The following is a 52,526-nucleotide window of genomic DNA, read 5'->3' on the forward strand; positions in this document are numbered from 1 at the left end:
CGCCACGCTGCCAGCGATAAAATCGGCAGCTTGATTGCCTCAGCGATTCCACTTTAAAAATCGCGGATCCCGTCCGAACGAACGAGGCCACCTCTGTTCGACGAGTGCCATGCCAAGCTTCTCGATTGCGTCAGCGATGCAGGCCATCTGGTTCGGCCTGAGCTTTTCTTCGAGATTGAAGCGCACGTCCGAAATGAAATCAAAGACCGCGTCCCTGTCGTAGTCCTTCGAAAGGATCTCTCTCGTGATATCCCCCAGCACATCTCCCGGATCGATCTCCACACGCGCATACTTAACGTTGTTCTCGAAGTCCCTGATAGCCTGGCCCAGGTCAATGACGACACTTTGTGGTCCGTGCAAGCTTTCCTTTTCCCGCTGCGCACTCTCCGGCGCGATGCCTGCTTCAGGCTGGCCAGAAGAAAGATGATTGTTCGATGAATTGTTCTGGTTCAAGATAAGTCCACGCTTGAACAGCAGGTTTGTAAATTTTCCCGCCTTACCCCTCGCACCACGTCAGGACAATCGCCCCGTTGCCAAGACGGCCCGAAAACGCATAGCGCAGTATGCCGTCCGCGGGGTAGAGCATCAGGTCGTCCAGCTTGCGGTAAAGCGCCCTTGCAACGTTTTCAAGTGTTTTCGATAAAATCTCTCCATACTGGTAATGGGTAGCGCACTCTGTATCAGCCCAGGCAATGATGTCCGCCACGGCCTCCCGACTGTTCCTCAGTGCATCGACCATCGTGCCGAGATACTCATCGAGCCATGGCTCACCCATGTCACAGTTGATGAGGCACGCATCGAGTTGCGTGATTCCGTCATGAAATTCAAGTACCACCGAATCTGGGTGCATGAGAGCGCCTCGCACATCACGATAAAGCCGCGCCACGAAGTCTCACATTGACCCCGTCAGGCAACTGAAGATTCTCCTGACCGAGAACGAGACGTCCAAACACCCGGACCGGAGCAGCAAAAGCTGGCGTCGCCGTTACATCGAGATACAGCGCCGTGATGTCGTGCAGACTCCATTCCTGCGCGCGAGCCCGTGCCCGGATGAACGTCAACCAGATGGCGCAGAACATTGAGACGAGGTTGTCCGCGCAGGCCGGCACCACCATTCGGGTCTGGTCCGTGTCCGGATCCATGCGGATTACATTCACCGCATGGGTAGCAAAAATCAGCTCAAGTTTCGCGGCAGGCGACAGTCGCCCAAAATGGACGCGTGCTGTTGAAAATCCCCCTTTCTCAAAGATGACCATGGCAGGTCTCATTTCGCTCTCGGGGATAAAATCCGGAATCTTTCTGCACGCCAGATCAGCGAGCACCGATCTGAATATTCCGGGTTCCAGATCGCCCCCCCATGTTCGACTCCGACCATCATTCACGAACACCATCTGCCTCCCGTCCCGATTAGCAATGAAATCATCAGATCCCCGTCCAGTCTTGTAATATATTACCGACCGTGCTTTAGTTCGTAATCCTTACTTGAACCATTTTTGCAAACAGTACCTGCCGACAGAATGATCTGACGAGTTCCGCATCGTCCGGAATACTGCCATGGGAGCACGCCGTGGAGATAGGGACCGAATTGCTCGGCGTGGCTGTAAAGCAGTTGACCGAAAGTCCCCGCGACGCGGAGAAAATTCTGGTGGTGACTTCGAGGACGCCTGTATACCCGTCGAGGTCTTCTAACGCTACTTCCTTCACATACAGGTAGTCGATAATGTCATCGACCACCTTGTCGAAAACCTCGTCATCCGGACTGTGCTTCACAACGGCTTCTTCCAGCATAGCCAGTTCACTGTCGAACTCAAGCACAACGGAGTCCGGCGAACCATTGCGTTCATGCGTGGTGAAAATTCAAGGAATGGGCTTTGTTACCGCATTTCGCTACATTATTGGGCCATCCGGTAAAAATTGGATGCCCTGCGAAGAAGCAGTCTAAGGTGTACCCCAGTAACTCCTCTGGTTGGCGTATAGCAGGTTCAGGTCGGCGCTGGCTAATATTCCAGTGAACTGCAGGATTTCGCTGTGAATCACCGCGACGCCGGCCGCCTGCGTGAGCGCACCGATTTCCACCAAGCCTGGAGTGTCCGTTCCCAGCGCGCCTGTGGTGGTAATGCCGTTCACGATGATGCTGCTGGCGACGGCGTTGTATATCTCGAACACGCTATTCGCCGTGTTCAGCGATACGCTATTGCTGCTCGTCAGGCCCGAGCTGTAGTCGTACATCTGGTAATGGAGGTTAGAGACATTCAGTGCCAAGACGGACGCGTTAGAGGTTGCGCCCAAAACAGGAAATGGTGCGGCCTTTATACCTGAGGGCATGCAGTTCACCGAGTTCCGGGTAAATGGCTGCGGGATGACGAGCATCGCTTGTGATGCGATCAGAAACTGGAGCGAGCTTACCGTCGCCGTGGACAGGATGCCCGCCAGCGATGAGCCGGTCCCGTCAGTATTGAGCACCCCTGCGTTCACGATAAACGGCTGCCTGGCTGTCAGCGATTGCGCCATGTTCAGGCCGTTGCCCGACTGATCGTAAAACACCGCCACGCGGCCATCGTTCGGGCCAGTAAAACTGAGCAGCCCGTTCACATCCAGATCACCCGCCGCCGTGAAGCCGATATTCCTCGCCGCGCTATCGGAGCTTCGTATCACCTGGATGGCTGGGCCGAAGTATTTCCCGGTCAGCCGGCGCAGGCTGTACGCGGCGAGCGGCGACGTGCCCAGCGTATCGAGAACGCCACTGAAGGGCGGTGGCGCGCTGCACATGAGCAGTCGGGTAGATAGCGTCATTGGTTCTGTCCCGCCACGAAGCCGCAATACGTCGCCCCACCGTCCTCCGTGTAGATCACGAACGTATCGAGCTTTCCAGCGACGCCGGTCAGTGACGGTGCTGTGCCTTGCGGCCACTTGATGCCCGACGGCCATACGACCACAGAACCCACGCCGCTGCTCACCACGAGCACAAACGCTGCGAGCACACCTGCCGCAGGCGGGTTGCTGATCGCAAGCGTGGTAGTCGTGCTCGCGGCAATGGGGAGATTAAAGAGAATTTCGGGCGCACCCTGCGCAAGCGGCGTGAGGTCAAGCGCTACGTTTGCGCCACCCGCGAGATTGACGATGACTGTCGTTAGTGCCTTTTTCAGGGCTGCCTTGATCGGGACGCCCAGATTCTCGATCAGGTTGACCAGTGCTTCGATCTGGGCGTCGAGACTGGCTTGCGGGGAGAGCGTGTTCATTGGATATCGTTCATGCTCAAGACTCGAAAAGAAACCAGGTTGGACCAGACATAGTTCCAGTGGTCGTATAGATCCCCATCGCCAGACCGGATGTCAAACCTGCAGTGGTTGAGATATTCAACTCGAACCCCCTGTTGGTCGAGAAATCGTCGGTTCTATATTGTGCAGTTACACCGGTAACGCTGCCTGCATTGAAGCGGTCCCCAGCGATGTTGGCGTAACCGCCACCCTGGAACGTTGGGGGGGCGGACATGGGTATTGGAAAAGAACCAACCAGGATCACATTTGAGCCGCTCCCATAGACGTAACCCATGCCCAGAACCGAAGCTGGATGAGACGCATAGATCACGAACGCCTTGCGGTAACAGCGCATCAACTCGACTTCGTATGATCGCCTCAGGAAAGGCAGCGGCGTCGCGCCCGATGTTAGCTGAACCTGTCCCAGTGTTCCTCCAGGCTGGAAATCAATCTGGAAACCGGCCGCCCACTGCACATTGTTGACGATAATGGGGCTTGGTTGCGCAACGCCAGTAGGCGCCTGGTTCGCGCCGACAGAAAGACGCCCGAGCGTCGAACCTGTCCACGACAGCGTATAGGTTCCCCCTGCGACCAGGGTTCCGTCGATGACCTGCCGCAGCGGCGTCGATCCCGTGATAGTGACTGTCGTATCTCGAGGATCTGTACCGGGGACCTGAGCAAATGTATAGGTGCCATCCCGCCAGCCGTCGTGGCGATAGACACTCGATCCGAGCGAGCCTGCTGCGCCCTGCTGATACTGTCGCTGGTTGACCGCGAAGTTTCCGTTGAGAACGAGGTTTTCCACCGTCGCCGATGCCGGCAGATTGAACAACTGGCTTCCATCGACCGCCGGCAGCCTGGCCTGCGCGTCGAGCATGACGATCTGGCCAGGGGATGTACCTGCTGGCAGTTCACCGACCGGTACCCGGGCATCGCCGTCGAGCGACGCAACGCCGTTGACAGCTCCCACGCTGGACTTCGGCACCAGCCCCGAAACATCGGGCATCGGCAAACTGGTCAAGGCACTTCCATCAAGTGCTGGTAGTCTGCCGTTTGTATCCAGTTGCACCAGATTGAACGGCTGCGTGCCCACGCCAAGGTCGGTCTGTACCGTGATATACGCATCGCCATACGAAACCGTCGCGACCGATCCCGGTGGGAACATGACAGAGCCACCGAACGATTGGAGCGTCACGTCATCGATGGAGTCGCGGCCTTGAGCGCGCAGCTCCAGTTGCGGCACCGATGTGTTGATGACCTTGAACTGTCTGCCTGCGCCGACGTTCGATAACAGCGGCAACGGCAGGAAATAGACATCTGAATCAACCTTGAAGATCATCCCGTTGCAGTCGTCGGGAATCGTCGCGTCGGCACCCGTGAGGAGGACGATTTCAGTCTCGACACGCAGACCGTTCGCATCTTCCATCAGGCTGTGATCGGCCGGCTGGACGTTGGGTTTGTTCAGTATCTCCGCCGGACCTGAGACGGCATTCCAGTCCGCATTGACCTGGGGCGCCGGGATCGCGTAGCTGCCGGCCTCTTCGGCGTATCGTCTGGCCAGTGCTGCCGCCTCTTCTGACGCGACCGCACATCTGGCCGCCCAGGTGGCGGATTGGGCCGCCGAGGCGTTGCTGACATCCGCGTCGCCCGATCCAGACGACGGCGTAGTTGCAGTATCGGACATGAACAGGTTTCCTTAATCTGCTGGATAAAAGCCATACGATTTAAGAAACCGCCCATGAAAAAGAGCGGGGCAGTTCAAACTGTCCCGCTCTTTCTGGTTTCGTCAGCCAGGTGCTGGCTGTACATCAGATTGCGAATTTCGCCCGATCCTTACCTGCGATCCAGAGCGGCGCCCTGCCACGCCCGCTCCAGGTTGCCCCCGTTTGCGGATCACGGTATTTCGGAGCAACAGGCACTCTTGTCCAATTATGCTGGCTGCCTTTGCGTTTGCTGCCGAAAATATCTTCTACCGTGAATCCATAGTCGGCAACCTGTGCCCGGATCTGTTCCAGGATCGATCCCGCCTCTTCATTACGTGCCCTGGCAATCTCGGCTTCCAGTTTTTCCCTTGCTGCCAGCAGTTCGCGGTAACTCGCCATTGTTAACTCCTGTTAAATTGTTATAACCTTGCGGACGGTATCATGATACTTGAGGCACAACTTACCAACAAACTGTCTGCTCTTATCGGGACAAAGAAAAATGGAATAAACGCCCGGACCCTTTCGGGACCGGGCAATGTTTGCGCTCGACCCGCAACTCCATACTTCGGACAACCTGTAATGGAGATACCTGCATGACGGGAATGGTGACAACAGATACGGGATCTTGATGATCGAAATAGCGTCGCCCGCAAATCACATGCGCAGTTTGTCCGGACACCTGCTTACGGAAGCACAGAGGGCTCCTGTCTGCAAACCTGCTTCCCGTCCGGGCCTTGCCGGGGCGTCAGCGCACCTTTTTCCAGTCCGACATACTCGCAGCCCGTCCCCATATCGACGAAAATCTCCAGCGGTTCGGGCCCGGCTTTCTCCTGCGGCCCGGATACGTATCGCATGGTGCCAGCGAGGGGCGAGGGAAGCATCCAGCCAATCGCAAAGCAGACGCCACCGCTCACCAGGACCCAGACAACATTTGATGCTTTCATCGGCACTCCTCCAGGAAGCAAAAAAAGATTGCAGTTCAAAGGATATGAAAGCCCGGATCCGGAAAAAAGAGCCCCGACGGCACCTTGAGTGCCGTCGGGGCTCTGACCGGTTCAGGCCTTGCGCTACGCGTGCGCGACGCTGTAGGTTTTCAGGCAGACGCGGATGTTCCGGACGTGATCGAACTCGCGCGCAAGTAGCCCGTTCGCGGTAACGAGCGCCATGATCGCGTCCTGATGGGTACAGCCCGGAATCATCTTCACATGCATCTGACGCCCAAACTGGCGCCCGTGCTCCACAACCTCGTCATCCTCGCAAACGAGTGTCGGGAAGAGCCCCAGCGTATCCATCGCCGTGACCTCGACCGCAACTGATTTTCCGAAATCCACGCTGGGTAGCGCCCGACCGTCCGTCATGAACTTGCCGGCTTCGAACGCACGGCGGACCTGATCCTTCAACCCGCGAATGACAATGGCATTCTTCTGGATGGCTTTCATTTCTGTACTCCTTAGCAGAATAGGGTGAATAACGTGCCTTTCACTACACGCGGAAATCAAGGCAAACAACCTTTACTCTGTTTGAGTAATATAGGCTTCAGGTTCTTTTGATTCTTCGCGGCAAAAAAGAAACCGCCTCCACGAATGTGTGCGGCGGTCAGAAGATTCCCGACTTGGCAAGCCGGGAACCGGGGGAGGGTCCGGCTTGCTCTCGCGCGCTGCTTGCTCCCGGTTTGCCAGCAGCGTACGAATGGAAACCTTTGCCATGTGCCCGAACCGTGAGCCCGTGGTCATACCGCATAGACTGCCTGTGTGCGGTATTTTTTCCAGCCGTCCACGACACCTAGCGGCCGCGCCTGTAGAGCTCGGCGACGGCATACACGCACAACAGTCCAACGAGAATGGCTGACTTCATTTTTCGTTCCTTGATGGTGTTACGCCATTTCCTGAGCGACAGACCCGGCCCCCGATCCAGGTTGCCGCTTCACGTCTTTACTGGACGTCCTCACGCTGCCTGCTTTTGTCCGGACGTCTGCTCCTGCTTCTGCTCTTCCCGCCTTGCGCGCTTTCTCGCGCTCAGATGGGACTCGATTTCGATTACGGCTTTCACACCCACGTACGTTCCGAGCACGACGCCTGCCGCCCAGCCAAACGATTTGCAGAATTCCATTTTTTTCGCCTTGTCAGTTATCGAAAAGCTGTTCGAAACATTTTTCTGCCGTGGTGCCCGCAATGACACACACTGCAAGGCACGCAATGATTTTGCCGACCGTACCAATCTTCCAGGTCATTTTTGTTCTTCCTGATTGTTGAATTTATTTCGGGTTGAAGAGATCTTTCATGCATTTGTTCAGCGTCAGCGATGCGACGCCCGCGACCACAAGACATGCCGCCATTTTCGTGGCCGTTCCAGCCTTCGACCAGATATCCATTTCCAGCTCCTGTTGGTTAGAGAATAGATCCAGTCCATCTCTGGTCTGAACTCACGGGCAGAATATAGGTCTGAAAACTTCTGGAATCGTGTTCTTGCACGACTTCGCGTCCTAAGTCCAGTTCAGGACGACGGTCACCGCGCCCGGCAGATAGAGCGGCGACTGGCATGCATCGACCTGAACCGACGCAGGTTGTCCCTCCGGTGGCGTCACGAACGCGATCGCATCGTCGACAACGCCGAGGGTATGTGCGATTGCCTGCAGCATTTCCGCCACCGGCATCTGTGAGTTCACCGCTACAGCCACGCCGGTGCCCACCACGTCTGATAGCGGCTGCCGCTCGTAGACCAGTACCTGGTTCACTCCGTCCTGCGCAACGTCCTCGAGCGGCGGTCGCAGATAAACAATGATCTGCGTGTTGCTGTTCTCACCGTCGAGATTCAGGCCCGTGCCCAGAAAGAATCCGAGCGTGGCAGGGTCGTACGGTTGGGGCTCGGTCACCGCAACCTGATCCGGACTCGTGGGCTGCCTTAGTGCGGGATTCGTCACGTACTGCAGGATGTTTTCCAGCGTGCTGAGCGTCGGATCGATGTTCATTTCGTGGATCTCCATTGGACTGGCGCATTGACGGCATAAGGGCATGGAGGACGAATCCCCCATGCCAGACGCCATAAAATGATCGGTCACTATCTCGGGTAACTACGCGTCTTCATCCACGTCCGGCGGATGGAATTCGCCAATGCTGGTGTTGTCGAGCAGCGAATCGATGCGGGCGGGTTCCCAGTCCAGCGCAACCGTAAATGGACCGCTGCTGTAGAGGAGGGAACTCACGCTGGCGTCGATGGTTACTTCGCCTGCACCTTCGAGCACTTCAGATCCGTCGACAAGAACCAGTTCGCTGGCAATGAGTCCCAGGGCGGCGGCTATCGCCGTGAGAATATCGGCCTCTTCGTCAACGACAGTCACCGTGACAGGCGGCACATCGGCGGGAACAATCTCCGTGAGCGGGAGGCGCCTGTATGAGAATGCTGCGGTATGGCCGTACCCCTGCGCAGACACAACGGTGACCGTATCGTTCCCGTCGGCGTCGGGTGTCGCGAGTGCGGTGACGGACTCCACCTGTAACGCCTCTTCGGCCATCACTGAGAAGCGCGGATTGGACGCGACGATCAGGGCCAGCAGATTGCTTACCGCGCTTTCCGTGGGATTGATGTGCATATGAACTCCGTTCCTGAAATGAAATGCACCGGCATCGTGGGAATCACGTTCATTCGAGCGCCGGCACCCTTGGCGCCGGCTCATAACATGTGCGGAGGATTACCGCGTCAAGGTCAGCACGAGCGATCCGGTCCAGAGCAGGGCGCGCGCGCTCATGAGCAGGCTGACATTGCGTGTCTGGCCGGACGCTACAGCAGGCAGCCGCGCGTCGATGATGTCCGCACGCGTGAGGTTCAGTGAAAAGCGGGCGTTGATCTCTGGCAGCAGATCCGACAGTTTCCGCCGGGCGACAACTGTGAAAAGCGTCGAGCGCGCACCGGGCACCGTGCCGATGTCGATGCGGTCATAGTTGAAATACCCGGCGCCTTCGAGGTTCGCGCCCTGCGCGGCCGTAACATGAGCCGTGGTATTCCTCCCACTGGGATCAGTCGGGCCAAGCGCGCCGACGTAACCCACGCGGATCTGGTCCGGCGTGATCATCGTCGCGTTGTCGTGGTTGATCTGGGCCAGCAGGACATCTCTTGCCGGCTGGGTGAAATCCAGCACGAGGGGTGGCGGTGTGCTCATGAAAGTCCCCTACGGTGTATCGCGCGCCGCATGTTCAGCCACCTGAGTGGCTGGCCTGATCCTGGGGCTGCAGGAATATGTTCAGATGCGTCGTGGTGACGTAGCGCGAAGCGCTGAATCCCTGGCCTCGCATCTGCGTATAGTGCTGGGCCCCGACCACCACACCCACAAGCGTCTGGATCTGCTCGTTCTGCAGGAACAGGACCTGTGCCGGCATGCCCGGCACGATCAGGTCAGGATTCGAATTCTCCCACTCCATGGTGATCGATGCGCCCATCGCGCGCGCAAGCTTCGAATACTCCTCGAGCGAATTCGCGTTGACCGGGCTGGCCGATACATGGACGTTGTTGTTCCCGTTAGGGCGTGAACTACCGATGAATTCGTTGTTGACGCTGCCCCGTGAGGCGAGCGCACGGTTGCCCGTCACCGAGACAAATCCATCCATGAATTTCGAGGCATCCGAGAACCTCACGCCGTTGCCCAGGTTGAGCTGCGCATGGTTGCTCGGGTCGCGGAACTTCACGCTGCCCGTGGCCATCACCATCAGGTTCGTGCCAGACTGGCGATACGTGCGCTCGACCTGCGGGAACCTGTTCGATGGCACGTTGATCACTGTAAGCGTCGCCGCGGCGCTGTTAAAGCGCGTCGTGTCCAGTGCCGGCCAGACATACCACTGGTTGCCCTGCAGGAAATAGCCCATGCCAGCGTTGTAGACGCCGCCGCAGTGCTTCTGGATATGCTGGGGTACGTCCACCAGTCGCACACCATGCGGTATGACGATATGCTCGCGCGGCGTCGGGTTGGCCGACGGTATCATGCTGACACCCTGCACGGTGCGCTGGCCATCGACAGTCGTCGTCTGGGACGCATTGGTCAGCACGGTCCTGATCGCATCATCAACCGTGCAGCCGCGGAAGACCTGGCCGACATCCATCATGCGCATCTGCTCAAGCGCCTTGTTCACCAACTGGAACTGCACCGTCATCGGTCCGGTGAGATCCAGGTTCGGCTGCGTGGGGGCGAACGGCGTATTCTGCTCGACAAGGGGAGAACCCTCATCGATGAGCGTTGCTGTGAATCGTTCTGACTGGACCGTGCTGCCGGCGTCGGGCGTGTCGCCCACTTCCATGAGCGGCGTACGCGTGAGCGTGATGTCGAGTGCGTTCTTGTACGGATAAACGAGGTTGCTGTACTGGCCGGCGAGGATCTCGGTGGTGATGATCAGCTCGTCGGAATACCGGTTCAGATAATCTCGCCTCAAGTCCACGCCCGTTACCTTGAGCGGATTGACGACGGTATTCGTCGTGTTCACAAGAATGCTTGCGCCCACCGTGAAATGCACCGGGTTGGATCCGCCGTTGATGATCTGGTCCACGTCGACCATCAGTGCGGATTGTTCGAATTCCACGTCAGTTACCTCCATGCGCTCCCTATTTCCAGCGCAGCGCCCAATCCGCGGACGGGCGACCGCGCACGAATGCATCAGCCAGACTCAGCCGTTGGGCGCGTGGATCTGTCTCCTCATCAGCGGGGTTGATGGTCGTGATGCCGGATCCGGCTGCCCTGGGGGACTTCAGCAGGCTCTCGCCCGTGAGCGCAAAGAGGTTGCGTGCCTGGCGCTCGAACCGGGAATCCAGGTAATCGCGGGGAAGCTGGTATCTGGCCAGTGCATAGACGACATTCGCAAACGCGTCGAGCTTCGCCAGATCCTCGAGCGGTGCATTGCGCGGGGCGACCCCGGTCTCGAGCCTGTCCTTCCACGCGTAGAGATGGTTGCTCAGGCGCTCGTAGATCTCCTTGGCGTCCTTCGGGTCGACCAGGCCGATCGAAATGCCGTCCCCCCAGTACTGCGCCATCTGGGCGATGGAGAGCATGCGCTCGACGCGCTCGTTCTGCATCTGCCGGTCGACATCGGGATCAAAGGAGGTCGGTGTGCCCACCTCCTGCATCTCCTCGAGCGGGATGGTCAGGATCCGCCTCAGCCGGCAGCGAAAGAGCCGGTAGAAGATCCACCACGCCGTGTCGCGTTGCGCGGGCGGCACCCACGTAGTCACGGCAGGTCTCTGCAGGGATGAAACGCGCGGAACATGCTGCTTCATTCGGTGACTCCCTGGAGTGTGGTTGTCATGTCAGGCACTTTGTGCGAAATGAGCTATGCGGACGGGCTTGACGGAACCGAAGCCATACCGGGCCATGACGGCGGATATTTCCGGGAAGAGACAGTGATTCCGCGGGGATGTCATCCGCTTGTTCTCGAGGAGCAGGTGTGCTGAAAGCAGGATTCGCGCGTGCTTGTGTGACCGGCCCTGCTGTCCTACGCTTTAATGTCTGACATTCAGGGCGTCATGTCATGAATAGTCGCCTCCGTCGCGCCAGAACCATCACCCCACCGCCGGGATTCGGCGTCTGCTGCATGTGCGGGGCGCCGTGTCCCGACAAGTTTGCCGGCGCGGCGCGCGGCTGGGACTGGTTCACCGGTTACTTCGACGAGACCGTGCACTTCTGCCCGTCCTGCAGGGGCCGACACGCCGGGGCGCATGCGCGCCTGTTGCAGATTTCGGTGACGCCGCCGGTGCCGGTGAGCAGGCGGCACCGGCTGCGTGATGCGCTAAAGAATGCGCAGTGACCGCACGTACCCGGCAGCGGCTTCGCGTGTCCCCCCGAATGTCAGCCGCGCTGTCCGATGCGGCAAGCACAAGTCAGGGGAAATCCCTGGATCGGAACATGCCCCAACCGCGACACAATTCCTCAGACCTGACAGGGGGCTATCTCGCCGCCGGCCGGTTCGTGATGTCGCGGGTAATCTCGGGAGAGGGACATGGTGCAGGAAGAACACAATTATCGTTCGCAGGTCAGCAAGACGCTGGACCACTTCATGGAAGACCTTCTCGACGGTGCCTTCGGTGCCGTATTGCCGCCGCAGGACGTGCTGGCCAAACAGTACGACGTGAGCCGCACCGTGCTGCGCGAAGTGTTCTCGATGCTGCTCGTGCGCAACCTGCTCGACGTCCGGTCAAAAATCGGCACGCGCGTCCGCCCGGTGGATGAGTGGCGCATCGTCAACGAGGACGTGATCAACTGGCGCCTGCGCCTGGATCCCGATCCGCGGTTCGGTGCGGCACTCGCCGGCTTTTGCCGCCTGATCGGTCCGGCCGCCGCCGCACAGGCGGCAGCGCGAGGCGACACCGACGACATTGACGCCGCCAGGCTCGCATTCGACACGCTGCGCGAGAGTCCGCCCGGCCAGCCCGGTTTTCTGGCTGCCCGCGAGCTCTTCGCGATGCGCATCCTCGCGGCCAGCGGCAATCCGCTGTTCTCCCAGCTGGCGCCACTGCTGCGCGGCGCGCTCGCGGTGTCCGCGCGGCAGGCAGTGCGACGCAAACAGGACTGGCCGGACACGGTAAGGCTGTGCGAGCGCGTCATCGACGCGATCAGGCATGCTGATGCCGGTGAGGCCCAGGCCGCTGCGCTCGCGCTGATCGACCACGCCTCGCCCGGGTGAGGACGGTTCGTTGAGTGGAAAGGGGATCCTCACCAGACACAACTTTCTTGCCTTGACGACGTTATCGCGACACAACCTTTGAAAATGCGCCCTGAATTGCGGGGCGAAACTCGCTCGATGCAGGTTATAGGCTGCCCCCAGGCTTCCGAACGATCAGGATCTTTCATGAAACGTATCGTCTTTGCCGCAGCGCTCTGCGGCGTTATATTCTCATCCAGCGCGCCCGCCCAGACAATTGATAAGGCCGATGGTTTTTATGCCGCGTGCCAGGCGGCCGACAATCTTAATCTTTGCGCCATGTATATGGCCGGCTTCACGAGCGGCGTTCAGGCCCAAAGCGTGGTAAGCAAGGCTACGGCGCGCTACTGTCTGCCACCCGGCACCACACACAAGCAGAATCTGGATACGGTTCTCAACTTCTTGAGCGCGAATCCGGCTGAGCGCGGCCAGCCCACCCTTGTTGTAGTGTATCTGGCGCTGACTAAAGCCCATCCGTGCAAATGATGCGGTGGCCGTGTTCGCGTGGGTACCCGGGTGATCGCATGATTTCCCGGGATTCGCTATGAGTTCCTAGATTCGCCGGATGGCAGCCCGTACCAGCAGGAGAACGATGGGCGTGTAGTAGAAACGCTCCAGTGCCTTCCAGCCATGCCATGTATCGCAGAACACACCCACCAGATCCAGATTCAGCGCACGGTCATGGAGATAGTCCCGCACCAGCAGCTCGAGCCTTGACTGTCCTCCCGCGTTCTCATAGAAACGTCGGGACAGCACGTAGCAGTCGTCGCACAGGACGGGATGGATGAGGGGAGCGCCCTCGTACGGCAGCCCGGCGAGAGCCGTCGTCGCAACCAGGTCTTCCAGCCTTCCCCGGCGCGATGCCGTATCTTCCAGCTCACTGTCTGTCAGCGGTTCGATGCCCACAAGCTCCTGATCAACCGTCATCTCGACGTCGACCGGATAGACCAGCAGCTCGATGCCGCTCCAGCGGATGCCGTTGAACATGGCGTTGCGCGTAAAGCGCGTCGTCCAGACCAGCCCCGCACGCTGGTTCACGAACTTCAGCAGATCCGGGTCCTTGCGCACCAGCACATTCCACAGCTGTACGCAGGCCATGGATGGATCATCGTCACAGTTCAGTTGCCGCATCGCGAGCAGGTCTGGCGATGCGGTCGTCTCAAAGAGCTCGGTGAGCGCCCGCACGAGCCAGGCGTCGTAGGTCGGCCACGGCTGACCGGGTACCAGCAACGTCATGAACTCGTCGCTCATGAACTGCTTCATGTAGCTCGCCAGCATCGAATCGAAGCGACCGTGCAGCTTCGTGATCTTCCGCCAGCATTCCTCCTCAACCAGCGGGTTCTGCCCGCACTGCAGATAGTCGCGCACGTAGACGAGTCGCTGGATCGTTTTGATCTCGAGATCGCGCAGGCGCTCAGGCGTGGCGTAGTCGAGCATCTCGTATTCGATCGCGTAGACACTGTCCTTGTAAAAGCTCTTACGCTCGGTCGATGTGACATTGAAGACACCGAACCGTCCATCGTCGACCTGGGCGACAAGGACATCGCCCTGGTTCGGGATCAATACCGGATAGCAATTCGCGCCACCCTTGTAGCCCATCTGCCTGGTGTTCGCCTCCTGCGTGGCCGCAAGCGGCTGCGTCACCTTCAGCTCCATCTGCAGGATGCGGCGATACTGCAGGTACTGGGCCGGCTTGTGCAGCGATGCCCCAAGGATTGTGGTGTCGCGATCCAGCACCTGGCTGTAGTACTCCACCGTCCAGCTGCTGCCCTCCACGTGCGTGAGCAGGTCGGTGGCCGGAATGTAGCGATTGTCGACCGCAATGCCCCGGTACGCTGGATCCGTGATACGGATGGGGTCTGGCCGTGGGTGCGGAGGAAAGCCGGTGTGTTCACCGCCATCGTCGACGATAGGCATCACGCGTCCTCACTGATGGACTGCACGTAGAACGTCTCAACCGTTTTCATGCCCGTATCGAGCATGCCATCTGCAGCCCCAGCGCCTCCGTTCATGAGGCACGCCATTGACGCGGTCGAAGTCTGGTTACTGCGACCAATCGCATGGGGTTGACAGCACGCGGGCAGATCCGGCCACAGGCCATTCACGATCGACTGCAGAATGTCGAAATTCTCCATGAGCCGCGCCATGGCGGCCGGATTCAGGAAGCGCCAGTTGTAGCAGAGCCCGAACCACACATGAAACCGCGCCCGGGGGTTCGGGTCGAACGTCGTCATGACATTAAGGTCCTGGTCGACCACAATCGAGCCATCTGGCTGGATGTCGTTCGACAGGTACAGATTGCAGGAGAACACCGAGTAGAAGAGCTTCGTCATGTACGGCGCCTCGCCGGCAACAAAGGCGCGCATGCGCTCGCCCATGACGTAACCCTCGGGCAGCTGGTCCAGCGCCATCAGGCGCCTGCTGCCATGCGTGGCATCATGGGCGCCGCCGTGGGTACCGTCATGGCCGCCGTCATGCCCTTCGCCAGGATCGAGTGCGGTCATGGCGCTGAAAATGCGGATGTACCAGGGCGCGGTGGATGTCGGCAGGAATTCATCCCAGGGTGGAAAACGCAGGCCCTCATTGCCGATGATCTCCGGGCCCCCGAGCATGCCCTCAAGCGCACGCGCCTTGTTGAAATGCTCAAAGAAGTACGCGGAAAGCGACCAGTGCTTCCTGACCTGATCGGGGTTGAAAGGCAGCGTATCGTCGCGAAGCCGGATGACCTGGTTATGGATCATCTGCGGATAGTCCATGACCACCGACACCGGCTTGTCGTATCTGAACCTGAAGGCGACACCAATCGTCCAGGTATCGCCTTCGTCCTCCTTCGATCCAACCTCTGGCGCGCCCTCGAAATCCCACATGCCGACGATCCGCATCTGGTGCTCGGCGAACGCGACCTGCATCTGCTCGCCAGCGAGATTCGACTCGATGGTCGCGGCCGGGGTCACGTGCCGGCTGAACCACTGTCCGAACGGGTCCCCGTAACCGGCGACATTTTCCATAAGCCGGTGGATTTCCCTGAGCACAATAAGCGCGGCGGGCGGGATCTGGTACGCGTAGCGGATGTTGATGAGCAGTACGTCGCGCAGCTGCGAAACACGCACACGCATCTGCTCACGCCAGCGTTTGGCCTTGACCTCATCGACCGAGCGGAACTTCAGGTTGATCGTGATCTCGGTCGACGAGTAGACGGGCTTAAGGATGGTCTCGACCCGCGGATCGCGGAAAATAAAGAGGTTATCCGGATACAGCACCGCAGTGCTCAGAATCCGGTCCTGCTCAACGGTCTCGTCGACCTCGACACTCACCTGATCATTGAACGCAAGCTCGGCCTTCAGCGGCTCCTGCAGCCGCTGTGAGCCCGGTTGCTGGACGGTCCCGTGGGCGGACGGATAAAGGATCGGCGTATCGGCCGGCAGTCCCGTCCACGAGAACAGCTGGCGCGTGACGTCGTAGATGATGGGCCGCGTAACGCTGTCGTACGTCTCGGGCACAGCCAGGATGAGTTTGGGCATGGTCGATCCACTCGCGTCATTGCATAGAATCGGCTTTCCAGCCGCGTTTGCAGGCCGGGATCCCGCCCCATCACCCGGGAGCCTGAAAGCCATTTGATACCGGCGTCAAAGATTGTCAATTCCGGCCACGCTGAAGGTGGAACGAAATTTCGTGCTCCTTTCCACCCGTATAATTTCGCCAATCGCTCCCATGAGGAATTGGCGTCAGCATTATTGCCGGATCAGTATCGGTGCCCACACGCACACGTCACCCCGGTCGCGCCTATTGCGGCAAATCCCATCTGACAATTTACTTTTCATCTGCCCTGCTTATCTTTTCCATACATGAAAAACAATCTCATCCGTCCCGTGCTCGCATTGGGCGTGACCGTCCTTCTTTGCTCATGCGCCAGCACACCGCCGGGACCGACCGTGCAGGTACTGCCCGGGCAAACGGTGCCCTTTGAGGCATTCCGGCAGGATCAGGATACGTGCAGGCAGTACGCGGCATCGGAAGTTGCAGGGCAGGCGGACCGTGCGAATGCAAGTGCCATCGGAGCAGCATTGCTGACGACGGCACTCGGCGCAGCATTCGGAGCCGCAACGAGCTGGCACGGCCATGCGGCTGGCGCGGGCGCCGCATTCGGCGCGACAGCGGGAACGGCGATCGGTGCAGGCACTTCGTCGAACGCACAGATGGGTATCCAGATGCGATACGACAATGCATACGCGCAATGCATGTATGCGAAGGGAAACCTGGTTGCGGGCATGGCTCCTGCACGGTACGCACCGGCGTACTGACCCCGTCGAACCACAACAGCAAACAAAAGGGGAGAGCCCTTCGGCTCTCCCCTGGATCATCGAGACATGGCGCTTCAGGCAGCCTGCGCCTGGGGTTCCTCCGCTTTCCTGCCGAGCGGCTTCAGGTAGGCGTCAACAAATTCCAGCATGGCGCGCAGCGTGCGCAGCGAGTACGAGTAGAGCGGCACGAAGGGCTGGTACGTCCACTGCGCAAACGCCTTGTTGAAATTCAGCAGGGCGCGGTAATAGCCCACCGTCTTGCCCTCAGCCATGGCGGCTTCGCCAGCGCGGCCGATCGCGTTCGTCGCCTGCGCCGACGCGCCCTTGATCTGCTTCGACAGCGCCTCCATCTGCTGGTACGGCTTTTCGTAGAAGTACTCGAGCGACTTCAGCAGTTCATCGCCGATTTCCAGCATGCCGATCGCCCGGCGCCTGAATTCCTGGGCACTCGCCCCGGACATCCGTATCTGGCCTTTTTTCATGTGATGCGCGGGATGAATCCGGCCTTTCACGAGCTTGACACCCGAGTTGCGCAGCCGCTCCAGCGCTGCTTCGGCAGCTTCCTCCGGCTGCGCCTTGTAGACGTCGAGCGTGAGCTGGAAGTTGCCCGGCAGGGTGACCGATTTGCCGTTTTCCATGCCCTCGGCATGCATGCCCGCGAGCTTGTTTTTCAGGTCGCTTACGGCTTTCTCAGGCTGGTTCGGATCAAATTCCGTGAGCGCCTTGACGATGTCGTGCCCACGCTCCACCACGCCGTTGGCATAGCCGGAAAAAATGCCATGCACCGTCTTGACCATCCTGCCGATGTTCGTATGGATCATGTCGAGCGTGGCCGATGAAGCGGGCTGCTCGTCCATCACGAGACCTGCCAGCGAGACGGGGGCCGTCACGTTTTCCCTGATCACCTCGTCCCCGGCGTCCTGTACCCGCTTGCGCAGGGATTCGATGCGCTTGCGCCACAACGGTAACGAGCCATGCACGCGCCAGTAGGCACGGATCTTCTCCCAGACCCGCTCGATGAACTGCAGCACGCCCTGCAGGATCTTCGTGACCGTTTCCTTGATGCCTTCGGTCGCGATCGTCGTGCCGATATACGACTCCATCGACGGCACGACCTGCTCAGGCTCGACGTCGGTACCGGCCACGGCAAGATCTCCCGCCGTTTCCACGAGCGCCGCTTCCGCGGGCGTCGCTTTCTCGATCCTGTCCGCAACAAAGGCGACATCACTGAGAGAGTCGGCGATCTGGATATTGCGTTCAGACTCGTCAAGGTCCTGGGAAATCTCCGCGGAAGTCTCACCCGCTTCCCCCAGTTCGTTGACGGCTTCCTCCATCGCCCACGCGAGTGCAAGCTCCTCGCGCAGGGATTCGAGGGCTTCAGCGTCCGCCGCGGGTTCCGCCTCCGGCTGCGCGGGCAGGCCCGAGACATCCGATGCCGCATCTGATGCATTCGTCGCACCGACCGGCGTCGGGCTCACGGGTTCGGCGCTCGCCTCGCCCGTCACCGGGGCATCGGGCAGTGACGGCACGGGCTCGACGCTGGACGTGGCCGCGCCTTCCGTACCCTCGGCGCCCGCTGCCGATGCATCGCTGCCGCCTGGCGCCGCGGCGGCCGCCGGCTCTGCAATGGGCACTTCTGGCACCGGCGCTGGCTCATTCGCACTGGCGCCCGGGGCAGGGGCGGGAGAGGGAGCCGGCGCAGCCGGGGCAGCCGGGGCACTTGCGGAGCCGGATTCCGCCCCATTCGCCGGGGCTGTACCTTCCGCACCCTCGGCGCCTGCGACTGTGACCTCAGGTGCCGCTGGCGCCGCGCCTGCCGCCGGCTCTGCTTCGGATACTTCGGGCACTTCTGGCATCGGCGGCTCGTTCGCATCGGCGCCCGGAGCAGGCGAGGGCGCCGGTGCGGAGGCGCCCTCGGTGCCTCCGGTACCATCGTCGCCCGCTGCCGGCGCCGGCGGTGGCTCCGCGCCACCTTCGCCATCAGGCTTCTCAACGGTAAGCTTGCCCTCGTCATCCGGCGCGGGTGGCGCCGGCACCGTTGGTGCGCCTTCCTCGGGTTTGCCTTCATCTTCCCCGGCGCCCGTCGGCGCTTCATCAAAGGCCTCAAGGCCCAGGAAATATCGTCGCATGCTTGCTTCCTCCATACGGGATGGGTGTGCTGATGGCACACGCACGCGCTCTCATCCAGACACTCAGTGAGCCGGCAGCGCGGCGTGCGGCGACACAGGAACGCCATGCCCCTTTCTGTCCTCACCCGTCTGCAGCTCGTAGCACTTGAGCGACTCCTGGATGCGCACGAGGCCTGATCGCACATTCGTGAGGGCGAGACTCGATACGCTCAGCAGGGGCTGGTTGATCCAGTTGCAGAACGCCGCGTTGAACGCGAGCATCGCGCGGAAGTACGTTTCCACCACCTTCCCGTGCGCCGCGCTGTTGGCAGAACCGTCACCCTGATCCAGCTTGCCCATGGACGCCTGGGCCTTCTGCGACGCGCTCGCGAGCGCTTTGCGCGTGCGCTGGAGCTCGCCTTCGCGGTTCGAGCCCGTGAACTTCTCCACCGCGCGCAGCTGCGTCTCGAACTCATCCACGAGCGCATCCATCTCGTCGAACGTGAGCGGCCTGCACTGCGCCGCCGGCACACTGCGGTTGCCAGCTTCGGCCGCTCGCGCGTCAGCAAGCTGGACCTGATGGGTGCGCAGCCTTTCGAGGACAGACAGGGTGGTGGCGTCACCGTCGTTCTGCAGGTCCGACACCATCAGTACCCTGTTGTGCGGAAGATCGTCCGAGATTTCCACATCAAGATTGCCGACCCGCTTCGCGCGCCGCGGACCGGGCATGCTGGCCAGCTTCACGCTCGCGAGGTCGTGCCGCAGTTTCGATGCCGACTCCTCGGGATGCGTGGGATCGAATGCCTCGATGCCCCTGACGGCCTTGCCGCCCATCGTGAGGGCATACCGGGCATAATCGCCGAAGACCCATTCCAGCATTCGCGACCAGTCCCGGTTCAACTGCACGTAGGCGCGGCCATCCTTGACAGGCTGATAGCCTGCGTTATCGAACACGCTGACAGTCGCGCCCTCCTTGAGCGGTGACTTCGCCTTTTCGAGGCTCGCGAGGTGTTTCCTGAGGCTGTCCAGCCGCGCACGGGTGCTGCCGATCAGCGTGAAGGTACGCTTGAGCCAGCCGATGAACGACTCCCAGATCTTCGCCACGTATTTCAGGATCGTCTCGATGATGCCTTTGGCCGTTTCCCTGAAGCCCTCGGTGGCGACCGTGCCGTCTTCGGCACGTTCAGCGGGCTGCATGAACTCTTCCGGCTGGATATCCGTACCTGCCGTGGCCATCTGCGCACAGGTATCGATCAGCTGCGTCTCCTGGACACTTGCGTCCTGGATGTTGCCCGCGACGACAGCCAGGTCCTCGAGTCCATCCGCGGTATCCAGACCGCGATTGACGTCCGCGAGATCCGTCTGGATCTGCGCCTCGTCGCGCGCGTTTTCATCGACAAGGAGGACTTCTTCCTCCAGCGATATCGCCATGTGAGGGTCCTGGTACGACTCCAGCGCGACCATGAATTTGCGCATCGTACGGCCTGCAGGGAAGGGCAGGGGGCACATGGCCTGGGAGCCTCCCGGGCATGGGCCAGCCTGCTGGATGGATGGAGGGAACGGCTCCGGGTGGCATGCGTCAGACGGGTCCCGACTGGCCACACTCAGGCCGCCTCTTTCGCTGCCTCCTTCGTCTGCGCAGTAGCCTCGCTGGCCACAGAACCATGCGCGCGAATGGACTGCTCGACGTGCTGGTTAAGCGACTTGCCGGCTTTCACGGCGTACGACGTCATGGCGACGAACGGTGCATCAATCAGCTTGAGCACTCCGCGCACCGCCTTGACCGCTTCGGCTTTCCCGTCAGCCGACCGGGCAGCCTGCTCACAGGCCCTCAGCAGCAGCTCCTTCGCCGATTCCGACGTTTTGGCAAGCGACTGCTTCTGCCGGATCGCTTCGCCGAGCTTGATCACGTTGTCACAGATCGCAACGGCCGGATCGCGGGTGAGCACGGGTACGTCCTCGCCCTTGAACTCTGCGCTCTGTTTGTTGAACGCAAGCAGGCCCGCGTTGGAGCCATCAAGCGTCGGCGTGACCATCATCACGATGGCCTTGCCGCCCGGCAATTCTGCCGAACGGCCGACCGCAGCACCCTCCGGCGCGGGAATACCCTGCGAGGCCGCATCATGCACGGGCTCGAGACCAAAGTGCTCCGGCGAGAAGGCTTTCGCAAGCTCGCCACCCGCGGCCTCGGCGAGCACCTTGTCGGCGCCAGCCGTTGCGATCTTGCCAACAATGTTGCCATAGGCGCCGAACATCTTTTCCGTCACTTCCAGCACCCGTGCCGAGCCCGCCGGATCGGCCGGAACCTTGCCGCCCAGGTGCAATGCGCCCGCAAGCCCCGCATTCTTGATCGCGCGTTCCTTCGGCTCGCCCTCCATCCTGCCCGCCGACTCCCTGAGCGACTTCGCGCGGCTCACCATCGCTTCGACATTGTCGAAGAGCTTCTTCACGAACCCCTTGACCCACTCGATCGCCTTTTTAATCGCCGCGACGATGGTTTCCCAGACCTTCCTGACCTGCTCGCCGACTTCCTCCATCGCGATCTTCGTCGTCTCGCTGCGCCGTGCAATCGAGCCAAACGACTCCAGCGCCGGGGTCACGCGCAGGGTCTTCACCCCCAGACGCCTGTACATATGCTTCAGGCTGATGTCCAGCACGCCGGCGCCTGCCTGATCCAGTCCACCTGATTCGAGCGACACGCTCAGGTGCTCGCGCAGCGCCTCGAGCGCTTCCACGGTCTCGACCGCTTCATCGGTCAGCGCATCATGCTGGTCGAGCTCTGCCTCATCCTCGACGATCTCCGTGAGGCCTTCTTCCTGCGAGTTGGCGAGGTCCTCCACTTCCTCCGCATTTTCTTCTTCCTGCAGAAGTTCCTCTTCCTCCATTGCTGCCACGAGACCGCGGTGTGTAATGCGACGCATGCCAGACTCCTCATTGCACTGGGCCAAAATAAAGGGTTCCGCACTGGTAACCGCACGGGACGCATCCGGGCACGGCTCATCCGGTACCCGCCGCATCGGCCATACATCGGCCATACAATTGAAACTGGAAAGGGAAAGGCTCAGAGATTGCCGAACAGCAGGTGCAGTGTCCCGAGCAGGTCTTCGATGCCACCAGGCCGGGAAGTCCATTGCTGGATCACATCAGCCAGCAGGACGGTTCCGTGGCCCGCCGCGATTGGCTGCGTCGAGCGCATGTAGCTGAAAAACTCTTCGGCTGCCTCTGCGGGTTCGGTATCGTCAGGGGTCTCGCTGGCATGCGCCAGACGTCTTCCTCCGTCAGCGGGCAACAGGAAGCTGGCCCACGATTCCAGGGAGAGATTTCGCCGTCCATGCCTGATGAAGTGCAATGTATCGCCCAGGAACCGCCGGTGCATGTCGCCAAACGACGGGCTTTCCGGCTGCGTTGCATACCAGTCCGTGAAGCTCGCAGTTCCAAAGGCATCGAGCGCGACAATCAGGATCTTTTCCCGGAATTCGAAAGACATCGTGGCGGCCGCCCGCCGGATGTACTGCGCGTAAAGCATTTCCACGGCAGCACTGGCATCCGCTGTGTTCTGCTGGGGCACCACAATACCGGCGACCGGGGTCGTGCGGATCCGGACATCGAATGGTCGTGGCTTGACGACGAGGCGCGGCGGCAGGGTCTTGCCGAGGAAGCCGCGGGGATAGAGCCGCAGGGCGCCGGGGGTGCCATGAGTGGCGCCTGCATGGATGTCAGGCATGGGAGACCTCCATCCGGGCGATCCTCGCATTCAGACCCTGCACGCGGTTCTGCATGTACCCGATCTCATGCTCGAGCGCCGCGTCGGGCTTCTTCGCCAGCAGCTTCTCGAGCTTGAGCTTGCGCAGCTGCACAAGCTTGAGCTCATCCTTCGCAACGTTAAACCGCGCGACCTGCCACTCAGCCTCCAGCTTTCCCAGGTGATAGAACGGATTCATCTGGACCGGCACGAGCCCGAACCTGAACGGGTCGAGCCTGTTCTCTCCGATGGTTTGCTTCAGTGCCCCGAAATCGGCGTTCCTGATGACGATATCGGGGATCGTCTCGAAAGTGTCCTCGATCGACTTCACTGGTGCGGATACCGCACGGAACATCGTGCAGAACGAGACGAAATTCTCGCTGATCCATCTGACCTCGCCCGGTTGCAGGGCATGCGTGAACGCTTCGCCGTCTTCCGCGTAGGGGATCGCCTCCACCACCAGCGCCATGTTCGCGAGCTTGCGTGCAAAGCGTGAAACAAACGCGACCGCTTCGATAAACTGCAGCACGTTCGCCTTTCTGAAGGTCAGTGCCTCGGCCGAAATTTCCTCGTTGTAGGTCTTGACAACGAACATCTCGGCAAGCATCAGCGTCGCCTCCGATCCTTTCAGGCCCGCTTCAATCGTCTCGAACATGCTGCCCTTGCCAACCAGCTGGCCAAAGCTCGCCGCAAAGCCCTGCATCTCTTCGGACTTCCACTTCCATTTGCCGAGCAGGCCCGCGGCCGTGGTGAACGCGGGCAGGGTGGAGGTGACGAGCTCCACCCGCGTATTGCGGATATCGTCCAGCACAACGTCCTTGCGCAGCCGCGGAAAGAGGGCGGTGATATAGGAGGTCAGTTTCATGACGTTCCACCTCAAAGGCGAGGCGCCGATACCATGCTGTATGCGCGCAGGATCTCCGAGACATCCGGGCCACTCGAACCCTTGCTGTAGCCCTTGATGTCCTTGAAACCGAGATTGCTCACCTCCGGAATGCCGCGGTGCCAGAACTCCACCCGCGCCCATTCGCGGTCGATCACGGCCACGATCATCAGTGAGGTCCGCTCGAAGATTTTCTGGCGCACCTGGAAATCTGCGAACCGGCCGTTGAGCTCCTGCTCGAGCATGGACACGGTGCTGGCCGACATGACAGCCATGTTCGACGCCGAGGCGACCGATGGATTACCATGGAATATCGCTGCGAAGGCGTTCTTTCTTTCCTTCGCGACGATGTTCGCGTAGAGCCGGTCACCGTCAGCCATGAGATTCTTGCGGTGCGCATCCACCAGATCACGGCAGAGAATCAGGTCCTTCCAGAACGCGAGGCGCCCTGCGCGCCAGCCGTGATAGCGCTCCTTGCTGGAAGTGATCTCGTCACCCGGAGACAGGACACGAATGAGCTGGTCAGTCGGAATGGTATTGACGACCAGACGGATCGAGACCGGCACTGTGACAGTGCGGTCTTCATGCTTGACCGTCACCTCAAAGATCTTGCCAACCGACAGGTTGACATTCTCCTTCAGGGTACTGAGGGCATCTTCCCCGAATGACGCGGTGATACGCTGGCGTTCCACTTTCTCCCGCTCGAGCCGCTGCATCTCGTTCTCCCGCTTCATCCGGTTGAACTTCTCATCATCCGGATCGAGCGGCCTGGCACCCCCACCCGCTTTCACCTGTGCTTCAAGCGCGATGCCCGTGCTCCAGTTTGTCGGCAACCGGTCCCGGTACGCTTCCGCAGCCGTCATCATGTGATGTGCTTTCGCCGCGAAAGAAGACGCTCCCGCGATCACGTCAGAAGCGCCGAACTCACGCTTCGGATTGAACGTGCCCAGCACCGATGCCACTTTCGCATTGCCAATGGTCGAGTTCAGGGAAACGGCCTGCAGATAGTAGCCCGCAAAGATGTTGCTCAACGACTGCATGACGTCGGGCAGCACATCATCGAACAGCACCCCGGTATCGACCAGCACCAGCGGCTCCACACGTGCCGCCTGGGTGAACGCAACGAGAGAATCGTGGCGGGCACCCTGTTTCGCCAGCAGATTGATGTTCTGGATTATCGCGCTAATGGCGCTCAAGCCCACCTGACTCGCCGCGGCCGCGCTAACGGGATCAGCCATCGCCCATCCTCCTCATTCGGTCAAGCACGGGAACGCCCATGTCCGAGATCAACGCTTCGGGCGCGCCGGACCCCGACGCGTCCTCGTCCTATGCGCAACTCAGTCTGGACAATGTTTTCAGTCAGGCTGGTATTACCGCCGAACAGGCGGTCGATACGTTGCTGCTGACCTTGCCGCAGGGCGCGCGTGGCATCAACGCGCTGCGCAACGCGTATTACGGGATCAACCACCGGCTCACGCCCCAGGCCATACCGATCAACAAGGACACGTTCGGCCTCACGTTCTTCACGCGCCCGCGCCTGAACCTGTCACCCGGCAACCTGAGGTCCGAGCGGATCTTCAACCCGCTCACCAATATCAACCCGTACAGCGTACAAAGAATTATTCGCTGCTATCTGGATCCGGACAGCAATCGCGATCCGGCGACCGGCATGAGCTCGCCGTTTGTCGATCCGCTGTCGGCCTTTATTCCCATTCTCTCGAACATGCTGGTGTCGGCGGCGGGCTGGCCGGATATCACCGTGCCTTACACGACCTCGCATGAGGGCGTGTACAAGGAGGTGTTTTCGCTGGTCGATGGCGTGACGGAAATTTACTCGGCATACGATATCACGCTCACTTTCCGCAACATGCAGGGCGATCCTGTCACGGCGCTGTTCTTCTACTGGTCAATGTATATGTCGCACGTCTTCCGGGGCACGCTCATGCCGTACCCCGAGATGATCGTCGACAACGAGGTCGATTACCAGACGCGCATCTATCGCCTGGTGCTCGATGTCACGAAGACGAAGGTGCAGAAGATCGCCGCCTGCGGCGCGGCGTTTCCGTACTCACCGGCCAACGGCGCCGCGTTCAACTACGACAGCCAGAGCCCGCTTAACCAGTCGCACGAGCAGATCAGCATTCCCATGCACTGTGTGGGCGCGATCTATCAGGATCCCATCCTGCTCTACGCGTTCAATACCACCGTCGCGCTCTTCAATCCGGCCATGGCCGACGGCCTGCGCACCATGTCATGCACCAGGTTGCCGATGGCGGCGCTTCAGCTCTTCAATCACCAGGGCTATCCGTGGATCAATCCGGACACCTGGGAACTCGAGTGGTGGGTAGACAGCCAGCTCTACCAGCAACTGACCGGCTGGCTCGCGAACCTGCAGAACCAGCTCGCCACACCGCTCTTTCCCACCGGCCAGAACCAGACAGGCGAGGCAAGCGGCAATACAGCATCCGCAACTGGCTCGAACACCCTCGGACAACTGGATTTTGGTGCCGGCAGCACGGCCTGAAATGACGTGCCATACGACATCACCCGGTACCTGAAGAAGAGGGCGGCAATCAAGCGAGGAAGCGATGCCGAACAGTCTGTCGATCCAGTCAGTCCCGTCGGGCAGTCCCACCATCAACGACCTCATCCAGAACATCCTGCTGTATCAGTACAACCCGTCGCTCATCGCCCAGGTCAACTTCAACTACCTGGCCGAAGTCACGAACGGTCTCGTGAGCATCGTCGACCCGAGTAATCCCTACGTGCACGCGATCGAGACGGGCGCCGTGAATGTCGCGGCCTTCCTCCAGAAGGTCGAAGCGCTTAACCGCAGGCAGTACCCCGTCGCCGCCCTGCTCATGAGCGACCTGTACACCCATATGTCGGATGTCGATTATGTCGGCCGCTTCGCGGCCCCCGCCGTGACCACATGGTCGATGATCGTTGACGAAACGGAGCTGCTTGCGAAACTCGTCCCCGACCCGACCACAGGGCTCAGAAAGCTCGTGATTCCGCGCAACACGTATTTCGTGGTGGGCAACGTGCAGTTCAGCCTGCAGTACCCGGTCGTGATCGAGCAGATGGCGCATGGAGGACTCTCCATTACCTACGATACATCCATCGTGTCGCCCCTGCAGGCGCTTTCCTCGAATCTCGTGACGTGGCAGTACCGGCAGGCGAAGGACAGGCTCTGGGTCTACATGGAGTTTGAACTCCAGCAGTTTGACATCATCTCGCGCTCGGGACCCTGCACGCCCTCGAAGGCCTTCCAGCTGACCATCCCGATCAATGACCAGTTCTACTACTGCCGGGTCTATGCGCAGGATCCGTCGACGAACCGGTGGATCGAGATTGCCGTCACGTATTCAACCCAGATCTACGATCCCCTCACACCCACCGCGGTGGTCACGCTCGCGACCAGTACCCAGACCGGCGCAAACCAGGCCACCATCGCGATCCCGCAGATCTACACGAGCTCGGGCCTGCTGAACCAGAACATCCGCGTGGACCTGTATGAAACCAAGGGTCCGTTGAACATGAACCTGTCGAACTATGCACCGACGGCCTTCAGCGCGACCTTCCTCGCAATCGACAAAAGCGAGGAGACGATCTTCACCGCGCCCATGTCGACATTCTCGGCGCTCATTGTCTATTCGGATCAGGTCGTTCTCGGTGGCACCAGTGCAGTCGATTTCGCGACGCTGCGGCAGCAGGTCATTGACAACTCGGTGGGCCCACAGTCCATCCCGATCACGCAGGCACAGATCGACGATGTACTGGGCCAGCAAGGCTTCGGCGTGGTCAAGAATATCGACAACATCACCGACCGCGTCTTTCTTGCCACGGCGCCGATGCCCCAGCCGGCCGATGCCGGGCTGATCACGGCGGCCACCAGCACCATCGAGACTGTCACACTGTCGGTGACCGACGCGGTGCAGAACAGTGCGGTGATCGACAATGGCACGAGCATCACCGTCACACCCGCGGCGCTATACCAGAACAGCAACGGCATCATCTCGATGGTGAGCGACAGTGTGGTCAACCAGCTGGAGGCCATGTCGCCGGGCAGCAAGGCGCTTGCGATTACCGGCGGGAAATATCTCTACAGCCCGTTCTATTACGTGCTCGATCTCACGGGCAACGAAGCGGCCTGGCGGCCTTACCGCCTTGACAGTCCCGCAGTGGTCACCAAACTCTGGGTAGGGGAGAACGACAGTTCGGGCCTGCAGGTCAGCACCAGTACCTACACGATCCGCTGCACCGCGACAGGGTACCAGCTCGTGCTCGCCACGACTTCCAGCGCCGCGTATCAGGCGATCGACGACAGCCAGGTGTTCTGCCAGCTTTCGTTCGTGCCGCCAGGAGAAACCGCGCGGGCATACCTGCAGGGTGTCCTGAGTGGAAAGACAAGTGCCGGCGAACGGCTCTTCACGTTTGATCTCTCGACCAGCTTCAACGTCGATGCTGCCGGCAACCTGTCGCTCACCCGGTTCTTCATGTACAACGCGACACCGCGACTCACCGCCGCGGCATTGACCACCACGTTCGACGTCATCTATTCAACAAGCTCGGCGATGCCGGCAGGATGGCAGAAGGGAGCGGTGGATAACGTGGTCGGCGCGTTTCTTGTCCCCGAGGGGACAGCGGGCATTACCAACGAGCAGCTCGTCATCGGGTTCGGGCAATTCCTGGACACGCTCTGGGCACAGTGCAGGACGGTTGTCTCAACGCTTCAGTACCAGACGTATCAGACCAGCATCCCGTACTACTATCAGGAGGATGTCTACGAGGTCGATCCGGTAACCGGCAGCGCCATTACGATCGTTGACGGCGAACCGCAGTTCACGATCCTGCATTACAAGGGCGATCCCGTGCTCAATCCTGACGGCACACCCAGCTACCAGTTCAAGGTCGGCGATGTCATCCTCATCAATGGCAACCCGGTGCCGGTGAATCCGCGAGGCGTCGCCCAGGAACTCGACATCATGATGATCGACGCGGTCTACCGGTTCGCCACCGACTCGGTAGCGCCGGCCTATATCGGACAGCTCGTTGATACGGTGGTGGGATGGCTAACGGGTGAATTTGAGACCTTCAACGACAACCTGCTCGAAAACACTTCGCTCTACTACTACCCGGTCGCGAACATGGGCAGCGTGCAGGTCTGGGGGCCGGACGGCATTCTCTACAATATCGACGCGGCCCAGAGCTTCCAGGTCACGTGTCTTGTCACGCCCACCGTGTTCGCCAACGACAGCCTGAAACAGCAGTTGCAGACCATCACGATTTCGACCATCGATGCGCAGCTCAAAAACGACGTGGTATCGATGTCAGCAATCACGTCCGCGCTCACCGAAGTGTATGGCAACGACGTGATCAGCTTCGTGGCATCGGGTCTTGGCGGATCGCTGAACCTGAACACGATCACGCTCGTGGACCGCTCGACACAGCTCGGTATCGCCAGGCAGCTCGTAGCCAACGCCGACGGCACCCTGAGCGTGAAGGAGAACGTGATCGTCTCCTTCATCCCGTACGGGGTATCTACACGGTAGGTGAGATTGGGTTGTGGATACGCAGTCCCGGCGGTATCACAGATACACGACGTTGCGCATGTCATGACATGGGTGCCCGAGCGCACCAGAAGTAGACACGCGATGTCGCCGGACCGAAAACCCCTTGCAAAATGAAATCGAACGAATCTGTCTTCGTTACAAAGTACCGCAGCGCCTACGGCCCTTTCTGCCTGGTTTTTCTGGCCTTCCTTGTGCTTCTGTGGGGCTCGTCGTTCGATGGTCCAACGGTCCGCATCAGCAGTGACTATTGGCGTTGGGTCGCGCCGATGGCAATTCCCGCAGCCATCTTCATCGCGTGGACACTCAAGAGAGCCTTTGTTGGCTCCTGGTATAAACCACGTTATGCGAGGGAGGAGCACCAGATGGGAGTCGCCCAGTCCTGGGCGACAGGAGCAATCGCCGCCGCGATCCTTGCGCTATTCGGCACTTCGGCCTTTGCCAACGTGATGAATCAGGTCATCGGCGTCCCGTATGATGCAACCTATGATGTGACCGCAAAATACGTCACCCATGGCAAGCACACCTGCTATGGTTTGACCCTGACCAGAGTTGGCGATTCACTGGACCAGTTCCGGATATGCGTCCCCCAGTCAGAGCAGGACGCGACCGGTATTGGAGATATCCTTCAGGTGAAGGGGCAACGTTCGCGCTTCGTCAATCAGATGCTCAGCTACACCAGAGGCCGCTGACTGTCCAGGCGCCTCCCAATCTCTTGGGCTTCCGGGATGTCCGGGGCGCTTCGCAACGGCAAATCGTGCGGGCACCATGGATAAGGCAGCATGCGTGCCCATTCAAGGATCGAATCACCCAATTCGCTCGGTAGGGTTTTCATCTCTTCGATCGTAATTTTGAGCTTCGAGATCATCCCGGAGTCATCTCGACAAAGCCATTCGTAGTCCCCAAAACCCACGCGCACTGCACCGGAAAGTTTCTCCGTCATGCACACGAGCCAATTGCAACGAAATGCGGCCGCATTATCTGGCGGTGTCCCCGTGCAAAACGTATAGATATTTTCATAGCGTTGCGCGAATTGACTTACCAACGTGGCCGATATGTCGGTCAGGCCTTTCACCGTTGCCGGAAACGATATCGCATCGGTTTTGACATCCATCACGAGCTCAGCGTCAGCAGCGAATACATGGGACAACAGATGCGGGCGGTTGCCATCCTTGGCAAGAATATAAGTCTCGATCGATTGGCGTAACAACGTCATTTCGAGGTCCCTAAAACTAAGGTTGAGTTCGAGGCGAGTCTACGCGATGCTTGTGACGCGGTCAGTGATGACCCTACGTTGTCGAGGGAATGACTTTTCAGTTCCGAATTCGCTCGAGCTTCGCCAGAAGCTCCGCCCATTCTGCGGGTGCCTCATTGTTCCCGTCGACGATGTTCTCCACCACAAACCGCGCGACATCCTTCGCCAGCCGGATCGCCATCTGCGCGGTCAGCCGGATTTCCGCGGCGTACGACAGCACACCGTGCACCAGCACACCCAGGTCGCTGACGTCCTTGCCCAGCTTGAGAATCGCGCCTCTCAGGCCTGGCCCGATGACGGCCGATGCACCACCGGGTTCGTCGTCAGCAGGCAACTGGCCGACCAGCCTTTCGAGCTCCGCAAGATGATGCTCCATGGCCGTCATCAACGGCGTGAGTTTTCTGAGCGAGCGGATCGAGTCACTGATATTGATGCGCTTTTCGATACGTGAAAACGCGGTGTAGAGATCCGCGATCTCCAGCTTCTCATGCTGGCGTTTCGCATCGCCGCCGTGCCTCAGGTCGCGCAGAAAGGCGTTGTACTCATCCAGCGTGAGCGTGCGATGGTCAAACGTCACGGTGAACGGTTCGTCGAGTTTCCTAAGGTGCTCCAGCGCCGCGGCTTTCTCACCTGAAAACGCCGGACCCCATAAGTCCTTTTCGATAATCGAGTCGAGCAGGGCCACGCGTTGCTTCAGGATGACGCTCAGGCCTTCGCACAGTTCGCCTGTTGCGCCCATCGCCTTCGAGTACCCGCCATCATGAAGCAGATCGAGGTAGAGTTTTTCCGGGCCCGGCCGGTCGCTGTAGAAATAGTCCCGGGCATTGCCCTTCACATAGTCAAATACCTGGTCGAACGTCAGGTTGGCGGGTCCACCACCTTCGCGACTCCTGTACACGCCCTTGCGGTACGTCTTTAGCACGCTGACCAGCTCACCGGCGGTCCTCACCAGCTCGGCAATGTTCTTTTCCGTCTTTGCCGCCGCTTCGTTCAGACCATCAGCATCTTCGCTGTCGCCACCACGCAACCAGTTGAGGAACTTGCGGATCATGTTCCTGAGCGCCGCGAGCGCGGTCCTGATCGCCTCCCAGATTCCGCGGATGATGGATTCGTTCGCGATCATCAGGCGCGTCATGCCGGGCCGCTGCGAATAGAAGCTCACGGGTGCGCCATCACCGAACTCCGGCATGATGCGCAACCCTTCGATCGCGAGTGCCTGGCTCATGCCGCGCTGTTGTCTGATCTCGGCGCGCAACACGAGCAGATCCTCGATGCGCCCTTCCATCGCCGTGATGGTCTGTGCCTCTTCCTCGAGCTGCGGCGGTGCGCCCGTGCCGATCGTCTCGACGATCTGCGGCACGACGTCGAGGTCTGTGTCATAGTCGTCGATACCGGCATTCAGGCCGGCGTTCATGCTCTGGTTAAACATGGCCGTCCCCCAGCTGCATCTGACGGATCAGCGCGAGCGCCTGTCCCGCGAGTGCATAGATCGCGACCAGGTGCTGGTTGTTGAAGCAGCAGCTATCCCTGTCGACGTACGTCGCCACGCCAATCAGGTTATCGTAGAAGCCCGCGCCGGGATCGACCAGGGCAAATGCCTCCGCATGCGCGGCGTGGTAGCGCAGCATCCAGAATTCACGCGCGCTCGCAAGCGCCTGACGCACGTCGAAAACAACCTCCTCGTTAAACGTTCCGATGTATCGCTGGACTTCGGACAGCACCGTGAAGTTGTAATGGGTGCCGGGCGCCTCGACTGCGGAGGACGGCAGGGACACGATACGCGAGACAGCGAGCGCGACTGCGGTCGCAATGACACGGCTGCGGTTCTCCAGTTCGCGGATCTGGGTATTGGTCGCGCTGAGGAATGGGACGAATTCGGCTTTCATGATGGGACCGTGATCAGATACCGGTTTGCCGCAGTGCCGCGGCCTTCACGAACAGATCGTTGCTGGCGATGCTCTCGAGTTCGCGCTGGAGCTTTTCCTGCGAGATCCGCTGGCGCCGCGACAACGAGAGGAAGTCGGCCATGTAGCTGAAGAGCTGCCGGCGATCGCTGACCGTCGCAAGGACTTCGTCGATCGCCTCGATATCCTCCGCATGGCTGGTCTGCACTTCCTTGCTGAGACCCGGATTCTTCATGCCCTCGACCAGCTGCTCGCGGATGCGCTCATAACGCGTCTTCAGCGTTCCGTACGCCTCGGTCTCGCCGCCTTTCGAATCCGCCGTGCAGCTGGCCATCAGCATGGACCACGTCCCTCCCAGCGTGAGCGGCACGGCAAGCAGCAGAATGACTTTCAGCGATTCCGCGTAAAGCCACGCGAGCCGGTTGCGGTACGCAATATGACCATCGATCCGGTTGATCTTGTCGAGTCCTGTCACGAGATCCCTTCCTGCACCGAGGCGCACGGCAAACTGGTCCGCGAGCGCCTCGAAGCCGTTCATGTCGAATAGCGGCATCCCGAGCTCCGACTGGAGCTCGCGCGCGATGCTCGACACCACCACGATCTCGATGACCTTCCTGTCCGCTGATTTCGCCAGCATCTCCACGTCCAGATCCTGGAGATGGGCAACGGATTTGACCTTGGCCAGCACCGCTTCGCGATCCTTGATGCTGGCCGACTGGTCCAGCTTCTTCGACAGCCCGGCGAGTATCTGGTTGGTCGTCAGCGTATGGCTGATCAGCTCGAACCAGGCAAAGACGTGTCCAAGCTCATGCAGGACGATCGCCGCAATTTCCTCCGCTGACAGCTTCTTCTGGAACAGCTGGGGTGGGACGATCAGCACCGACTGCAGGTCGCTGAATACGCCGGACACACGCGCGTTCCTGCGATCCACGCGGCCGATGGGCCGGGTCTGGCTCTGCGCAATGAGCTTGTCCGCATCGGCATTGGTCAGCATGTGCTGCCGGAAGTAATCTCCCCACCTGCTCAGCAGCACATGGTTCTTGTTCACGGCCGGCGGATAGACGACCGGGCCGTCCCCGGTCCACGCCACCTTCACGTTCATGCCTGTGTAGTGCGCAATGAGCACAGGCAACTGCATGGCAGCGTCATGATCCGCCATCGCGTCTTGCTTGACACCCGCCAGTTCGCGGAACAGTGCGGCCAGTTCCCGGAAAAACGCATCGCCCTGGAAATCGACTTCCTCGCAGGCGATCTGCAGCATCGGATTTTTCAGCCACATGACTCACGTCCTTTGTTCTGTGAAAATTAAATCTGACCGGCGATCTCCATCGTGTGCTGGTGGCCACGACCGGCAGCCACATCACCGGCATTTCATAGGGATTTGTGAGCCGTCGTCCATCAGCGCTGATCTACAGAAAGCGGGAGTTCCCCATGTCCGGGACGGCCAGCAGCAAACCGGTTGCCTGGGAATGCAGATTTGCCGTGTACTGTCCGCCGCCCAGGGGCGAACAGGACGACTACCACCTCGTCAAGGAAGTTGCGCACTACCCGGACGGCTCCACGAAGCCGCACATCCGGCTCATCCGGAATTTCACTTTTCCGTTCTGGATCACGAAACGCGCGTTCAGAAACCATCAGGAAAAAAAAGAATGGGAGCTGCTGGAGCGGCTGAGCCGCTTCGAAAGTACGCGCACCAGCCAGAACATGGCGATCGCGAAGGCGCTGGAGATGCCCGACGTACGGGATCCGCACATCCTCAGACGCTCCCCGTATCTGTACGGCGCCGATCTTCTGTCCACCTCGGTGATCCGCAAGACGTACATGGAGCGCTTTCCGGCGGTGAACACGCCATACAGTGTTGCCGCATTCGACGTCGAGACGGATGCCATTCACGGTACCGGCGAGATCATCATGGCCACGCTCTCGTACCGGGAGAGGATCATCACGGCGATCCGGAATTCTTTCGTCGCGGACCAGGAAGGGCACGGGGACGTCGAACAGGCACTACGCGGCAAACTGGATCACTACATCGGTGACGTCTGCACCGAACGCGGAGTGCGTTGGGAAATCGTGCTGGTCGACAGTGCTGCCGACATCATCCTTGCGTGTTTCCGGAAGGCGCACGAATGGAAGCCGGACTTCGTCGCGATCTGGAATATCAACTTCGACATGCCGAAGATGCTCGAATGCCTTGAGCACGCCGGCATCGATCCGAAGGACGTATTCAGCGATCCGGCCGTGCCCGGGGCGTGGCGCCATTTCAGGTACAAGGTCGGCAGCAACAGGAAGGTGACGGCTTCCGGCAAGGTGAGTCCGATCCCCCCTCATGCACAGTGGCACACCGTTTTCTGCCCGTCCAGCTTCTACTTCATCGACGCCATGTGCGTCTACTGGCATCTGCGCTCGCAAAAGGGCAAGGACCCGTCGTACGCGCTCGACGCGATCCTCAGGAAGACGTTCGGTGAGCGGATCCGCAAGCTCCGGTTCGATGAACCCGATAAGGCCCGCCATCTGGCCGGCATCTCATGGCATCAGTTCATGCAGCGGCATCACCCGCTCGAATACGTGATCTACAACGTCTTCGACTGCGTGTCGATGGAACTGCTCGACGAAGAGAACAAGGACCTGCAGCTCACATTGCCAGGCTTTGCCGGATGGTCCGACTTCTGCAACTTCAACTCGCAGCCGCGGCGCCTCGTCGACCGGCTGCATTACTTCTGCCTCGAGGAAAAAGGCCGCGTGATTGGCACCACGTCGGACTCGATGCGCACGGAGCTCGATGCCTACGTTGTCAGCCCTTCGGGCTGGATCGTCACGCTGCCGGCGCATCTCGTGGCCGATAACGGGCTTTGCCTGATCGCCGAGGCTCCGAAGCTTCGCACCTCGATCCGGGCGCACTCGGCGGACCTCGATGCGCTTAGCTCGTATCCCACGGGCGAAGAGACGTTCAACATCAGCAAGGAAACCACCTCCAGGGAGCTCTACCAGATCGAAGGGGTGAGCGAGCATACGCGCCGCATGCAGGGCATCAACCTGTCCGGCGGTGCGACCAACGCCATCGAGGTGGCGTGTGGGCTGTTCGGCCTGCCGTCACTGGATCAATGGCTCGACGCATTTGCGCGCAAGAAGGGGATGAAATTCGATATCCCCGCTTACTCGCTTGTCGTGAACCGGGATGTGGGTGAGCTCCACTGCGGCAACGATGATCCTGACAATGACGCAGATCAGGATGATGACTTTGAACGCGAGGATCTGGACGAGTAAATCAAGTTTTCCGCGTTGGACCAGCAAAACCCCGGATCCGCTCAACAGGTTTTCAGGGTGTTCTCCATACATTCATACGAGTGCGCAAACCCCCAATGTGATCACATTCCCTGGCTGGTGAAAAGGTGACGAGACCCTGGGTGTGGGCGCAACGTTGCCCCGGCACAATCGGGCCAGGGAAGACGTGCGCCGTGGACAACAGGGCGCGAAGCGCGGAACCGCGGAAATGGCCGGCAAACCATGTCCTGTTCTTTCAATTGGAAATCCTGCTGTATCGATAGCATTCCTGCCAGATAAGAACAGCAACAGATCGGGGGAGGCTTTCATGAACATGTCGGGGCACATTGGACGTCTGTCGCTGGCGTTTGCGTTGTCGGCAGCCATTATCGACGCGCACGCCGAACTGGGTGGTGTCCAGCCACCGTTACCGGATGCCGTCCGGCACGTGATGCTCAACGGTGCGCTCTTCATACGGACGTTCGTCGACGAGGGCGGCACGACGATTAACGAATACGCCAGCGCCACGGGGCAGATCGTCGGCTATACCTGGCAGGGCCCGACGATGCCGGATCTGCACGCGCTGCTCGGTCCCTACGACGGTTCGTATCGCGCCGGAGCGGCCGCTCGCATCGGCCTCGTGCCGAGCCTTCATGCAGCGCAGGTTGCCCAGCCGGATGTGATTGTCGAGTCGGGCGGCCAGATGCGCAGCTATGTTGGCCGCGCCTGGCTGCCTGCCGCATTGCCGGCCGGCGTCGTGCCCGATGATCTGCGCTGAGGGGGCGGCCATGCGAACCAGAAGCCCGTTGGTCATCCTCATCGCTCTGGCCTGTCTGGCAACCGCAGGTTGTGGGGGAGGCGGCGGCAGCGCGAACACGTCGACGTCGTCGTCCCCCGCAGCAGCGCCGGCGTCCGCCACACCGGCGGCTTCGTCCCCGGTTGCGGCGTCGAGCCCGCCTGTCGTGCCACAATCGACAGTACCCAATGTCCAGCCGGTCGCTGTCCAGATGAATGTGACGGGCACGCGAAACATGCTCACGACCAGTGTGACGGTCTGCACGCCAGGCACCAGCAACTGTGCGACGATCGACAACGTTCAGGTTGACACCGGCTCGCAGGGACTGCGTATCCTGGCGTCGGCACTGCCAGCCGGTGTGACGCTGCCTGCGATCGCGTCCGGCACCAGGACGAGTGGCGAATGCGCGGTGTTTGGCTCGGGCTATGCCTGGGGTGCGGTGCGGCGTGCGGATGTCCGGATGGCGGGTGAAGTCGCGGTATCGCTGCCCGTGCAGGTGATCGCCGATGCGTCCGTGCCGACGGTGCCCGCCGGGTGCTCGGCCTCAGGGCTCGCCATGCAGTCGGCGTCCGCCTTGCGCGCGAACGGGATCCTCGGTGTGGGTGTGTTCTCGGCGGACTGCGGTGGCGGTTGCGTTGGGTCTGCTCTGCCGCGCTGGTATTACGCCTGTGACGCGACGGGCGCCTGCCAGGCGACGGCTCAGGCACTCGCCGATCAGGTGACGAACCCGGTCAGCAGCTTTGCGTTTGACAACAACGGTGCTGTCATCGATCTGCCTGCCGTGCCAGACACGGGGGCGAGTGCCGCCTCGGGCTCACTGGTCTTTGGGATCGGCACCCAGGCCGACAACGGATTAGGCAGTGCGACAGTGCTCAAGGGCAATTCATCGACGGGCTACATCACGACGGCCAGCAACGGCAGCGTGTACGCGCAGAGCTTCGTGGACAGCGGCTCGAATGGCCTGTTTTTTTCCAGCACGACGCTCACGCGTTGCGGTATCTGGTATTGCCCGGGCTCGACGCAGGTTTCCAGCGCCACCATGACCGGGATCAACGGCGCAAGCGTCACGCTGTCGCTGGAAGTCGCTAACGCGCAGACACTGTTTGCGACGCCCAACTATGCCTTTAACGATCTGGCAGGAGCCATGACTTCGGCCTTCGACTGGGGGCTACCGTTCTTCTTCGGGCGACGCATTTACACCGCGATCGAAACGCGCGTGACGCCAGCGGGAACAGGACCGTATTACGCGTTTTGAGCAGCGCACCGGGCGACAAGCGCCGGCACGACGCTCATGGGCCAGTTATGGGCCGGCCTTGATCAGGGCCGTGTAGGCATCCTGAAGCTTCTGGGGATAGTTGTTCATGGTGACCGCCGCCTGCCCGTTGTACTGCAGGGCAAAGTGCAGCCAGTCCTGCGCCTTCAGGTAGCGCAGCATCGCGCCGCTGTTCATGTTGGTCACGAACCGTACGAATGCGTCGAGCTGGTGAGACTCGCTCATCTGCATCGCATTGACGTAGTCCGTCACGCTCGCATAGCCGAGCTCCGCAAAGTAGTAGCCCATGATCTGGAAGAGCCCCCAGGAACAGGCCCGGTACGCAACGGCGGGGTCTACGCCGCACCCCTTGATGATCTGCTGGGCCTGTGAAAGGCGAGTCCATTCCGCCGCCCCGCCGAGATAGGCGCCGGCGGCGGTATTGATGAGCGTGGGATACTGGCTGACGAGCTGGGAGAGTTTCGCGGAGGGGAGCAGCGGGAGCAACTGCCTGTGGAGCTGCGCGCGCTCGAAGAGGATGATGCACTGACCGTTGTCGAGAAAGCCGGCGCCTTTCGCCTCGACCTGACACACCGCCTGCACGGTGGCAACGTCCACACCCAGCTTCGCGGCGGCCTGCTGGAACGCGGCATCGCCGAGATACTTCCGGGCCATGAAGGGCGCGAGGATCGCCTGCGTGGCAGAGTCATAGATGCCGGTGACCGGCACGCCGATCTGGGTCTGATACTTCTGGAGTGCAGAGATTGAAAGTGGCCCGAACTGGCCGTCGACCTTCAGACTCGCGCCCGTCTTCTCGTTCAGGGCGCGCTGGATCTGCCGGGCTTGCGTGGAGGATGTACCTGAGGGAAGGGCGGGCATGGTCGGATTCTCCTCATCACCGGATAGAACCCTCGCCCGTGGACCGTGAGAACCGGATGGGCGAGGGGGTTCACAGGATGAGTGCGATCCGCCATTGAGAAGGACTACCTGGCAACCTATTTACCGAAGTAGGCCGCAAGACGTGCTCGACCTTTTTCCGTCAGCCCATACTGCAGCAGACGCTCGAAGTCGACCTGCCGCAGCGCGGTCTGGCGCGTTTTCGGATCCGCGAGTGTCTTGAGCAGGGTGATGATCTTCTCGAAGCCGCGCCGCTGGTTCTTCGAGAGGGCCACGCTGTCCCAGTAACGGAAGAGGTGTGTCTCGCGAAACGCGGCGTCACGTTCGCGGTGCAGGATGCCGAGAATCGTGGTGAGCACGGGCCTGAAGTCCGCATCGAGCGTGTTGATGGCGGCGAAGATCGCGATGCAAAGGCTCACCTGTTGCCGCATGCCCTCGGCCTGCGTGATCACGCGGCCAGGCTTCATGGTCTGCGTGTACTCCGTGACCGTATTGATGATCATCTGGCCTGCAATGGTCACGTCTGTCAGGCTGTCTTCCTGCTCCTGCTGCTGTGTCGGCTTGCGTGGGACAGCTGGAGGCGCGCCCCGGCCAGGCACTGGCGTACCGGCGCGCGCTGCCACTCTTCGCGGAGGTGGCGCGGGCGGACCGTTAGTTGCCTTCGCGGCTTCACCGGCGGGAATGGCCGGCCCCGTCCTGCTGCCCTGTTCACCTGACTGGCTGACGTTGCCGTCCTGCCTTGTGGCGTCCCTCGCGCCCGCCGTCGTGCGGACAGACGGACTCGCTCCTGGATCCGGGCCTGTATCTGGGCCTGTATCTGGGCCATTTGCTTCCTTCGGTTCATCGTTCATCTGCGGCTCCCGCGATAGAGTTTCAGGCCTGAGCACACGCAACAGCGCTCAGATGATGGATTTGCGGTAGTCCATTTTCGCGGTCTCCAATACTTTCCCGTGCATATTCCGGACGCTCGTGTCCACCGTCCCCGTCAGGCGGATGCCGGCCAGTTTGTGACATTCGACATGATCGCCCAGATCGTCGACAATCAGCGGCATGAGGTCAACATTCGGTCGGTAATCCGATGACGATCTGCGCTCCCAAATGCTGAAATATCTAATGCCAATTCCGCGACTCGTTGCAAATCTCTCCAGACAAACGTTGACATTCATACGCGAAGGAGAAGCAGTGCGTACCTACCAAGTCTCCACAGCAAAGAACGGTGCTGGTGAACGAATGGGAAGCGGCTGCACTCCTCGCGGCCACCATGTCATTCGGCTGAAGATCGGTGCCTCTTGTGCAGTCGGTACCGTTTTTACCGCACGTCGAGCAACCGGCGAAATCTATTCACCCGAACTCGCCGAACGGTTTGAAGGACGCGACTGGATATTGACCCGCATTCTCTGGTTGCGCGGATGCGAACGGGGAAGAAACCGATTAGGTAAAGTAGATACCATGCGACGCTATATCTACATACACGGGTGCCCTGACACCGAACCGATGGGAGTTCCGGCATCTCACGGTTGCATAAGGATGCGCAACGCGGACATCGTAGAACTATTTGATTTGGTCGAGACAGGAACACCTGTTTTGGTTGAACAGTAAGGTCAAAGTCGCCGCCGAATTGGCCGTCTGACTGTCCGCTATCAGGCCGCTTGACTGTCCCTAATGGGTCGACAACAGTCTCCGGTTGTGCCGCTATTTCGGTGTTCAGAATACCGGTCGCGGTGATCCAGATACCGGACTGACTGGCCGCGTCCGCCGAAATACGCGCATTGCCGATTCACGCTGCTTTCAGATATTCCTTGAAAGTGATCCGGTTGTGCAGGATGGATTGGTCCACGTCGGGATCTTCTTCGATAAATTGCCAGTCGCCCACGATTCCACCGCGCGCTTTCATGGCGTACCGGATCCGGTCCGGATGAATCACGAGTGTGCTGCCCGCAATGTTGCGGCTGGCAAAGCGCTGGACTTCTCCCGTTCTCGTATTGGTGGCGATGACAAGCTTCGGCGCGAACATCACGCGCTCCTTGTAATGCGAAATCTTCTTCAGCGCATCGGGCAGCGCCAGATCGTCGTACCGGATCATCCACTTGCCGAGGTAGGGCGTGAGTGACCTCTTGAAATAGCCTTGCAACCCGCTGACTGACACACCAATGGCTTCAGCCAGCTTCGGCAGCGTCTGCGCTATCACAACCTTCCCAGTCGCCACGTCCGTCGCAAACCACGCACCGAATACCATCTCCCAGCTGTTTTCTTCGTAGTGCTCATCGTACAGCTCAGGCCACGACTTCCCGTCTGCCGTCTTGAAAACACACCACTTCTTCGTCACCATTCCGGCACGCGGCGACGCGACATGCTTTCGCATCCTGATGGTGCTGACGCCGAATGCGTGGGCACAGTCCTCGGCGGACTGGAAAACCCGGATCTCATTGGTCTGGATGTTGCGGCTCATGACCGCCTGCATCACGATCAGTCCATGCCTGATTGCGTGTTCCATGTTCTCGACACGCGTTACCCATTCTAGATTGTCGAGCCGGTTATTCGCCTTGTTGCCGTCGATGTGATTAACTTGAAGCTCGTCAAAGCTCTTCCCACGATGGCGCTCGGGTTTGTCGATGAACGCAAGCGCCATCAGACGATGGTGCATGTAGTTTTCCACTTTCCCATCGACGCCGACTCCAACCCGCAGATAGCCGGATTCGTTGTTCCGATGCACTTTCAGTTGGTTACCCGTCAGGCGGCTGATCACTTCTCCTGCGCGACTCACTGCCACGTATGGGTAACCCGGGACGGTGACGAATCCCTTCGGAAGACTGAGGAGTTTTTTAAGCACGGCAGGACCTTTCCAGATGTTGATCCATACGATAAACACCTGGAAAACGACCGATTTGTGGGGGATGATGGCTCGGTAACCTACGTGATGGCCTTTTTGTAGTCCATCCTTGCGGTCTCCAATACTTTCCCATGCATCGCTGACAAACTGAGTCCCATAAACGTGGACCCGTAATCGGAAATCGCGACCGACAGTGCCGTGGGGTTGAGCGAGAGGCGTGAACCCGCGCACACCGAGCAGTAGTCGGTTTTCGTGAGTGCACAGAACATCGGGCTACGCAACATGATCGTTTTGCCGAGGTAGCCGCGAGCGGCCTCCTCGCTGTCGATCTTTTCATGACCGTCAGGCGTCACCACCGATGAGCCCGGCAACTTGTAGAGGTTGTCCTCGTCGACCGTCATCTCGAGTCCGAGACGCGTGCCACAGTCCTCCTGGGTGACGCCGAGGTTGGCCGAAACCCTCAACAGCCACTTCACGAGCTCGCCGCCCAGCGCTGTTTCGGCGCCGCGCTTGTACGAACCGGCCCGCAGGGTATCGTTCATGCTCGGGAACTTGCTGATGTCCCATCCTTCGGCGAGGGACGTCTTCACGAGATCGGCGCGGGTCAGATCGCCAAAGCCCGCCTCCATGCCCATCATCGAAAACAGGCGCGTTCGCACCACATCCCAGGACTTCTTCGTGATGAGGAAGTTCGCACCCTCGTCATCCTTCAGATATTCCTTGTCGTACTTCACCAGTTCCTTCATGATGCCGGCGACAACCGCGGGGTCATCGAGATGATCGCGGTTCTGCTCGAGCAGCCTGTCGCGCAATTCGAGAATGCCGGGCGCCGCCTGCATGGTCTTGCGCGTCACGGCGGGCACGCACAGCTGCGTAAAGGCCGTGAGCTGGAACATCGCGTTGGAGAATTTCACGTATTCGCTGGTGTAGAGCGGCGCCTGAAAACCCTTTGAGGCCGGGGCGGGCGCCGACCTGTTCCCCTTCACATCCGCACCGGCACCAGCATCGGGGTCGTCAATGGGATCGTCAACCGTGCGCTTCAGGACGTGGTCCTCAAGCTGCGCGGCGCTAACGCGCCCCAGCTGGAATTCGACGCGGTCTCCGAACGGATAGACGAGCACCAGGAAATTGAACAGCGTGTTCCCGTAGGTCGTTCGCACATCGCCGCGCAGGTTCGGTACTTCACCCGCCTTCAGGTCGATGGGCTCCCGAAAGGTAAAGGGGGGCTGGCCAGGCGTGGCATCGTCAATGGCCGTGAGGTCGCGGTCCTTTTCGGGATCAACGAAGAAATGTGCAGTGGGTGTCTGCACAATCCGCCACGGATACCTGTCCGTCTTCCAGGCATCCGCGTTCTCGCGCGCCTGGCTGAACGCTGAAATGACCCATGCGCGGCGGCGATACTCCTCAGCCGCCATTGCCCTGAGAAAGAAGGTTCGCTTGTCCATCGTGGGGCGCTTCCGTTCGGATGACTGTGGTCGCCCGGATCTCGGATTTCACTAGCAGATCGTTCGCTTCGATGGTGACCTTCGTGATGAGATCGAGGTCATGAAGCAGGGTATCGATGTGCGCGCTGATCACGGTGCGTGGGTTCGCGTTCCCGTCACTGGAAATGAGCGCCATCGCGACGAGATTGGCGGCGATCACCCCGGGCGGCAGGGTTTCGAGTTCCGGCCCGATCATGTTGACGTAGAGGGCAAACGGGTATCCCACGTCCAGCCCGTCTGAAAAAAAGCGCTCCAGCAGCACCGGCGGTCCGCCCGTGAATTCCCTGAAGCGCCGCCATGCCTGCACATAGGGAGTTTTGTCTGGCCGCTCATCTTCGGGTGTCTGGTCTTCAGACTGCGCCTGAACCTGTGCAATCGCCACCTCGATAATGCGCTGGATAGCAGGCTGATCTACGCCGTGAAGATCGACCAGCAGTTCTTCGGCCGGCGTGCCGATGGTAAGGCCCAGCACTTCAGCAAGCAGGTCCTCGGGATGCGACTCAAGCTCGCAGTGCCGCAGGATCGCAGCCGGATCGTGGAAGCGCTCGATGGCCTTGAGGCCCCTGAGCAGCACTGAGAGGTGATCGACGCGCGCCTCATCCGAAACCGTGACGCCGAGCGCCCTGAGCAATCCTGCCTGGAGATCGTGTGTGGCGTCGTACACGTCCTGCACGGTCTGTCCGCGATCAACCACGTCGTCCATCATCAGGATCTGCACAAAGATATCCGAGTAGTCCTCAACGCCGAATTCATCGAGAACACTGTGGGCCTCGTCGATGGTCTGCATGAACTCGGGCGACGACGCCTGCACGAGGTAGTCCCGCAGGATGTCAATCATCTGGATTTCTCACGTTAAAAAATATCCCTCGTCCCAATGCTGTAGCGATCCGTTCAGCCGCCGCGGTACCTGAATGACGCAGCGAACGAATGGCTCGGGGTCGCATTTCTCATTTTCCTCAAATGATGAATCGCGAAACAGTGAAATCAGGTTTTGTGGAGTAGCCGGAAAATGACGAAAAAAGCGAAATCGCGACGCAATCGCAATGTATCCAGGCAGGGGCAGGAGAAGCCGGCCGCTTCTCTTCAAACGCCGTCGCTCTTCCGGGAGACGCCCATTGCCCAGGCAGTCCGTCTGGCTGCCGACATGGCACCGGGGCAATGGGACGTGCTCAATGACATGTATCTCAGGATGGTCGGGTTGATGGACCACTGGATCAAACGCGCGGCGCCGGTTCTCAGCAATCCTGTCCTGCTTGCGCACCTGGGAAGCAGGGAGGAGTACTGCGCCCTGCTGATCCAGTTCAGGTGCGACATGGAGCAGCTCTCGAAAGAACTCGTCCAGTTGCACCAGGCACATGCTGACAGGACGGGCGGCACGGAGGACCCCGACGAAAACCTGCTCGCGGCCATGCTCTTCGAGCAGTACGTGATGTGGCAGCTCAGGCACGACCAGACACTCATTCCCATCGTCAATCATCTGCTCGAGTTCACGCATGAAGCGGAGCTCGTCCTTGCCAGGACGCAGCCCGGGGTAGCCACTCATGTCGAGACGGCCGCCGCCGGTGTCGGGCCCGACGGGCTGGATGGGCCTGATGCGGATAGCGGGGAGGACAACGTCGGGCAGATCGTGGAAACCGCTGCGCCCCGCCCCGACAAGTAGCAGCGCCGCCGTTCATCTTCATGCCGTTCATCTTCATGCCGGGAGGTCACCGTGCCCGAAGATCACCCATTGGATCACCCCGTCGATCAACCCGTTCAACAGCGGCAGCCATTGCCCCCCGATGAGCCTGCCGATGGATTTGATGAAGTGCCGGTCACCGGCCCTGCAGGGTATGCCGCAGGGCAGCCCGCTGAACAGGAGGACAGCAACGCCCGGCAAGACACGCCCCGTGCTGACGAACCGGCCTCCGCCAGTGAAGGCTCTGTGCTGCCCGGAGAGCAGGAGGAAGGGCGCGAGCAGGACAGCATCAATGTCGTCGTGCCACCACTCGCACCTTCGAAAACTACCGTACAGGAATACGAAACGTTTCCGCCGCTCGACCGGGCCTGGAATCCGGACGACGTCTTTCTCGTCGGACATGCGAGCACGCGTCAGCACATCAGCGACATCATGGACACGCTGCCGAACATCGACATCACCAGGACCGAAGACGGTCGTGAGTGGTACAGGATGGCCAATGCCGCGAACGGTCTGGCTCCACGCGGCGATCAATGGCAGGCTTCGACCAGCCGCGAAGGCAGTGAGTGGCGGCAGGGCGTCAGCTCGGAGCAGGGCAGGATCAATCTGGGGCGGCTCTCGTTTTCGAGTGCACCGAACGAGAAAGTGTCGGGAGAGAAGGCCATCCTGCAGATCCGGTCGATGCTCGGGCTGGGCGCCGTCATCCAGGTACCGCTTTTCCATTCAGGTTTCCACGTGTCGCTGAAGGCCCCGAACGAGATGGCGATGCTGGAACTCAACCGGCAACTGATGGAAGACAAGATTGATCTGGGCCGCAACACCACGGGCTTCGCGTTCGCAAACACCTCCTCGTACCTGACGAAGTGGCTACTCGACTTCGCGCTCGACCACCTGCACGACACGACGCTGCAGGAGAAGGATCCGGCGAAGATCCGCGAACTGATCCTCACGCCCGATCTGCCTGTCCTTTTCTGGGGTCTCGCCTGCTCGATCTGGCCGCGGGGCTTTCAATATGCGCGCCCGTACATCGACCCGGCCACGAAGGAAGAGCGGATCCTGCGCAGCAGGCTGAACGTGAGCAAGCTGCTGTGGGTCGACAACAAGGCGCTCACGGCGTGGCAGGTGCGGCACATGGCCGGGCGGGGCAGCAGCACCATGAGCGCGGAGAGCGTCAACCGCTACCGCAGCGAATTCACGATCGGCCAGCCGCGGCATGTGCAGCTCAGCAACGAAATCGCCATGACGCTGCGCGTGCCGTCGGCCGCCGACTATGTGCTCGCCGGCGAGCGCTGGATCGGAGAGATCGTGCGCATCATCGACGGCGCGATGGAAGTGCCGCCCGATGACGAGAAGCGCAACAACTACATCCTCGCGCACGGACAGGCCACCAACATGCGGCAGTACGTTCACTGGGTGCAGGAGATCCACTTTGGCGAGTCGGGCATCGTCGATCGCGAAACCATCGAGAACGCCATCAACGAGCTCTCGCCCGACGAGGAAGTGCGCAACCGGTACTTCACCGAGGTGAGAAAGTACATCGATGACTGCGCCATCGCCCTCATCGGCACGAATACCGCGACGCCGGACGAGGAGAACCGTTTGCCGCGTTTTCCCCACATCCTGCCGATGAACGTCGAAAACACTTTTTTTACCCTGCTCGGGCAGAAAATGAGCCAGATCAACCTGAGGGACTAAGGCGTCTGCACGTCTCGCAGCCGGACTTCGGCACACGCGTACCGGAGGAGAATCCGGTAAAGTTCGCGCTGGAGCAGGCCCCGGCCATCGCGAACTCGACGGACACGCAGCTGCTGCTGCGCGACTGCTATGAAACGGCCTACGGCATCTACAACCATGCGCTGGATAGCCGCGACGCGACCCTGTCACTGGTCGCGATGCACGAGGCCGAGGATACGTCTTCAGGTGGTCTTCTGTACGAGCGGATCAGGCAATATGAAAAACGCCAGGTGCTGGCTCACTTTGGACTGAACCTCATCGAGTTTCTAACGCTACCCAGTGATCTGGTTGCCTTCGTGCTGGAGCAGTCGCTGCTGGCCCAGCAGGGCAGGGACCGCGTGAACGACAGGATGGCCAGGGAATTCCAGCAGCTGTCGGGAAGCCCGGACGAGAACCCCCGCTGACGTTTCATGAACGCGGCATGAACGGGGGCAATCTGCGATGCCCGGCCCGCTCCCAAACGGGAGATATAATCCCGCGCTATCCAGATCTTGACCTGGGAAAGGAAAGATAAAGGCAGGGACATCGAATATGAGTACGCACGCGAATGCTGAAGTCCTGCTGGCGTGGCTACGTGAGCGCAGCGACGCGACGGTGCACGATGTCGTGACGGCCGGACTGTTGACGTCGCGCAGGGCAGCCGAGGCCTTGCAATACGCGGTTCGGAATGGGGCGCTTGAACGCGTGGTCCGTTCGGGCGCGAGCGCGAAAGAACGGACCCGCTACCGGGTCACGGGTGTTGCGTTGCCGGTGCCACACATAGCAGCACCGTGCTTTGACGCTTTGCTCAGGGCATGGGGCATGGTCCTTGAACCACCCCGACTTGCGGCGATCGCGTCGCGCCGGCACCAGCTTTCGGACCACGATCCGGAAATGGAGGTCTGGTCCGGACACCGGACCAGGGCAAAAAAACAACGCGGGTGATGCCGCGTGCCTGTTCGCCGAAATTTCCAGACCCGATTTCTTCAAACGCAGCCTTCCATGAACTTCATGCGATACCGGATGGACGATGCCCAGGAGCTTACGCAAGTGCTCCTGTCAGTATTCACGGAAATGCCGCAACCAGGCATAACGGAAGGTTTGCACCGTTATCTATGGAAACATATCCGCTTTGGCTACGCCGGGCAGCTTGTGGATGTATTGCATGACGTTCAGTCAGGCTCAGCCGGCGATTTTCTTTATCATCAAAAGAGCGGACTGCTGTTCGCACATGTGGAGTTCGGCTATCACCAGTTGCTCCTTGCACACCTGGGCGCCCTGCACAAAACGGATTTCTCCAGCCAGCACGTGAAATGGAACGTGCATCAGTTTCACTACCCGGACCCGATCAGAAAGCTCGCCGATGACTGTGTGTGCGAGGGGCATGCCCTGTTCGTGTCGTCCTTTTCGAACGGAAAGCGCATCACCGTCGGACAGGGTTTCGCATGGGAACCGCTTGAGCGGGCAGCCTTTGGCAATTTCAACCGGGATGTCGTTTGATTCTTACCGTCTTCATTTCAGACCGGAAATTGCTGAACAGCTCAAAGGGCTGAGCTACCGCCGCCGTTCTTGCTAAGTTGCGCCGATATTCCCGGCCTCGGCGCGAGGGCGATCCATCAACCGGTCACCCTTTCAGGTGTCGCGGCGCCGATCATACCTGACGTGTGAGCCCCCGGCGCGGGTTTTCTGGCACACTTCCCGCGGTTTCCTCCTCAGCGTCCTTCGCCCATGTCCGCCATGTCCGCCTCAATGAAGCCCACGGAAGAACAGCGCGCGGTCATTGAAGCGGCGTTGCGTGGCGGGGACCTCAAGATCAAGGCGTACGCCGGCGCGGGCAAAACGTCCACGCTTCAGCTGGTCGCCGAACAGCTCGCAGCGCGACGCGGCATCTATCTCGCGTTTAACCGCGAAATCGCGGCGAGTGCCCGCCGCCGCTTCCCGCCTGGCGTCGATGCGCGCACGATCCACTCACGCGCCTGGGCATCCGTCACCCCGGCATTGAGAAGCCGCATGAAGCTCGCGCCCGAACCACCGCATGAACTGGCCGCCCGGTACGGACTGGGCCCGCTGCAAGTCGGCACCGTAACGGGCAAGGCAGTCGAAATCGTGCCGTTCGAGATCGGGCGGATGATTGCCGAAGGGCTCGGCAGGTTCTGTCGTTCGGCCGATCTGCGGCCATCCGTGCAACACATTGTGGTAGACGAGAAAATCGACGAAGCGGTCGCTGTGCAACTGCGCGGCTGGCTGTTGCCGCACGTTGAACGGCTGTGGGAGGAGAGTACCGCGCCGCGCTCACGCAATGCGATTTCGCCCGACGTGCTGCTCAAGCTGTGGGCGTTGACGGAGCCGCGCATCGATGCGGATTACATTCTCTTCGATGAGGCACAGGACAGCGACGGCATTATGCTTTCCATCCTCGCCCGGCAACGGCACGCGCAGATCATCTACGTGGGCGACCCTTATCAACAGATTTACGAATGGCGGGGCGCTGTCAACGCGATGGCGCAGATCAACGCGCCGGAATGTGCGCTGACCGAATCGTTCCGGTTCGGCCCGACATTCGCCGGGCTGGCCAGCTGGCTGCTCGTCATGCTGGGTGAACACACGCCGGTCCGCGGGCAGCAGAACATCGGTTCGATCATGGTGGAAGATCCCTCGATCGCACCGCCGGTTGATGCGATCCTGTGCCGCAAGAACGTGACGGCAATCTGGCAGTTCGCCGCGGGCCTCCATGCCGGGCACCAGCCGGCGATCCGGATGAGCCCGGCGGAGATCACTGCGTTCGCCGACGGTGCGGATCAGCTGCTGGCTGGCCAGCGCACGTTCCGGCCGGCGGCGTTCTCGCTGTTCGAGACATGGTCGGACGCGCAGGCCTTCGCGCGCAGCCCGTTTGGCCGGGACCTCGAACCCGTGGTGCGGATCGTCGATGAGCTCGGCACCGGCTTTCTACGCTCGCTCGCGCAATGCAGCACGCGTGAGGCAGAAGCCGACTATGTGATATCGACGGTTCACCGGGCGAAAGGACTGGAATGGAAGCGCGTGAAAGTGGCGGACGACTTCCGCCTGAGGGGTGCCGACGGCAGTCCGATGCCTGACGATGACGAGCTTCGCCTGCTGTATGTGGCCGTCACGCGCGCACAGCATCTGCTCGACATCTCGGGACTGCGCGACGAACTGGTCAGGATCATCAATCTCCAACGATAACAGGTTCTACGATTCATGCATCATCGCGTTCGCTTTGCTTGAGGACTGCGAAGTTCACTACAGCGAAGACATGCAGCATGGGCAGATCATCTTCGGCCGGCTGACGGTGGTCAATCCGTTCCAGTCACCCAGCGCACGGCGTATGTGGTTTTCAGCGCTGTGGGCATTCGCCGAACTCCAGCATATCGCCCAGCGCGGCACCGAGGGCGAGCAGGATGCCGGTCATCAGTACCAGTACAGGGAGGGTCCATGTACCAGACAGGTGCGTGGTGATCACTTTCAGGGTATGGATGGATTTCATGGCATTGCTGCGTTGTACGCGCGTTCCGCAGAAAGCGCCTCGCCAGCCAATCCGTAGCCAGCGAGGCGTGAAAGGCGGGCCGCGAGGACCATTATTGTGCGGCCCGCCCGGGGGCTGTCCTAAAGGGCTGTCCCGGTTGGCGGCTGTCTGGCCAGCGTGCAGCGCCTGTCGAGTTCGGCCCGGATCCGCAGATCGATGAACAGCCGGCGCGTTTCGATTACGCCATACATGCGGCACAGGGTCTGCTCGATCGCCTGCCAGTCGCCAAAATCACCGCTGGCAGCAAGGCTGAACGCCAACTGCCGTATCGTCTCCCGCCGCTCTGTACGCAGCACGTCCCTTGAAGTCATGACCGCCTGCCGCCTGTGCGTATTGCATTTACATACTAGGCGGAAAATGACGGCACGTTGGCACGAAATGGCAGATATGGATGACCGACGCCTGAGATTTACGGCGCCTACAGTGTATGGCATCATATGCCATATGAAAAAAGCGACGCTGCTCTTTGAGGACCGGGCGGTCTATCCAGATGGGAGCATCCTCGAAATGCGGATCTGGCGCCTGCCGGCCGCGGATCCGGAGCGGCCACACGGACTGAAATACAGCCTGTTTTGTGGACGGGCCGGCGAGCGGATCATCGGCTACGACAATGAACGTGGCAAGGGCGACCACCGCCACTACCGGAGTCATGAAGAGCCTTACGTATTCCAGAGCGCCGAGCGGATGGTCGCGGATTTTCTGGATGACGTGGAACGCGAAAGGAGCGGGAAATGAGCAAGCTGAATGTGCATGTGGGAGGTGCCCGGGACATGGGACGGCGCTTTGCCGCGGCCTTCAATCGTGCTGCCGCCGGCGAGAACCTCGAGGAGCGGCATGTGACGTTCCTCTCGTTCGAGGAAATGACCGCGGCCCTGTCGCCCAGGCGACTTGAATTGTTGCGCCATCTGCATCGTGAGGGTGCCGACAGCATCCAGGCACTGGCGACAGCACTTGGACGTGATTACAAGCGCGTGCACGGTGACGTTGCCGTGCTGGAAGCAGCCGGCCTCGTCTTGCGTGAAGAAGGACGTTTGACTGCGCCGTGGGATACGCTCGCCACCGAAGTCACGTTGTAGGGATCTGCCACGCCCCGAAGCAGGGTGAGCGGATCCGTGGCGAATCATGCAGTTAGCCTCGCCGCCCTACAGGTTATCCACAAGGCTGTGCCCAGAAACAGTGGATAACCCTGGCCGACTCAGTCGAGATCGAACAGGGCCCGGTCGGCGGGCCGGGAAAGTGCCTCGTCCATCATGCGGTAAAAGTCGGCAGCGTCCGATTCGCCACGCTCCAGACGTCGCAGGACGGCTTCACCTACCAGCATCACCTTGCGCTCGCGGTCGGCCTTCGACTGCTTGTACGCCTGGCAGCTGGCTTTCTGTGCCGCCTTGCGGGCTTCCTTGAGTGCCTCGAGCTTTTCGTCAGTCGCCTTGATGCGTTTTTTGAGCAGGGTCACGCGGGGCTCCAGGGTGGTTACCGGCGATGATACCCGGCAAAAATTCGTGAAACGGCGGACGGATAGCGGGACACGAGGATGCCGCGGATGGTTGCGAGCGACTGTTCGGCAACAACGCTGGGCTCGATGGTGCGTGGCGCTGCCAGCATCGCCGAGCCGCCGGCATATTGCCGACAGATACGGCTTTGCGTTGCTGCCGCATTCCGCGGCCGCGCGCGCGATCGCGGCATCGCCGACGCGCTGGCGCAGCCACGCTAGTACCTGACGATCCTTTTCGCTACAAATCCTGATCAGATGCTCCATCGCAGACTCCCGGCGAAGACTGTATGTTTATACAGTATCGGTAAAATCGGGATGTGGCAAGGGCATTGTGAGCTACATGACGCCTGTGCTCGACCCATGCCGCGAACGGCAATGTGGATTATCATGTTGGAAAATATGCGCATTTATTCGCGCGGAGGACTCATGATGGTACATGCAGCAACCAGCGTGGCGCGCAAGGCGACCAACGTCACGCTGCCCGTTGATGTCTACGAACGGGCGAAAAGTCTGGGCATCAACTTTTCCCGCACCTGTGAGCAGGCCTTGCGCGAGGCGATCCAGGCTGAGGAAGGCCGTCGCTGGGCCGAAGAACATGCCGACTTTATCCGGCACACAAACGAATGGGTCGAAGAGCACGGGCTTCCCCTTGCACAATACCGGATGTTTTGATGGCGCGATTCGACGTCTACGCCAATAGCGGCAAGGGCCGAGCTAGTACACCGTATCTGGTCGACGTGCAAAGCGACTTTCTGGAGGGCCTCTCGACGCGGGTTGTCGTGCCGCTGATTGAGGCCGCTTCTTTCCCGCCCGGCAAGCTTCCGGCAGATTTCACGCCGTCATTCGATATTGGCGGAATCCGGTGCATCCTGCACCCGGCTTTTGTCGCGGCCGTGCCGTCAAGCGAACTGGGGCCGAAGGCGGGTTCGCTTGTGGACCATCGTGACCAGATCACCGCCGCACTGGACCGCCTGCTGGGCGCGTACTGATCATCGGTTGACCGAGCTGGCCACCCCGGCCAGCTGTACCAACCGGATCACGCACCTTATATTTGACATAATATAAATTATCGACACAGTTACTTGTAGAGGCTAAGTTGTAATGTCCGCTTTTAGCCAAGTTCAAATGTCCGCTTTTTCGCAGCGTAAGCTGACCGGCCGCCGGCGTTCCGGCGCGG

58 protein-coding genes are annotated in these 52,526 nt (G+C 60.3%); 21 read left to right on the forward strand and 37 right to left on the reverse strand.

Annotation, left to right across the window (positions count from 1 at the left end; translation table 11 throughout):
• Nucleotides 1-39 precede the first annotated feature (39 nt).
• From P3T23_RS41125 to P3T23_RS41200, 16 genes are all read right to left on the reverse strand, one after another.
• On the reverse strand, nucleotides 40-453 hold the full coding sequence (locus tag P3T23_RS41125) for a hypothetical protein (RefSeq protein ID WP_429321789.1): 414 nt from the start codon (nucleotides 451-453) through the stop codon (nucleotides 40-42).
• Nucleotides 454-496: 43 nt separating this feature from the next.
• Nucleotides 497-850 carry a hypothetical protein gene (locus tag P3T23_RS41130; RefSeq protein ID WP_429321790.1) on the reverse strand — a complete coding sequence of 118 codons (354 nt, stop codon included), beginning with the start codon at nucleotides 848-850 and terminating at the stop codon, nucleotides 497-499.
• Between the two features lie 16 nt (nucleotides 851-866).
• Nucleotides 867-1,256, reverse strand: a complete 390-nt coding sequence (locus P3T23_RS41135; RefSeq protein ID WP_429321791.1) for a hypothetical protein — start codon at nucleotides 1,254-1,256, stop codon at nucleotides 867-869.
• 208 nt (nucleotides 1,257-1,464) lie between these two features.
• Nucleotides 1,465-1,815: a hypothetical protein gene (locus tag P3T23_RS41140; RefSeq protein WP_429321792.1), complete on the reverse strand. Its 351-nt coding sequence runs from the start codon at nucleotides 1,813-1,815 to the stop codon at nucleotides 1,465-1,467.
• A gap of 123 nt (nucleotides 1,816-1,938) precedes the next feature.
• A complete protein-coding gene (locus tag P3T23_RS41145; protein ID WP_429321793.1) occupies nucleotides 1,939-2,793 on the reverse strand; it encodes an arabinofuranosidase catalytic domain-containing protein in 855 nt (284 codons plus the stop codon).
• A complete protein-coding gene (locus tag P3T23_RS41150; protein WP_429321794.1) occupies nucleotides 2,790-3,239 on the reverse strand; it encodes a hypothetical protein in 450 nt (149 codons plus the stop codon). The genes P3T23_RS41145 and P3T23_RS41150 overlap by 4 nt, the downstream gene beginning before the upstream one ends.
• Nucleotides 3,240-3,255: 16 nt before the next feature.
• Entirely contained in the window at nucleotides 3,256-4,941 is a 1,686-nt protein-coding gene (locus P3T23_RS41155; protein WP_429321795.1) for a hypothetical protein, read from the reverse strand.
• Between the two features lie 124 nt (nucleotides 4,942-5,065).
• The gene (locus P3T23_RS41160) at nucleotides 5,066-5,359 is read right to left on the reverse strand and encodes an H-NS family nucleoid-associated regulatory protein (protein ID WP_429321796.1); all 294 of its coding nucleotides are present in this window, start codon (nucleotides 5,357-5,359) and stop codon (nucleotides 5,066-5,068) included.
• 284 nt (nucleotides 5,360-5,643) lie between these two features.
• A complete protein-coding gene (locus tag P3T23_RS41165; protein WP_429321797.1) occupies nucleotides 5,644-5,904 on the reverse strand; it encodes a hypothetical protein in 261 nt (86 codons plus the stop codon).
• A gap of 123 nt (nucleotides 5,905-6,027) precedes the next feature.
• Complete coding sequence (locus P3T23_RS41170) at nucleotides 6,028-6,399, reverse strand: hypothetical protein (RefSeq protein ID WP_429321798.1); 372 nt, start codon at nucleotides 6,397-6,399, stop codon at nucleotides 6,028-6,030.
• A gap of 505 nt (nucleotides 6,400-6,904) precedes the next feature.
• Nucleotides 6,905-7,069, reverse strand: coding sequence for a hypothetical protein (locus P3T23_RS41175; RefSeq protein WP_429321799.1), 165 nt, complete (start codon nucleotides 7,067-7,069; stop codon nucleotides 6,905-6,907).
• A 373-nt stretch (nucleotides 7,070-7,442) separates the two neighbouring features.
• Complete coding sequence (locus tag P3T23_RS41180) at nucleotides 7,443-7,928, reverse strand: hypothetical protein (protein WP_429321800.1); 486 nt, start codon at nucleotides 7,926-7,928, stop codon at nucleotides 7,443-7,445.
• Nucleotides 7,929-8,030: 102 nt separating this feature from the next.
• Nucleotides 8,031-8,549, reverse strand: a complete 519-nt coding sequence (locus P3T23_RS41185; protein WP_429321801.1) for a hypothetical protein — start codon at nucleotides 8,547-8,549, stop codon at nucleotides 8,031-8,033.
• A gap of 99 nt (nucleotides 8,550-8,648) precedes the next feature.
• A complete protein-coding gene (locus P3T23_RS41190) occupies nucleotides 8,649-9,116 on the reverse strand; it encodes a hypothetical protein (protein ID WP_429321802.1) in 468 nt (155 codons plus the stop codon).
• Between the two features lie 34 nt (nucleotides 9,117-9,150).
• Complete coding sequence (locus tag P3T23_RS41195) at nucleotides 9,151-10,524, reverse strand: hypothetical protein (protein WP_429321803.1); 1,374 nt, start codon at nucleotides 10,522-10,524, stop codon at nucleotides 9,151-9,153.
• A 22-nt stretch (nucleotides 10,525-10,546) separates the two neighbouring features.
• Nucleotides 10,547-11,170: a hypothetical protein gene (locus P3T23_RS41200; protein WP_429321804.1), complete on the reverse strand. Its 624-nt coding sequence runs from the start codon at nucleotides 11,168-11,170 to the stop codon at nucleotides 10,547-10,549.
• 296 nt (nucleotides 11,171-11,466) lie between these two features.
• On the opposite strand from P3T23_RS41200, the gene P3T23_RS41205 reads away from it, so the two are divergent.
• The 3 genes from P3T23_RS41205 (at nucleotide 11,467) to P3T23_RS41215 (ending at nucleotide 13,122) form a co-directional block, all read left to right on the forward strand.
• Nucleotides 11,467-11,742 carry a hypothetical protein gene (locus tag P3T23_RS41205; protein WP_429321805.1) on the forward strand — a complete coding sequence of 92 codons (276 nt, stop codon included), beginning with the start codon at nucleotides 11,467-11,469 and terminating at the stop codon, nucleotides 11,740-11,742.
• 192 nt (nucleotides 11,743-11,934) lie between these two features.
• Nucleotides 11,935-12,618: a FadR/GntR family transcriptional regulator gene (locus tag P3T23_RS41210; RefSeq protein WP_429321806.1), complete on the forward strand. Its 684-nt coding sequence runs from the start codon at nucleotides 11,935-11,937 to the stop codon at nucleotides 12,616-12,618.
• Nucleotides 12,619-12,783: 165 nt separating this feature from the next.
• Nucleotides 12,784-13,122 carry a Rap1a/Tai family immunity protein gene (locus P3T23_RS41215; protein ID WP_429321807.1) on the forward strand — a complete coding sequence of 113 codons (339 nt, stop codon included), beginning with the start codon at nucleotides 12,784-12,786 and terminating at the stop codon, nucleotides 13,120-13,122.
• Between the two features lie 66 nt (nucleotides 13,123-13,188).
• Here P3T23_RS41215 and P3T23_RS41220 read toward each other — a convergent pair whose 3' ends face one another.
• Complete coding sequence (locus tag P3T23_RS41220) at nucleotides 13,189-14,553, reverse strand: hypothetical protein (RefSeq protein ID WP_429321808.1); 1,365 nt, start codon at nucleotides 14,551-14,553, stop codon at nucleotides 13,189-13,191.
• Nucleotides 14,553-16,157 carry a hypothetical protein gene (locus P3T23_RS41225; RefSeq protein ID WP_429321809.1) on the reverse strand — a complete coding sequence of 535 codons (1,605 nt, stop codon included), beginning with the start codon at nucleotides 16,155-16,157 and terminating at the stop codon, nucleotides 14,553-14,555. Before P3T23_RS41225 ends, P3T23_RS41220 begins: the two co-directional genes overlap by 1 nt.
• A gap of 324 nt (nucleotides 16,158-16,481) precedes the next feature.
• On the opposite strand from P3T23_RS41225, the gene P3T23_RS41230 reads away from it, so the two are divergent.
• Nucleotides 16,482-16,937 (forward strand): glycine zipper family protein, encoded by a 456-nt coding sequence (locus P3T23_RS41230; protein ID WP_429321810.1) that lies wholly within the window; start codon nucleotides 16,482-16,484, stop codon nucleotides 16,935-16,937.
• A gap of 74 nt (nucleotides 16,938-17,011) precedes the next feature.
• Here P3T23_RS41230 and P3T23_RS41235 read toward each other — a convergent pair whose 3' ends face one another.
• The 6 genes from P3T23_RS41235 to P3T23_RS41260 form a co-directional block, all read right to left on the reverse strand.
• Entirely contained in the window at nucleotides 17,012-19,066 is a 2,055-nt protein-coding gene (locus tag P3T23_RS41235) for a hypothetical protein (protein WP_429321811.1), read from the reverse strand.
• A gap of 63 nt (nucleotides 19,067-19,129) precedes the next feature.
• A complete protein-coding gene (locus tag P3T23_RS41240; RefSeq protein WP_429321812.1) occupies nucleotides 19,130-20,521 on the reverse strand; it encodes a hypothetical protein in 1,392 nt (463 codons plus the stop codon).
• A gap of 128 nt (nucleotides 20,522-20,649) precedes the next feature.
• A complete protein-coding gene (locus P3T23_RS41245; RefSeq protein WP_429321813.1) occupies nucleotides 20,650-21,966 on the reverse strand; it encodes a hypothetical protein in 1,317 nt (438 codons plus the stop codon).
• A 140-nt stretch (nucleotides 21,967-22,106) separates the two neighbouring features.
• Complete coding sequence (locus P3T23_RS41250; RefSeq protein WP_429321814.1) at nucleotides 22,107-22,769, reverse strand: hypothetical protein; 663 nt, start codon at nucleotides 22,767-22,769, stop codon at nucleotides 22,107-22,109.
• The gene (locus P3T23_RS41255) at nucleotides 22,762-23,652 is read right to left on the reverse strand and encodes a hypothetical protein (RefSeq protein ID WP_429321815.1); all 891 of its coding nucleotides are present in this window, start codon (nucleotides 23,650-23,652) and stop codon (nucleotides 22,762-22,764) included. Before P3T23_RS41255 ends, P3T23_RS41250 begins: the two co-directional genes overlap by 8 nt.
• Before the next feature lie 11 nt (nucleotides 23,653-23,663).
• The gene (locus tag P3T23_RS41260) at nucleotides 23,664-24,908 is read right to left on the reverse strand and encodes a hypothetical protein (protein WP_429321816.1); all 1,245 of its coding nucleotides are present in this window, start codon (nucleotides 24,906-24,908) and stop codon (nucleotides 23,664-23,666) included.
• A 38-nt stretch (nucleotides 24,909-24,946) separates the two neighbouring features.
• On the opposite strand from P3T23_RS41260, the gene P3T23_RS41265 reads away from it, so the two are divergent.
• The 3 genes from P3T23_RS41265 (at nucleotide 24,947) to P3T23_RS41275 (ending at nucleotide 29,935) form a co-directional block, all read left to right on the forward strand.
• On the forward strand, nucleotides 24,947-26,194 hold the full coding sequence (locus P3T23_RS41265) for a hypothetical protein (RefSeq protein ID WP_429321817.1): 1,248 nt from the start codon (nucleotides 24,947-24,949) through the stop codon (nucleotides 26,192-26,194).
• A 64-nt stretch (nucleotides 26,195-26,258) separates the two neighbouring features.
• A complete protein-coding gene (locus P3T23_RS41270; protein WP_429321818.1) occupies nucleotides 26,259-29,225 on the forward strand; it encodes a hypothetical protein in 2,967 nt (988 codons plus the stop codon).
• A 131-nt stretch (nucleotides 29,226-29,356) separates the two neighbouring features.
• Nucleotides 29,357-29,935, forward strand: a complete 579-nt coding sequence (locus P3T23_RS41275) for a hypothetical protein (RefSeq protein ID WP_429321819.1) — start codon at nucleotides 29,357-29,359, stop codon at nucleotides 29,933-29,935.
• Here the strand turns inward: P3T23_RS41275 and P3T23_RS41280 are convergent.
• The 4 genes from P3T23_RS41280 to P3T23_RS41295 all read right to left on the reverse strand — a co-directional run bounded on the left by P3T23_RS41280 (nucleotide 29,917) and on the right by P3T23_RS41295 (nucleotide 33,681).
• Complete coding sequence (locus P3T23_RS41280; RefSeq protein WP_429321820.1) at nucleotides 29,917-30,459, reverse strand: hypothetical protein; 543 nt, start codon at nucleotides 30,457-30,459, stop codon at nucleotides 29,917-29,919. The genes P3T23_RS41275 and P3T23_RS41280 overlap by 19 nt on opposite strands.
• A gap of 97 nt (nucleotides 30,460-30,556) precedes the next feature.
• Nucleotides 30,557-31,927: a hypothetical protein gene (locus tag P3T23_RS41285; RefSeq protein ID WP_429321821.1), complete on the reverse strand. Its 1,371-nt coding sequence runs from the start codon at nucleotides 31,925-31,927 to the stop codon at nucleotides 30,557-30,559.
• Nucleotides 31,920-32,384, reverse strand: a complete 465-nt coding sequence (locus P3T23_RS41290) for a hypothetical protein (protein WP_429321822.1) — start codon at nucleotides 32,382-32,384, stop codon at nucleotides 31,920-31,922. The genes P3T23_RS41285 and P3T23_RS41290 overlap by 8 nt, the downstream gene beginning before the upstream one ends.
• Nucleotides 32,385-32,397: 13 nt before the next feature.
• A complete protein-coding gene (locus P3T23_RS41295; protein WP_429321823.1) occupies nucleotides 32,398-33,681 on the reverse strand; it encodes a hypothetical protein in 1,284 nt (427 codons plus the stop codon).
• A gap of 152 nt (nucleotides 33,682-33,833) precedes the next feature.
• Here P3T23_RS41295 and P3T23_RS41300 point away from each other — a divergent pair, with 152 nt between their 5' ends.
• The 3 genes from P3T23_RS41300 (at nucleotide 33,834) to P3T23_RS41310 (ending at nucleotide 37,714) form a co-directional block, all read left to right on the forward strand.
• Nucleotides 33,834-35,666 (forward strand): hypothetical protein, encoded by a 1,833-nt coding sequence (locus tag P3T23_RS41300; RefSeq protein WP_429321824.1) that lies wholly within the window; start codon nucleotides 33,834-33,836, stop codon nucleotides 35,664-35,666.
• A gap of 325 nt (nucleotides 35,667-35,991) precedes the next feature.
• Nucleotides 35,992-36,441 (forward strand): DUF2844 domain-containing protein, encoded by a 450-nt coding sequence (locus P3T23_RS41305; protein ID WP_429321825.1) that lies wholly within the window; start codon nucleotides 35,992-35,994, stop codon nucleotides 36,439-36,441.
• Between the two features lie 10 nt (nucleotides 36,442-36,451).
• Nucleotides 36,452-37,714 carry a DUF3443 domain-containing protein gene (locus P3T23_RS41310; RefSeq protein ID WP_429321826.1) on the forward strand — a complete coding sequence of 421 codons (1,263 nt, stop codon included), beginning with the start codon at nucleotides 36,452-36,454 and terminating at the stop codon, nucleotides 37,712-37,714.
• A gap of 45 nt (nucleotides 37,715-37,759) precedes the next feature.
• Here the strand turns inward: P3T23_RS41310 and P3T23_RS41315 are convergent, their stop codons facing one another.
• From P3T23_RS41315 to P3T23_RS41325, 3 genes are all read right to left on the reverse strand, one after another.
• Nucleotides 37,760-38,590 carry an N-acetylmuramidase domain-containing protein gene (locus tag P3T23_RS41315; RefSeq protein WP_429321827.1) on the reverse strand — a complete coding sequence of 277 codons (831 nt, stop codon included), beginning with the start codon at nucleotides 38,588-38,590 and terminating at the stop codon, nucleotides 37,760-37,762.
• Nucleotides 38,591-38,706: 116 nt separating this feature from the next.
• Nucleotides 38,707-39,459, reverse strand: coding sequence for a hypothetical protein (locus tag P3T23_RS41320; RefSeq protein ID WP_429321828.1), 753 nt, complete (start codon nucleotides 39,457-39,459; stop codon nucleotides 38,707-38,709).
• Between the two features lie 48 nt (nucleotides 39,460-39,507).
• Entirely contained in the window at nucleotides 39,508-39,660 is a 153-nt protein-coding gene (locus tag P3T23_RS41325) for a hypothetical protein (RefSeq protein WP_429321829.1), read from the reverse strand.
• A gap of 61 nt (nucleotides 39,661-39,721) precedes the next feature.
• Between P3T23_RS41325 and P3T23_RS41330 the strand changes: the two genes are divergently transcribed.
• Nucleotides 39,722-40,207: a L,D-transpeptidase family protein gene (locus P3T23_RS41330; RefSeq protein WP_429321845.1), complete on the forward strand. Its 486-nt coding sequence runs from the start codon at nucleotides 39,722-39,724 to the stop codon at nucleotides 40,205-40,207.
• Between the two features lie 178 nt (nucleotides 40,208-40,385).
• On the opposite strand, the gene P3T23_RS41335 is transcribed toward P3T23_RS41330, so the two are convergent.
• From P3T23_RS41335 to P3T23_RS41345, 3 genes are all read right to left on the reverse strand, one after another.
• Nucleotides 40,386-41,252 carry an HNH endonuclease signature motif containing protein gene (locus P3T23_RS41335; protein WP_429321846.1) on the reverse strand — a complete coding sequence of 289 codons (867 nt, stop codon included), beginning with the start codon at nucleotides 41,250-41,252 and terminating at the stop codon, nucleotides 40,386-40,388.
• Between the two features lie 266 nt (nucleotides 41,253-41,518).
• Nucleotides 41,519-42,883 carry a hypothetical protein gene (locus tag P3T23_RS41340; RefSeq protein WP_429321830.1) on the reverse strand — a complete coding sequence of 455 codons (1,365 nt, stop codon included), beginning with the start codon at nucleotides 42,881-42,883 and terminating at the stop codon, nucleotides 41,519-41,521.
• Nucleotides 42,843-43,709, reverse strand: a complete 867-nt coding sequence (locus P3T23_RS41345; protein WP_429321831.1) for a hypothetical protein — start codon at nucleotides 43,707-43,709, stop codon at nucleotides 42,843-42,845. The genes P3T23_RS41340 and P3T23_RS41345 overlap by 41 nt, the downstream gene beginning before the upstream one ends.
• 222 nt (nucleotides 43,710-43,931) lie before the next feature.
• On the opposite strand from P3T23_RS41345, the gene P3T23_RS41350 reads away from it, so the two are divergent.
• The 6 genes from P3T23_RS41350 to P3T23_RS41375 all read left to right on the forward strand — a co-directional run bounded on the left by P3T23_RS41350 (nucleotide 43,932) and on the right by P3T23_RS41375 (nucleotide 49,517).
• A complete protein-coding gene (locus P3T23_RS41350; RefSeq protein WP_429321832.1) occupies nucleotides 43,932-44,582 on the forward strand; it encodes a hypothetical protein in 651 nt (216 codons plus the stop codon).
• A gap of 51 nt (nucleotides 44,583-44,633) precedes the next feature.
• The gene (locus P3T23_RS41355) at nucleotides 44,634-46,295 is read left to right on the forward strand and encodes a hypothetical protein (protein ID WP_429321833.1); all 1,662 of its coding nucleotides are present in this window, start codon (nucleotides 44,634-44,636) and stop codon (nucleotides 46,293-46,295) included.
• Nucleotides 46,296-46,564: 269 nt separating this feature from the next.
• Nucleotides 46,565-46,738 carry a hypothetical protein gene (locus P3T23_RS41360; RefSeq protein WP_429321834.1) on the forward strand — a complete coding sequence of 58 codons (174 nt, stop codon included), beginning with the start codon at nucleotides 46,565-46,567 and terminating at the stop codon, nucleotides 46,736-46,738.
• Nucleotides 46,739-46,865: 127 nt separating this feature from the next.
• Nucleotides 46,866-47,258: a hypothetical protein gene (locus P3T23_RS41365; RefSeq protein WP_429321835.1), complete on the forward strand. Its 393-nt coding sequence runs from the start codon at nucleotides 46,866-46,868 to the stop codon at nucleotides 47,256-47,258.
• Between the two features lie 78 nt (nucleotides 47,259-47,336).
• On the forward strand, nucleotides 47,337-47,813 hold the full coding sequence (locus P3T23_RS41370; protein ID WP_429321836.1) for a hypothetical protein: 477 nt from the start codon (nucleotides 47,337-47,339) through the stop codon (nucleotides 47,811-47,813).
• A gap of 249 nt (nucleotides 47,814-48,062) precedes the next feature.
• Entirely contained in the window at nucleotides 48,063-49,517 is a 1,455-nt protein-coding gene (locus P3T23_RS41375; RefSeq protein WP_429321837.1) for a UvrD-helicase domain-containing protein, read from the forward strand.
• 151 nt (nucleotides 49,518-49,668) lie between these two features.
• On the opposite strand, the gene P3T23_RS41380 is transcribed toward P3T23_RS41375, so the two are convergent.
• Both P3T23_RS41380 and P3T23_RS41385 read right to left on the reverse strand, forming a co-directional pair.
• Entirely contained in the window at nucleotides 49,669-49,818 is a 150-nt protein-coding gene (locus tag P3T23_RS41380) for a hypothetical protein (RefSeq protein ID WP_429321838.1), read from the reverse strand.
• 119 nt (nucleotides 49,819-49,937) lie between these two features.
• Nucleotides 49,938-50,168 carry a hypothetical protein gene (locus tag P3T23_RS41385; protein ID WP_429321839.1) on the reverse strand — a complete coding sequence of 77 codons (231 nt, stop codon included), beginning with the start codon at nucleotides 50,166-50,168 and terminating at the stop codon, nucleotides 49,938-49,940.
• A gap of 133 nt (nucleotides 50,169-50,301) precedes the next feature.
• Here P3T23_RS41385 and P3T23_RS41390 point away from each other — a divergent pair, with 133 nt between their 5' ends.
• Together P3T23_RS41390 and P3T23_RS41395 are read left to right on the forward strand one after the other, a co-directional pair.
• Complete coding sequence (locus P3T23_RS41390) at nucleotides 50,302-50,592, forward strand: toxin-antitoxin system TumE family protein (RefSeq protein ID WP_429321840.1); 291 nt, start codon at nucleotides 50,302-50,304, stop codon at nucleotides 50,590-50,592.
• Entirely contained in the window at nucleotides 50,589-50,933 is a 345-nt protein-coding gene (locus P3T23_RS41395) for a hypothetical protein (RefSeq protein ID WP_429321841.1), read from the forward strand. Before P3T23_RS41390 ends, P3T23_RS41395 begins: the two co-directional genes overlap by 4 nt.
• Before the next feature lie 119 nt (nucleotides 50,934-51,052).
• Here P3T23_RS41395 and P3T23_RS41400 read toward each other — a convergent pair whose 3' ends face one another.
• Nucleotides 51,053-51,613, reverse strand: coding sequence for a hypothetical protein (locus P3T23_RS41400; RefSeq protein ID WP_429321842.1), 561 nt, complete (start codon nucleotides 51,611-51,613; stop codon nucleotides 51,053-51,055).
• A gap of 111 nt (nucleotides 51,614-51,724) precedes the next feature.
• Between P3T23_RS41400 and P3T23_RS41405 the strand changes: the two genes are divergently transcribed.
• Both P3T23_RS41405 and P3T23_RS41410 read left to right on the forward strand, forming a co-directional pair.
• A complete protein-coding gene (locus P3T23_RS41405; protein ID WP_429321843.1) occupies nucleotides 51,725-52,021 on the forward strand; it encodes a type II toxin-antitoxin system CcdA family antitoxin in 297 nt (98 codons plus the stop codon).
• Nucleotides 52,021-52,338, forward strand: a complete 318-nt coding sequence (locus P3T23_RS41410) for a CcdB family protein (RefSeq protein WP_429321844.1) — start codon at nucleotides 52,021-52,023, stop codon at nucleotides 52,336-52,338. The genes P3T23_RS41405 and P3T23_RS41410 overlap by 1 nt, the downstream gene beginning before the upstream one ends.
• Nucleotides 52,339-52,526 lie beyond the last annotated feature (188 nt).

It is taken from the genome of Paraburkholderia sp. GAS448 (assembly GCF_050435685.1).
Lineage (GTDB): Bacteria > Pseudomonadota > Gammaproteobacteria > Burkholderiales > Burkholderiaceae > Paraburkholderia.

What these genes read in the sequence shown, in the direction of transcription:
- P3T23_RS41130 (WP_429321790.1), bottom strand. Translation starts at nt 850, where the DNA reads ATGCACCCAGATTCGGTGGTACTTGAATTTCATGACGGAATCACGCAA.
- P3T23_RS41135 (WP_429321791.1), bottom strand. Translation starts at nt 1,256, where the DNA reads ATGGTCATCTTTGAGAAAGGGGGATTTTCAACAGCACGCGTCCATTTT.
- P3T23_RS41145 (WP_429321793.1), bottom strand. Translation starts at nt 2,793, where the DNA reads ATGACGCTATCTACCCGACTGCTCATGTGCAGCGCGCCACCGCCCTTC.
- P3T23_RS41150 (WP_429321794.1), bottom strand. Translation starts at nt 3,239, where the DNA reads ATGAACACGCTCTCCCCGCAAGCCAGTCTCGACGCCCAGATCGAAGCA.
- P3T23_RS41155 (WP_429321795.1), bottom strand. Translation starts at nt 4,941, where the DNA reads ATGTCCGATACTGCAACTACGCCGTCGTCTGGATCGGGCGACGCGGAT.
- P3T23_RS41160 (WP_429321796.1), bottom strand. Translation starts at nt 5,359, where the DNA reads ATGGCGAGTTACCGCGAACTGCTGGCAGCAAGGGAAAAACTGGAAGCC.
- P3T23_RS41165 (WP_429321797.1), bottom strand. Translation starts at nt 5,904, where the DNA reads ATGAAAGCATCAAATGTTGTCTGGGTCCTGGTGAGCGGTGGCGTCTGC.
- P3T23_RS41170 (WP_429321798.1), bottom strand. Translation starts at nt 6,399, where the DNA reads ATGAAAGCCATCCAGAAGAATGCCATTGTCATTCGCGGGTTGAAGGAT.
- P3T23_RS41175 (WP_429321799.1), bottom strand. Translation starts at nt 7,069, where the DNA reads ATGGAATTCTGCAAATCGTTTGGCTGGGCGGCAGGCGTCGTGCTCGGA.
- P3T23_RS41180 (WP_429321800.1), bottom strand. Translation starts at nt 7,928, where the DNA reads ATGAACATCGATCCGACGCTCAGCACGCTGGAAAACATCCTGCAGTAC.
- P3T23_RS41185 (WP_429321801.1), bottom strand. Translation starts at nt 8,549, where the DNA reads ATGCACATCAATCCCACGGAAAGCGCGGTAAGCAATCTGCTGGCCCTG.
- P3T23_RS41190 (WP_429321802.1), bottom strand. Translation starts at nt 9,116, where the DNA reads ATGAGCACACCGCCACCCCTCGTGCTGGATTTCACCCAGCCGGCAAGA.
- P3T23_RS41205 (WP_429321805.1), top strand. Translation starts at nt 11,467, where the DNA reads ATGAATAGTCGCCTCCGTCGCGCCAGAACCATCACCCCACCGCCGGGA.
- P3T23_RS41210 (WP_429321806.1), top strand. Translation starts at nt 11,935, where the DNA reads ATGGTGCAGGAAGAACACAATTATCGTTCGCAGGTCAGCAAGACGCTG.
- P3T23_RS41215 (WP_429321807.1), top strand. Translation starts at nt 12,784, where the DNA reads ATGAAACGTATCGTCTTTGCCGCAGCGCTCTGCGGCGTTATATTCTCA.
- P3T23_RS41220 (WP_429321808.1), bottom strand. Translation starts at nt 14,553, where the DNA reads ATGCCTATCGTCGACGATGGCGGTGAACACACCGGCTTTCCTCCGCAC.
- P3T23_RS41225 (WP_429321809.1), bottom strand. Translation starts at nt 16,157, where the DNA reads ATGCCCAAACTCATCCTGGCTGTGCCCGAGACGTACGACAGCGTTACG.
- P3T23_RS41230 (WP_429321810.1), top strand. Translation starts at nt 16,482, where the DNA reads ATGAAAAACAATCTCATCCGTCCCGTGCTCGCATTGGGCGTGACCGTC.
- P3T23_RS41235 (WP_429321811.1), bottom strand. Translation starts at nt 19,066, where the DNA reads ATGCGACGATATTTCCTGGGCCTTGAGGCCTTTGATGAAGCGCCGACG.
- P3T23_RS41240 (WP_429321812.1), bottom strand. Translation starts at nt 20,521, where the DNA reads ATGCGCAAATTCATGGTCGCGCTGGAGTCGTACCAGGACCCTCACATG.
- P3T23_RS41245 (WP_429321813.1), bottom strand. Translation starts at nt 21,966, where the DNA reads ATGCGTCGCATTACACACCGCGGTCTCGTGGCAGCAATGGAGGAAGAG.
- P3T23_RS41250 (WP_429321814.1), bottom strand. Translation starts at nt 22,769, where the DNA reads ATGCCTGACATCCATGCAGGCGCCACTCATGGCACCCCCGGCGCCCTG.
- P3T23_RS41255 (WP_429321815.1), bottom strand. Translation starts at nt 23,652, where the DNA reads ATGAAACTGACCTCCTATATCACCGCCCTCTTTCCGCGGCTGCGCAAG.
- P3T23_RS41260 (WP_429321816.1), bottom strand. Translation starts at nt 24,908, where the DNA reads ATGGCTGATCCCGTTAGCGCGGCCGCGGCGAGTCAGGTGGGCTTGAGC.
- P3T23_RS41265 (WP_429321817.1), top strand. Translation starts at nt 24,947, where the DNA reads ATGTCCGAGATCAACGCTTCGGGCGCGCCGGACCCCGACGCGTCCTCG.
- P3T23_RS41270 (WP_429321818.1), top strand. Translation starts at nt 26,259, where the DNA reads ATGCCGAACAGTCTGTCGATCCAGTCAGTCCCGTCGGGCAGTCCCACC.
- P3T23_RS41275 (WP_429321819.1), top strand. Translation starts at nt 29,357, where the DNA reads ATGAAATCGAACGAATCTGTCTTCGTTACAAAGTACCGCAGCGCCTAC.
- P3T23_RS41280 (WP_429321820.1), bottom strand. Translation starts at nt 30,459, where the DNA reads ATGACGTTGTTACGCCAATCGATCGAGACTTATATTCTTGCCAAGGAT.
- P3T23_RS41285 (WP_429321821.1), bottom strand. Translation starts at nt 31,927, where the DNA reads ATGTTTAACCAGAGCATGAACGCCGGCCTGAATGCCGGTATCGACGAC.
- P3T23_RS41290 (WP_429321822.1), bottom strand. Translation starts at nt 32,384, where the DNA reads ATGAAAGCCGAATTCGTCCCATTCCTCAGCGCGACCAATACCCAGATC.
- P3T23_RS41295 (WP_429321823.1), bottom strand. Translation starts at nt 33,681, where the DNA reads ATGTGGCTGAAAAATCCGATGCTGCAGATCGCCTGCGAGGAAGTCGAT.
- P3T23_RS41300 (WP_429321824.1), top strand. Translation starts at nt 33,834, where the DNA reads ATGTCCGGGACGGCCAGCAGCAAACCGGTTGCCTGGGAATGCAGATTT.
- P3T23_RS41305 (WP_429321825.1), top strand. Translation starts at nt 35,992, where the DNA reads ATGAACATGTCGGGGCACATTGGACGTCTGTCGCTGGCGTTTGCGTTG.
- P3T23_RS41310 (WP_429321826.1), top strand. Translation starts at nt 36,452, where the DNA reads ATGCGAACCAGAAGCCCGTTGGTCATCCTCATCGCTCTGGCCTGTCTG.
- P3T23_RS41315 (WP_429321827.1), bottom strand. Translation starts at nt 38,590, where the DNA reads ATGCCCGCCCTTCCCTCAGGTACATCCTCCACGCAAGCCCGGCAGATC.
- P3T23_RS41320 (WP_429321828.1), bottom strand. Translation starts at nt 39,459, where the DNA reads ATGAACGATGAACCGAAGGAAGCAAATGGCCCAGATACAGGCCCAGAT.
- P3T23_RS41325 (WP_429321829.1), bottom strand. Translation starts at nt 39,660, where the DNA reads ATGCCGCTGATTGTCGACGATCTGGGCGATCATGTCGAATGTCACAAA.
- P3T23_RS41330 (WP_429321845.1), top strand. Translation starts at nt 39,722, where the DNA reads ATGCCAATTCCGCGACTCGTTGCAAATCTCTCCAGACAAACGTTGACA.
- P3T23_RS41335 (WP_429321846.1), bottom strand. Translation starts at nt 41,252, where the DNA reads ATGCACCATCGTCTGATGGCGCTTGCGTTCATCGACAAACCCGAGCGC.
- P3T23_RS41340 (WP_429321830.1), bottom strand. Translation starts at nt 42,883, where the DNA reads ATGGACAAGCGAACCTTCTTTCTCAGGGCAATGGCGGCTGAGGAGTAT.
- P3T23_RS41345 (WP_429321831.1), bottom strand. Translation starts at nt 43,709, where the DNA reads ATGCAGACCATCGACGAGGCCCACAGTGTTCTCGATGAATTCGGCGTT.
- P3T23_RS41350 (WP_429321832.1), top strand. Translation starts at nt 43,932, where the DNA reads ATGACGAAAAAAGCGAAATCGCGACGCAATCGCAATGTATCCAGGCAG.
- P3T23_RS41365 (WP_429321835.1), top strand. Translation starts at nt 46,866, where the DNA reads ATGAGTACGCACGCGAATGCTGAAGTCCTGCTGGCGTGGCTACGTGAG.
- P3T23_RS41370 (WP_429321836.1), top strand. Translation starts at nt 47,337, where the DNA reads ATGGACGATGCCCAGGAGCTTACGCAAGTGCTCCTGTCAGTATTCACG.
- P3T23_RS41375 (WP_429321837.1), top strand. Translation starts at nt 48,063, where the DNA reads ATGAAGCCCACGGAAGAACAGCGCGCGGTCATTGAAGCGGCGTTGCGT.
- P3T23_RS41380 (WP_429321838.1), bottom strand. Translation starts at nt 49,818, where the DNA reads ATGAAATCCATCCATACCCTGAAAGTGATCACCACGCACCTGTCTGGT.
- P3T23_RS41385 (WP_429321839.1), bottom strand. Translation starts at nt 50,168, where the DNA reads ATGACTTCAAGGGACGTGCTGCGTACAGAGCGGCGGGAGACGATACGG.
- P3T23_RS41390 (WP_429321840.1), top strand. Translation starts at nt 50,302, where the DNA reads ATGAAAAAAGCGACGCTGCTCTTTGAGGACCGGGCGGTCTATCCAGAT.
- P3T23_RS41395 (WP_429321841.1), top strand. Translation starts at nt 50,589, where the DNA reads ATGAGCAAGCTGAATGTGCATGTGGGAGGTGCCCGGGACATGGGACGG.
- P3T23_RS41400 (WP_429321842.1), bottom strand. Translation starts at nt 51,613, where the DNA reads ATGGAGCATCTGATCAGGATTTGTAGCGAAAAGGATCGTCAGGTACTA.
- P3T23_RS41405 (WP_429321843.1), top strand. Translation starts at nt 51,725, where the DNA reads ATGTGGATTATCATGTTGGAAAATATGCGCATTTATTCGCGCGGAGGA.
- P3T23_RS41410 (WP_429321844.1), top strand. Translation starts at nt 52,021, where the DNA reads ATGGCGCGATTCGACGTCTACGCCAATAGCGGCAAGGGCCGAGCTAGT.